We start from the raw sequence: 57208 nt of genomic DNA on the forward strand, positions 1-57208 counted from the left end.
GTTGGTGCCCCTTTTGGGGTCTGTTGAATTATTGTTTTATCCACGTTGCGACGGGTGCCAGAAGGTCACCGCCTTTTCGATCATTGCAACAAGACCATAAAATGCGGTTCCGGCCAAAGCGGCCACCACAATCTCGGCCCAGACCATATCCAGCGATAATTGCCCCACGCTGGTGGATATCCGAAAGCCCATGCCTAGCGTGGGCGAGCCAAAGAACTCTGCCACGATAGCGCCGATCAACGCCAGGGTGGTAGAAATCTTTAAGCCGTTGAAGATAAAGGGCATCGCGGCGGGCAATCGCAGCTTCAAGAAGCTCTGCCAATAGGTGGCCGCATAGGTCTCCATCAGGTCGCGCTGCATGGCCGTGGCCTCACGCAGACCAGCCACGGTGTTGACCAGCATTGGGAAAAACACCATCACCACGACAACGGCAGCTTTGGAGTGCCAGTCGAACCCGAACCACATCACCAGGATGGGGGCGGTCCCGACGATTGGCAGCGCTGCGACAAAGTTCCCAACGGGCAGCAACCCAAGTCGGAGGAAATCCCAGCGATCCACCGCAATTGCCATCAGGAATGCGGCGAAGCACCCAATGATGTACCCGCTGAACGCGCCTTTGATGATGGTCTGAACGAAGTCCTCCCACAGGATCGGCAGGCTATTGGCAAAGCGCACCGCAATTACGGATGGCGCCGGCAGTATGACCAAAGACACGTCTAGCCCTCTGACCAGCAGCTCCCAAATGACAATGATCGTTACGCCAAATATGAACGGAGCCAGAAATCGCACCATGCGCGTGTCCGCATAAGGCCCGCTGGCCAGACGACTATTCAGCCACCAACCCAGGACCCAAACGACGATTGCAAACAGCACTAGTATCATTGCGCCATCCCCATTCTTTTCAGGACCTTCCGTTCTACAAGCCCCAGCAACCCGACCAGGCAAGCCGCCAGAATGGCCGCTGCAAACAAGGCCGACCAGATCTGCACGGTTTGTCCATAGTAGCTGCCTGCCAGTAGACGCGCGCCCAAACCGGCCACCGCCCCTGTTGGCAATTCACCAACGATGGCACCGACCAGCGAAGCCGCAATGCCGATCTTCAGCGACGTAAACAGATACGGCATCGATGCGGGCAAGCGCAGCTTCCAGAACCCCTGCGACCGGCTGGCGCTGTAAGTGCGCAGCAGGTCCAGTTGCATTGCATCCGGGCTGCGAAGCCCTTTGACCATACCGACAACCACAGGGAAGAAACTCAAATAGGCCGAGATTACCGCCTTGGGGATGATCCCCTGAATGCCCACCGAGTACAGCACCACGATAATCATTGGCGCCAAAGCGATGATGGGAATCGTCTGGCTGACAATGGCCCATGGCATCACCGACAAGTCCATGACGCGGCTGTGCACGATCCCGACAGCCAGCAGAATGCCCAATCCAGTACCGATCACAAAGCCCAGCATCGTTGCGCTTAGCGTGACCCAGCCATGATAGATAAGTGACCGTTTCGAGGTGATTTTTTTCTGTACAGTGGTCTCCCACATCTCGACAGCGACCTGGTGCGGCGCCGGCAGGCGGGGCCGGTCCTGCTCCCACGTGGCGGGGATGGCAAAGCTGTTATTCAACACCAGTCCGAATTCGGACATATCCCGACGATCTTTAGCCGAAGGTGGCTGAACTTCGGCCCCTGCACGCTCCTGTTCCGTCAAAACACCTTTGATGTTCATTGGAATGCAGGCCGCATACCAAAAGACGACGATCACCGCGAGAACGGTCAGAACTGCCCAAAAAGCTTTGAACCCATCATTCATCGTCCGCATGCCCCGCCCGCAGACCCTCGCGCACACGATGAGCCACTTCGATGAACTCAGGCGTGTCGCGGATGTCCAATGGACGTTCCTTCGGCAACGGGCTGTCGATCACATCCGTTATCCGCCCCGGTCGCGGGCTCATCACCACGATCTTGGTGCTCAGATACACCGCCTCGGGGATCGAGTGCGTGACGAATCCGATAGTTTTTTCTGTGCGCGCCCAAAGCGCCAAAAGCTGTTCGTTCAAGTGATCGCGCACGATCTCATCCAACGCCCCAAAGGGTTCGTCCATCAATAGTATATCAGCGTCAAACGCCAGCGCCCGCGCAATACTGGCGCGCTGCTGCATGCCCCCGGACAGTTGCCACGGAAATTTGCCGCCAAACCCTTCAAGATCAACAAGTTCCAGAACGCTTCTCACACGTTCATCCTGCTCGGCAGGCGAATATCCCATGATCTCCAGCGGCAGCTTGATGTTCTTGGCAATGGTGCGCCAGGGATAAAGCCCCGCCGCCTGAAACACATAGCCATAGGCCCGGTTCCGCCGCGCCTCATCCGGGGTCATGCCATTGACCGTCAGGGTTCCCCCGGTTGGTGTTTCGAGCGCAGCAATACATCGCAAAAAGGTGGTTTTCCCGCAGCCTGAGGGACCGATGAAACTGACAAATTCACCCTTGTCGATCGTCAGGTTCACGTCTTTCAACGCGTGGATTGGTCCGTCATTGGTTTGGAAGGTCAGATCCAGCTGCCTTGCCTCGATAACGGGCTGGGTAGTGCTTTCAGTATTCATTCCATAGCCTTGAAAAGATTTGATTTTGGGCCGCATGAATTGCGGCCCGCACGCATCATACACCCGTCGCCGGGATACCCGTCCGTTCAACCGGCCGAGGCGCGGTCAGCTCTTTCCAGGTGCTTAGCGCTTTGTTCACAGTGGTATTGGCCTCACGTGCAACAAAATCGCCGTGGCCTTCCTGTGTGCGGATTTCCCCATCATGCACAGCCACGTGCCCACGAGTAAGGGTAAAGCGCGGCAGCCCTTTAACCTCTTTGCCCTCGAATACATTGTAGTCGATCGAGGATTGCTGCGCATCGGCACTGATCGTCTTGGATTTTTCAGGATCCCAAACCACCAGATCCGCATCAGCGCCAACCAGAACGGCTCCTTTTTTCGGATAACAATTCAATATCTTGGCGATATTCGTTGAAGTCACCGCGACGAACTCGTTCGGCGTCAAACGCCCGGTGTTTACCCCATGAGTCCACAGCATCGGCATCCGATCTTCAAGCCCGCCGGTGCCATTGGGGATCTTGGTAAAGTCGCCCACACCATAGCGCTTTTGTTCGGTGGTAAAGGCACAATGGTCTGTTGCCACAACGCTCAACGATCCCGATTGCAGACCGTTCCACAAGCTGTCCTGATGCTGCTTGTTCCGGAACGGAGGGCTCATAACCCGACGTGCCGCATGATCCCAATCTTGGTTGAAATACTCGCTCTCATCCAACGTCAGGTGTTGGATAAGGGGTTCGCCCCAGACCCGCTTGCCCTGCAATTTGGCCCGCCGGATCGCCTCATGCGCATCCTCGCAGGACGTATGCACCACATAAAGCGGCACACCCGCCATGTCAGCTATCATGATGGCGCGGTTTGTCGCCTCGCCCTCAACCTGCGGCGGGCGGGAATAGGCGTGCGCCTCGGGGCCATTGTTCCCCTCGGCCAGCAGCTTAGCACTGAGTTCAGCCACCACATCGCCATTCTCGGCATGCACCATCGCAATACCGCCCAGTTCGGACAGGCGCTTGAACGAGGCGAACAGTTCGTCATCATTCACCATCAGAGCGCCCTTGTAGGCCATGAAATGCTTGAACGTGTTGATCCCCCGCGTTTCAATCACCGTTTTGATGTCATCGAACACCTGCTCGCCCCACCAGGTCACGGCCATGTGGAACGAGTAATCGCAATTCGCACGGGTGGATTTGTTGTCCCAGCGTTTCAACGCATCCAAAAGGCTTTCCCCGGGGTTTGGCAGCGCAAAATCAACCACCATGGTGGTGCCGCCTGCCAGCGCAGCCCGCGTACCGCTTTCGAAATCATCGCTGGAATAAGTGCCCATAAACGGCATCTCCAGATGGGTATGCGGATCAATCCCACCCGGCATGACATAACATCCCGTGGCGTCCAATTCCTTGTCACCCTTCAGATCCATCCCGATCTCTGTGATGACGCCATCTTCGACCATGACATCCGCCTTGTAAGACAAGTCGGCGGTCACAACGGTTCCGTTCTTGATAACAGTGCTCATTCTAATCTCCCTGACGCGGTCTGCGCCGCTTGCTTGATCTGGCCAAATATATCCCGTGGGAGTCGCCCATCAGGCGACGGGGGCAGCGCCCCTTATTCCACAATCTCGGCCGTTTCGACGACCGCATGAAACAGAACATCCGCCCCGGCTGCGGCCCAATCCTTGCTGATCTCTTCCGCCTCGTTGTGGCTCAACCCGTCAACGCAAGGGCACATGACCATGGCCGTCGGGGCCACCCGGTTGATCCAACAGGCATCGTGCCCCGCGCCCGATATGATGTCGGTATGCGAATATCCCAGCCGCTCTGCCGCGTCCCGTACAGCCGCGACACAGCTGTCATCGAACTTCACCGGATCAAACCCACCGACCTTTTCGAATTCGATCTGCAGGCCCATCTCTTCCACGATATCTTCGGCCGCAACGCGCAAACGGTTTTCCATATCTGTGATGACCGCCAAATCCGGCGAGCGGAAATCGACCGTGAACACCGCCTTGCCGGGAATCACGTTGCGAGAATTCGGGAACACGTCAATATGCCCTACAGCACCAACGGCATGGGGCGCATGAGACCACGCGATCTCATCCACTTTCTCAAGGATACGCCCCATCGCCAGACCCGCGTTTTTGCGCATCGGCATCGGAGTAGATCCAGTATGTGCGTCTTTGCCTGTCACGGTGATCTGCGTCCAGCTCAGCCCCTGCCCGTGCGTCACAACGCCGATATCCTTGCCCTCGGCCTCAAGGATCGGCCCCTGTTCGATGTGCAGTTCAAAGAAGGCATGCATTTTGCGGGCACCGACTTCTTCGTCTCCCCGCCAGCCAATGCGCTTTAGCTCATCGCCGAACGTCTTGCCCTCGGCATCCTCGCGGTCATAGGCCCAGTCTTGCGTGTGCATCCCGGCGAACACCCCTGAGGAAAGCATCGCTGGTGCATAACGTGTGCCCTCTTCGTTGGTCCAGTTGGTCGCAACGATCGGGTGTTTGGTCTTGATGCCCAAATCGTTGAGCGTGCGGATAATCTCCAGCCCACCCAATACGCCCAACACGCCGTCATACTTGCCGCCGGTTGGTTGGGTGTCCAGATGCGAGCCGACATAGACCGGCAACGCTTCCGGATCAGTCCCTTCGCGACGGGCAAACATATTGCCCATCTGATCCAAACCCATGGTGCAACCGGCGTCTTCGCACCACTTTTGAAACAAAGCGCGCCCTTCTGCGTCTTCATCCGTCAGGGTTTGGCGGTTGTTGCCGCCCGCAACACCGGGGCCGATCTTGGCCATCTCCATCAGGCTGTCCCAAAGTCTGTCGCCATTGATCCTGAGGTTTTGCGCCGGAGCTGCCATCTTGTTCTTCCCTGTTGCTTGCGATTTGGCTCGCTTTTGGTGTCTTGATTTGACCATCTGGTCAAACTCACGCTATCACGGGTTCGACATCAGTCAAGAAATTGCATGGTGCCGCCGGAAAATTCGGCATATTTGGTGCCCGCTTGGCGGAAAAAGAGACAGTCAGGAAACATGCCCAAAGACCGCGCCCCGACCCGAATTCAGAAAAAGAACCGCGCCGCGATTCTCGAAGCCGCACTGAACGTGTTTTCGGCGCATGGTTTCCGTGGGGCGACCGTAGATCAAATCGCCACCGAGGCCGGGCTGAGCAAACCAAACCTGTTGTATTATTTCCCGTCGAAAGAGGCGATCCACACAGCCCTGCTGTCAGGCCTGCTAAAGGTCTGGCTTGCCCCACTGCATGATCTGGACGCGGATGGCGACCCGATGGAAGAAATCCTCGCCTATATCCGCCGCAAGCTGGAAATGAGCCGGGACCTGCCGCGCGAAAGTCGCCTATTTGCAAACGAGCTGGTTCAGGGCGCTCCGCGTATCCACGAATCTCTGTCGCACGACCTTAAATCTCTGGTGGATGAGAAAACGGCAATACTCACACAGTGGATGGATCAGGGCAAAATCGCGCGCCTGCACCCCTATCACCTGATTTTCTCAATCTGGGCACTGACACAACATTACGCGGATTTCGACGTTCAGGTTCGCGCAATTCTGGGCGACGAAGACCCGTTTGAGGGAGCCGAGCCTTTTATCGATACGCTCTACCGAAAACTTCTGACGCCGTAGAAGAACCGCTTTTGTCGTCGGTCCCGACTCTCAGGTAATATTGGCGGAATGCCATACGTTTTTCACGACCATGTAATTGTCGAGGCCCTCGGTGCCGCCTTCACGACCGTAACCGCTGGATTTCACCCCGCCAAAGGGGGTTTCGGGCATAGACGCCTCCAGCGTGTTGATCGACAGGTTACCAACCTCGACCTCGTCAATCAGTCGATCGATGTAGTCCGCACGATTTGTAAACGCGTATCCGGCCAGCCCAAAAGGAACCGAGTTTGCCTTATCGATGGCGTCATCCAGTGAGGATACCGGATTGATCACGGCCAACGGACCAAACGGCTCCTCCTGCATGATCCGGGCGTTGTCGGGCACGTTCATCAGAACGGTGGGCTGGAAGAAATAGCCCTTTTCACCATGTCTGGCCCCACCCGTGGCAACGGTCGCACCCTTCGCACGGGCATCTTCCACCAATTCTGTCAACGCGGGCACCCGGCGGTGATTGGCCAAAGGGCCCATTTCTACATATGGCTCCATGCCATCGCCGACTACTGTAGCCACAGCGCGCTCAACAAAGGTTTGGGCGTAATCTTCAAAGATGCTTTCATGCGCAAAGAACCGGGTGGGCGATGTACAGACCTGCCCGGCATTGCGCATTTTTCGAACGGCGCTGGAAACGCCAGCGGTCTGCACGTCGGTATCTTCGCAGACAATAACAGGCGCGTGACCGCCCAGCTCCATGAGAACCGATGTCATGTGTTGCGATGCCAAAGTGGTCAGGTGCCGCCCCACTGCCGTTGAGCCGGTGAAAGCCACGAGCCTGACCGGATCCTGCGGGATCAGATGGCCGGAAATCTCCGCCGGCTCTCCGAACACCAGGTTCAGGACGCCTGCAGGAAGACCGGCATCTTCAAAGGCTTTTGCAATATGTATTGCCCCCGCTGGCGTTTCCTCGGCCGCTTTCAGGATGATCGAGCAGCCCGAGGCCAGCGCGCCAGCGATTTTGCGTGCTGGTTGGCTCATCGGGAAGTTCCAGGGTGAAAAGGCCGCGACGACACCGATAGGCTGGTGATGAACGGAGAACTTGTGACCCGGAGCCGCAGGGATGACCCGCCCATAGGTCCGCATCGCCTCACCCGCGTCCCATTCAAAGAACTCTGCCCCTCGGATAACCTCAAGCCTGGCCTGCTTCAGCGGCTTGCCGTGTTCCATGGTGATAGCATTGGCAATCTCTTCCTGACGTTCCCGCATCAGCGCAGCAGCGCGCAGGATTGTGTCGGAACGTTCGCGCGGTGAGGTGCGGCTCCATACGCGAAACCCTCGGACTGCGGCCTCCAGAGCGTCATCCAGATCCTGCTTCGACGCGCAGGGAAGACGCCCGATTTCGCCCTCGGTCGCGGGATTCACGACCGGTATGTCCCGGTTGGCTGTGCGCCACTTGCCCGCGATGAACAGCTTAAGCTCAGGATACATGAAACCGGTGCCTCCGACTTTGACTATTTCAAATCACGCAATGGCTGGCATTACTTCAAGTGAATTGGGTGAATACTGATATCAATTTGACGAATACCTGACCTCATTTCTGTTTCACCGCCTGATGCAGCGCCGATTTAAAGGCCCGGCCAGCGGGGGAAAGATCATCATCCGCCCGGAATGAGACACCAATCGGCCCCTGCCCAAATGGGACATCCCAATCCAATGGCGACAGGTAGCCGTGGGCGATGTCCTGCGACACGACCTCGGCCGGCATAAGCCCGATCAGATCGCGTGACTGCAGTAGAGCGCGATTGGTCAGGTAGGACACGGATTCGATCGTCACGGGCGGAACGTATTGCTGCTGGCCAACAAAGAAATGATCCAGCTGACGCCGCAATGTGGTTTCCAGCGGTGGGACGATCCAGCCAAAGGGTTTGGTCTGAGCGAAGGAAACATCCGGGCGACCCGCAAGAGGATGCTGATTGCCGACAATCGCCAGAATGCGGTCTTCAAACAGCTTTTCCTGCCTGATCTTGTCACGGTGCCTATGGGAAGGAAGCCGCCCGACTACCATGTCGATTTCGCCCGAAAGCAACCTCGGCATCAGCACTTCATTCGTACCTTCATTGATCTTGATCGCCACATTCGGACGGTCGACCAGAAGGATTTCAATGGCCGCCGGCAGCAGGCTGGTCGAGGCCGCCAACAAAGTGCCCACCACCACGCGGCCTGCATTGCCTTCGTTCAGGTCATCCAGTTCCTGCGCAGCGTTCGAGACCTGGGCAAAGATTAGCTTGCCGTGACGTATCAAAGTTTCTCCGAACACGGTCGGAATCACACCCCGATTGGTCCGGCTAAACAGCTTGACCTCAAAATCCAGCTCAAGATCCTGAATCATCTTGGTTGCTGCGGGTTGCGAGATGCCCAGTTCGCGTGCGGCGTTCTGGATGTTACCGTGCGCTCCCACCGCTACCAGCAAACGCAGTTGGCGTAGCTTCAGCCGGGTCAGGGCGCGGTCGACGATACGTGAATGACGTCCTACCATGGTCACAGTACAATTGGCTTTGAAAGCTGCTCGAGCTTGGCCACCACACTCATCGCGGCCAAGGCCGAGCTGCGTGGATTGTCCGGCAGGGAATTGCCGCTTATCCGGAAATGGAACTGCCCGAATTCCCCTTCGGCCTCGACCTCATGAATGTTTTGCGCAATCGACGGATCAGCGATGAGTTTTACCTGCGTCTCATCAAATCCAATCCCAGCCAAGGCTACGGCTGCCGCAACGTTTGCGTTTTTGGGATAGGCCAACGCCGCCTCTCGGGCGGTCCCAGTGAAGTGCGTTTCAACCTGTGTCAGCCCCTCAAGATCCAGCCTGTCCTCTGCGGCAGAGCCTTTCCAACCTAGCGGCGGCTTGCGCCCGACATAGATAACCTTGTCTAATTTGCCGGTCGCCGCAGCGCTCAGGCAATCAAGGGCTCCGATTGCGCCGCTGGCCAGGTGCAGCTTCGCCTGCCCATCGCTGGCCGCGCTTTCCATCGCGTTTGCAATCGTTTGATCCGCCAATGCACCGACGGACACCGTGATCATGTCCGTACCCTGCCCCAGAACCTGAGGGCCATAGGCCGCCAGTGCCTGATGGCCGGCGCATTCGATCACTAGGTCCGCCTCTGCGATGAGCTCTGGCACCGAACCCACAAACAGGTTCGGGTTTTGTGAAATGCTGCCTGGTCGCACCAGAACCGCATGTACCATATGGCCTCGCGCCTGAACCGCGCCCATGACATGTTGCGCAATCGCGCCTTTACCGATCAATCCTATTTTCATGTGGCAAACCTAAACCAGCGCCAAAGAATTCTAAATTGGTATTCTTTGGGTATTCTAATTTCAGATACCCAGTTCCCGGCTTTCGCATTGGATCAAGTGGGGTGATCAGGCTTTGATGGCGACGCCAGAATTGCGCGTTAATCGGAAGGCCCGTTAAAATGAACTACTCCAAGCGCGACGCCAAAGCCTATGCGCGCGAGAACATGACCGGCATCTGGGCCGCAGCCCTGAACCCCTTCAACGATGATTTGTCACTGGATGAGGCCGGGCTGCGGTCAAACATTCGCCACTGGATTGACGATCTGGATATCCAGGGACTGTTCGTGGCAGGCAAGCAGGGCGAGTTCTTTTCGATGAGCCTTGATGAGCGCAAGCGCAACTTTGAGATTGCGGTTGACGAATGCGCGGGCAAAGCCGGTGTGATTGTCTCGGTCTCGGATCAGAACATGGACACGGCGCTGGAACTGGCCCGCCATGCGCAGAATTGTGGGGCCGATTACATCGTCTTGCATGCCCCTGTTCTAAGCTTTGTTCAGGATCGTGGAGAGGTTTTGTACCAGTACTACAAACGGTTCTGCGATGAGCTGGATATCGGGATCGCGATGTGGAGCCACCCGGACAGCGGATACCTGATGCAGCCTGAAGAATGCGCACGGATTGCTGATTTGCCTAACATCGTGGCCATCAAATACTCCGTCCCGCGTGAGATGTATGTGAAACTGACGCATATGGTGGGCGACAAAATTCATGTCTCGACATCGGCTGAACATGAATGGCTGGACAATATTCTGGAACTGGATTGGAAACTGTATCTGTGTTCGTCGCCGCCTTACCAATTACAGACCAAGAATGATCAGCGCATGAACGAATACACGCGGCTGGCGTTTGCCGGCAAAGCAGATGAGGCGCGCAAGGTGTTTGACAGCCTGAACCCGGTGCGGGACGCGATGAAGCGAACCAAACCTGCAGGCAAACCCACCGCTTTTGGAAAATACTGGCAAGAGCTGCTGGGACAGGTCGGAGGGCGTGTGCGACCCCCAATGCTGGAACTGACCGAGGCGGAAAAAGAGATCATCCGCAAAGGGTTCGCGGAATGCGGCCTGAAGCCATAGCCACATCGATATAAGCAAATCGGATATCTAGATGCGGATAATTTCTTTGCGGTTATGAAAAAACCGGCCAAACTTCTACTAACAGGGAGTGGGACATGTCGAAGTTAAGTGCATTCAACTTTCAGAAATGGATCGACGAACACCGTCACCTGCTTAAACCACCTGTCGGCAATCAACAGGTGTGGGAGGATGCCGACCTGATGGTCACCGTCGTCGGCGGGCCGAACAAGCGAACCGACTATCACGACGATCCAGTTGAAGAGTTCTTCTATCAGCTAGAAGGCGACATGGTGCTGAAGCTGTATGACGGAGAGGAATTCTATGACGTTCCGATCCGCGAAGGTGAGATCTTCTTGCTGCCGCCGCATGTGCGCCATTCACCACAAAGACCGCAGGAAGGCTCAATCGGATTGGTGATCGAACCCAAACGGCAAACAGGCGAGCTGGACGCGATCGAATGGTATTGCTTTGAATGCGGCACCCGCGTTCATCGGGCCGAGATGCAATTGCAGTCTATCGTCAAGGACTTGCCGCCGGTCTACGAAAAATTCTATTCATCAGAAGAAGACCGAACATGCCCGAACTGCCAGACCGTGCATCCGGGAAAAGAGCCGCCAGAGGGCTGGGTCACACTCTGAGATGAACAAACAACAGGGAAGAACATGAAACATTTTGCTAAGATCGCCGCTTCGGCTGCAGCGCTTGCTGTGACATCGCTAGCTGCCCATGCAGATGAATTCCGTCTGGGCCTGATCACGCCACCTCCGCATATCTGGACCAAGGCGGCCGAGTCCTTTGGGGCCGAGCTGAACGAAGCCAGCGGAGGTGCCCATACCGTATCTGTATTCCCTGCCCGTCAGTTGGGCAACGAGGCAGAGATGCTGCAACAATTACAGACTGGCGCGCTGGACATGGCGTTCATGACAGTGGCCGAAGTATCAAACCGCGCGCCAGAGTTGGGGGCGTTTTATGCGCCGTATCTCGCGGATGATATCGGCCACGCGGGGCGCATCCTGCGTTCGGATACCGCAAAATCGATGCTGGAACCCCTGCCTGGTCAGGTTGGCGTTGTAGGCTTAGGTTACGGTATGGCCGGGCTGCGCCAGATCGTCAGCCGGGGCGATGTGTCTTCGGCAGAGGACCTGTCTGGTCTGAAACTGCGGATCACGCCGTTCACGCCGATTTTGGATTTCTACAACGCGGTCGGAGCTGCACCAACACCAATGCCGCTGCCTGCTGTCTATGACGCGCTGGCCAATGGGCAGGTCGATGCCATTGATATGGATGCAGAACTGATCTGGGTGCTGAAATACTATGATCACGCCGACACGATCGTTCAATCCGATCACATGATGTTCCCGATGGTCGGGCTGGTCTCGGCCAAAGTCTGGGCGGGACTGTCCGAGGAAGACCGTGCCATGATCGGTGAACTGATGGCCAAGCATGTCGACAGCACCATCGACGCCTATGTTGCTAACGAAGCGAAGTGGCTGGAACAGATCGAGGGAACCGGCAAGGCCTACAAGAAAGTCGATGCCTCATTCTTTGGCGATGCGATTGAGGAATGGAACGGCATCTGGTCTGAAAAAACCTCGTCCCTTGACGCGCTGCGCGAGACTGCGGCAGAAACCAAGTAAAGTTGAACGTTTCAAGGAAAGGGCGCAGGTCAATCCTGCGCCCTTTTTCATAGGGGATCGGCGATGTTATACCGGCTGTCTGCAGCGTGGGCGTGGGTTGAGTTATGGTGTGCCGCAGCACTGGCCGTTTGCGTCACCCTATTGATCTTGTTGAATGTCGTGACTCGCACGGCGGGTAACGCCCTGTTCTGGGTGGATGAATTGGCGATCTACGCCATGGTTTGGATGACATTCTTTGGCGCGTCAGCCGCGTTGCACCACCGCAATTCGGTCTCGATCACGATCCTTGCCGATCTGGTTCCACCTCATGTCCGGGCAATAATCCAAAAAGCAGTCGACATCGTTGTCTTCGCGTTTGCAATCGCGATGCTGTGGTTCTGCTGGCGGTGGTTTTTGCCACTGGATATCGCTCGTGCAGGGTTCGACGCCGTGGCGTTTCAAGGCAATACGTTCAACTTCATCTATGCCGAACCGACCTCAACCCTCGGGCTTCCGAAGTTTCTGTTTTGGCTTGTGATGTGGCTGTTTGCCTTGGGGGCAACTCTACATTCAACGATGCATCTTCTGACGCGTCCCGGACAAGGGTCACCGGCATGAGCCCGATTGTCTTTCTAGCAACCCTGCTGTTGTCGGTGCCCGTTGCCATCGTGTTGGCGATCACCGCAATCTGGTACATCTGGGAAAGCGGGAACACGGTTCTGTACGACAGTTTCGCGCAGAAAATGTTTGGCGGGTTGGAAAATTACGGCCTGCTGGCAATCCCGCTGTTCATGCTGACCGGAGAGCTGATGAATGAAGGCGGCATGACACGCCGCCTGGTCGCTTTGGCGCGCGTTTTCGTGGGCGGGTTTCGGGGTGGGCTGGCCTATATCAACCTGCTGGCGAACATGTTCATGGCCGCCATCATCGGCTCGGCCACCGCGCAGATCGCCGTGATGTCGCGTGCCATGGTCCCCGCGATGGAGGAAGAGGGTTATAGCAAGGGCTTCGCCGCTGCCACGACAGCAGCCGGGGGCCTGTTGGCACCGGTCATCCCGCCTTCAATGATGTTCGTTATCTTTGGCGTTTTGGCGCAGATTCCCATCGGCGACATGTTCATCGCCGGGATCATACCGGGGCTTCTTCTGGCCGGAGCCTTCGCGCTGGTAATCACGTTAATTGGTTGGGTTCAGCAATTCCCCAAGGGAGTCTGGATGTCCCGCAAAGATGCCGTACAAGCCCTGATCGCCGCCCTGCCCGCCATGCTGATCCCGGTTTCGATCATTGGCGGCATTCTGTTCGGCATTGCAACGCCAACGGAATCCGCCGCCATCGCCTCACTAATCGCATTTCTGGTCGGGTGGCTGATTTACGGAGATCTGAAGCCGCAACATCTGGGCGAGATGTTCAAGCGGACGGCCGCAAATGCGTCGATGATCCTGTTCATGATCGCGGCGGCCAGCGTTTTTGGGTGGGTGATCATTTACGAGGAAATACCACAGCAGCTGGCGGGGCTGATCACGTCGATCACATCTAATCCGTTCATGTTTTTACTGATCGTAAATGCCGCGCTTCTTTTGGTGGGGATGGTGATCGACGGGATCGCCGCCATCATCCTGATCACCCCTATTTTGTTGCCGATTGCCACTGGATCCTACGACATCAGCCCCTACCAGTTCGGAGTTGTCGTATGCCTGAACCTTGTTCTTGGCCTGCTTACGCCACCCGTCGGAATTGGCCTCTATATCGCCTCATCCATGAGCGGCACGACCCCCGGAGCAATTCTGAAATCGCTTTGGCCGTTCCTGATTGCGGTGGCCGCCGTCTTGATCCTGCTAAGCTATGTCCCAAGCCTGTCGACCTACTTGATCTAGCATAACAGTTGCCGTCACGCGGCTTTGAATGCCCCGTATGGGCCAGTCTGCATCTGGTAAGAGGCCCGCGCTTTCGGGCCCCTTCATGTTTTCAGTAACCGATTTACTCGGCAGCTTTGGCCATTGGATTGTTTGGATGCGTCGTCCAGTTGGCATAATCGCGCTGAACTTCCAGACCGGTCCGCGGATCGACCTCTCCGGCCGTCATTGGCACCATTGAGATGCAGCCGTCGACCGGGCAAACATCCACGCACAGATTACAGGCGACGCATTCGTCATCCATGACCTCGAACACCCGGTCATCGGACATGGAAATCGCCTGGTGGCTGGTGTCTTCGCACGCGGCATAGCAGCGACCGCATTTGATGCACTCGTCCTGATCGATCTTGGCCTTGGCCACGTAGTTCAGGTTCAGGTATTGCCAATCGGTCACGTTTGGAACCGCACGACCGACAATCTCGGACACGTTTGTGTACCCTTTTTCGTCCATCCACTTGGACAGACCTGCGGTCAGTTCGTCGATGATCTTAAAGCCGTAGGTCATAGCAGCCGTGCACACCTGAACGTTACCACAACCCAGCGAAATGAACTCTGCCGCATCGCGCCATGTGGTCACGCCCCCGATGCCGGAAATCGGCAGGCCATGGGTGGCTTCGGCGCGCGCGATCTCGGATACCATCGACAGGGCAATTGGCTTCACCGCCGGGCCACAGTACCCACCGTGGCTGCCCTTGCCATCAATCGACGGTTCCGGGCTGAACGTGTCCAAATCGACGCTGGTGATTGAATTGATCGTGTTGATCAGTGACACTGCATCTGCGCCACCGTTTTTCGCCGCCTCAGCAGGCTTCCGAACATCGGTGATGTTTGGCGTCAGCTTCACGATCACGGGCCGGTCATAGTATTTCTTACACCAGCGGGTGACCATCTCGATATATTCCGGCACCTGCCCTACTGCTGCGCCCATTCCGCGTTCGCTCATCCCGTGCGGGCAGCCAAAGTTCAGTTCGATCCCATCGGCGCCGGTTTCTTCGACACGCGGCAGGATGGCTTTCCAAGCCTCTTCTTCGCATGGCACCATGATCGAGGCGATCAGCGCACGATCCGGGTAGTCGGCTTTGACCCGCGCCATTTCCTCGAGGTTCACCTCAAGCGGTCGGTCCGTGATCAGTTCGATGTTGTTCAGACCCAACAAGCGACGGTCCGCGCCATAGATCGCGCCGTAGCGCGGCCCATTTACGTTTACGACCGGCGGTCCCTCGGACCCGAGCGTTTTCCAGACGACTCCGCCCCATCCGGCCTCGAAAGCGCGGCGCACATTGTATTCCTTGTCCGTCGGCGGCGCTGAGGCCAGCCAGTAAGGATTGGGGCTGGAAATGCCCAGAAAGTTTGTTGTCAGATCGGCCATGGCTTCTCCCTTCCCGGCTCAGCCGGTTTTCTTGAATATCATTTCGGTCGGACGAATGCGCCCGGCCTTGAGGTTTTTGACGTAGTTTTGGAATTTTTCAGGCGCCGTCTCGCCCATCATCAAGTGGATGCCCAAGGGGGCTGGTCCGCTTTCAGCGATACGCGCGAAGACTTCCTCGAAAAACTTCAGTGCGAACTCTGTGCGGTCGGTCTCGGCGGCCAGTTCCAGACCGGCGGCACCCGCGGCGTCCTTGTAGACCTGCGGCGCATGTACAAACGAGGTTTCGGACACCGTTGACCATGGCAGCGGGAAGGACAGCGGTTCGTCCACATCCCCGCCCATTACATCGAACAGAGCAAATGTCCCGCCCGTGGCCAACGCGCGCGAAACTTCTACGAACAGCCCGGCCTTATCTTCGATGTTCATGCCCACATGCAACATGACGGCAAGATCAAACCCTGCATCCGGCACCGGCATGTCCAAAGCACTTCCGACGTGAAAACTGGCCTTGTCGGAATGCCCGACCAGATCGCTGAGGGCGGTAGCTGTTTCAACGAATTCTGGCGTCAGGTCGACCCCGGTCACGGTCGAGTCATAGCGATCCACGATGTACCGCGACGTCCCACCGATGCCGCAGCCAACATCCAGCACACGGGTCGCGTGGGTCGGTGACAATTGCGCAAACAGGTTGTCTGTCGCCAGAACGCCGCCGGTGTGGAACTCATCCCCCGCCTTCAGATCGGCCACAGTGGCCGCGTCCGGGTCAATCCCACTGGCCTCAAGCGCCGCGCGAACGCGGTCGGTCAAGGCTCCGGTGGTATAGTGTTGGGCAACGGCTTGTTCGATCTGGGACATGGGAATACCTCAGCAGCGAAAGGAATGGGGTGAATACCCCACCCTATCACGAAACCAGAGTTGCGTGGATGTCCATCGCGGCATCACGGCCCTCGGCCACTGCGGTCACGGTCAGGTCTTCGCCTCCCGCCGCACAGTCGCCCCCGGCCCAGACACCCGCCATCGAGGTCCGTCCAGCCCCGTTCACAGCGATCTTATTGCCGTCCAGTTCCAGACCTTCCGGCGCGCCGTCCAGCTTTTGGCCAATGGCCTTGAGGACCTGATCTGCAGGCAAGCGGATCATTTCCCCGGTGCCGGTCAGTTGCCCATCGTGGCTGGTGGTGTATTCCAACTCGATCTCGACCGCGGCCCCGTTCCCATGGATGGCCACAGGTTGCACATTGGTCATGATCTTGACGCCGTGCGAAGCTGCGAGGTCCTGTTCGTATCGGCTGGCCCCCATCGCGTCGCGTCCACGGCGATAGGCAATGGTGACATGTTCGGCACCCAGCAGTTTCGACTTCACCGCAGCGTCCACTGCAGTCATGCCGCCGCCGATGACGACCACGTTGCGACCCACGGGCAAATCAACCAGATCAGAGGCCTGACGCACGTCCGAAATGAAATCCACAGCGAAGCGAACACCATCTTTTTCCGCCCCGTCGGCACGCAAGGCATTCACCCCGGCAAGACCTATAGACAGAAACACTGCATCATAGTTCTCGGCTAGCCCTTTCAGCGAGATCCCCTCGCCCAGAACTGAACCGGTCTCAATCGAGATTCCGCCGATTTTCAGCAGCCAGTCGACTTCGGCCTGAGCAAAATCGTTTGTCGATTTGTACGCGGCGATCCCGTATTCGTTCAGCCCGCCCGGCTTGGGGCGGCTTTCGTGGATCACCACGTCATGCCCAAACATGGCCAGCCGGTGCGCACAGGCCAAACCCGCAGGCCCTGCCCCGATTACGGCAACCGTTTTGCCGGTGGGTGCGGCCCGTTGGAACGGATGACTTCCGCCAACCATCACACTGTCGGTCGCATAGCGCTGAAGACGACCGATTTCGACCGGCGAACCTTCGGCGGTTTCGCGCACGCAGACTTCTTCGCACAGCGTTTCAGTCGGGCAAACGCGGGCGCACATGCCGCCCAGAATGTTCTGCGCCAAAATGGTCTCACCCGCCGCTTCGGGCTGACCAGCCTGAATCTGGCGCATGAACAGCGGAATGTCGATGTCTGTCGGACAGGCTGTGACGCATGGTGCGTCGTAACAAAAATAGCACCGATCCGCTGCCACGGCGGCCTCATGAGGGGCCAGTGGCGGATGCAAATCCGTGAAATTCGAGGTCAGCTCATCGCTGGACAGCCGCCCGGAGACAATGCCGGGGGCAATCTGGCCCTGTGCCATCACTCTACTCCCTGTAGATATGTTTGTTGTGGCCTCAGCTTGCCACAAAGTAATTTTTTATCAAATGGTAAAATTTGCCAATTGGTCAAAAAATGAAAAAACCGGACCAATCGACCCGGTTTTCCTTTGTTTCTGCCTGTTTTTCTTGCAGCGAACGTATCAGACCATCTGAGCCAAATGCCCTGTTTTCGTCCAAACACGCGCTCCCGAAGCACCCGCCACGGCGGTAGATCGCGCGCCCGGAGGCAACCTCAGCCAGTCCCAGGTCGTGAAATCCTCGTCAGATTCCCTCAGCGAGCCTTCGATCACAAACAGCTCCATTCCGTGCGAAGCGTCCAGATCCAACGCCTCGCTCGCCGCAAGATTGAACACGCGGACATCTTCATGCGCGTCTTTGAACAGTTGAGTATTCCCCTGACCATTGATCGAGCGGCGTACCTCTGTCCGATCATCCGGGTCAAACTGATGCAGCTTCACTAAGATCGTCGCCCCCTCTTTAGCCGAAGGTGTGTGCGACGAGGTCGGAGGGTTTCTCACATAACTGCCAACCGGAAAATCACCGGTTTCGTCCTGAAAAACGCCGTCCAGAACCAGATACTCTTCGCCCCCGTCATGGGTGTGGGCCGAAAACGCGCTGCCCGGAGCAAAACGTACGATTGTCGTTGCGCGGGCAACCTCCTCGCCGATGCGATCCAGCATCTTGCGTTCGACACCGGCGGCGGGGGACGCGATCCATTCATTCTGGTCGAAATGAACTGCAACACGTTTGGTGAAATCTGCGTTGATCCTCATGGGGGCACTCCTGAACGGGGACGTGTCCCTAACATGGGATTGCGCCGACATTTTTCAAATTGCACGCATCGCATCTGGTTTTGACGGGCGCGCCTGCATACTGTACGTCCGACAAGAAACCCGAGCAGCGCCGGACCACGGCACCCACAAGTACTGAAAGTCACCGGATGCAGGCCAGCGCCCCGAAATTCAACATCGTTATCATCGGGCAAAACAACCGTCTGCAATACGAAGCCCTTTTGTTTGCCGCCTCGCTGCGGCACAGCAGCCCTGATTTTTCCGGTCGACTGTTCGTGGCTGTTCCACAACCCGGTCCACGCTGGCCGCAGGACCCTACCATCCAGAACGAGGATTTGCTGAAAGCACTCCGTCAGCTGGATGCCGAGATCTTGCCGTTCGAAAACAAAATATTCGGCGCCAGCTACCCTTATGGCAACAAGATCGAAGCTTTGCTGGCCATGCCCGAGGGTGAGCCCTTTGTGTTTTTCGACAGTGACACACTGATCACCGGCGATCTGACCAGCGTCCCCTTCGACTTTGACCGCCCCGGCGCATCGCTAAGGGTCGAAGGAACCTGGCCCAAACCAACCTTGTATGGTCCTGGACTGGATGGGATCTGGAAGGCGCTTTATCAAAGGTTCGGACTGGATTTCGACAGCTCGCTGGATACCAGCCAACCTGTGGATTACTGGCGGCGCTATCTGTACTTCAATGCCGGGTTTTTCTTTCATTCCTGCCCTCACACCTTCGGAAAGCGCTTTCTGGACTATGCCCGCACGATCCGCGACGGCGAAATCTCCGAGATGGCTGGACAGAATTTTGACCCATGGCTGGATCAGGCTGCACTGCCGCTGGTTATCCATTCGTTCGGCGGCGGTCGCGATGCCCTGCCTGCGGGCCTTCTGGACGGATCGGTCAGCTGCCATTACCGCCTGTTCCCCCTACTCTACGCCCGTGAAAGCGATCACGCTGTCGAGGTGCTGGAAACCGTGGTTGCGCCAAACCGGGTCAAGAAAGTCCTCAAGGGGTACGACCCGATCAAGAAGCTGGTGCTGCAACGGAAGGGTCACAAAATCAGGGACATGTTCGACCGCGAGAACCTTCCCAAACGCGAGCAGGTTATTCGCAACACGATACGCAAGAATGGTCTTTGGATGCGCTGACAGGAATGTTGTCTGCGCGCGCCCAATCGCCTAGAGATTCAGCAACGCACTTTCCAACAGGAGATTTCCAAGATGTCTGACGGCCCCACCTACGGTTTTGATACGCTTCAAATTCACGCGGGCGCGCGGCCCGATCCCGCAACTGGCGCGCGTCAGACACCGATCTATCAGACGACAGCCTATGTGTTCCGCGACGCGGATCACGCGGCTGCCCTGTTCAACCTGCAAGAGGTGGGTTTCATCTATTCCCGCCTGACCAACCCCACCGTGGCCGTTCTGCAGGAACGTGTCGCCACGCTGGAAGGCGGCGTCGGCGCGGTTTGCTGCTCGTCAGGTCACGCAGCACAGATAATGGCGCTGTTCCCGCTGATGGGTCCGGGCTGCAATGTGGTCGCCTCGACGCGCCTCTATGGCGGCACGGTCACGCAGTTCAGCCAGACCATCAAACGCTTTGGCTGGTCTGCCAAGTTTGTCGACACCGACGATCTGGACGCCGTGAAAGACGCAATCGACGAAAACACACGGGCAGTGTTCTGCGAATCCATTGCCAACCCCGGCGGCTATGTCACCGACATCCGCGCTCTGGCGGATGTGTCTGACGCTGCGGGTATTCCGCTGATCGTCGACAACACCTCGGCCACGCCATACCTGTGCCGCCCGATCGAACACGGCGCGACGCTGGTCGTGCACTCGACTACCAAATACCTGACCGGCAACGGCACTGTCACCGGCGGCTGCATCGTGGATTCGGGCAAATTTGACTGGTCGGCAAATGATAAGTTCCCCTCTCTCAGTGAGCCGGAGCAGGCGTATCACGGCCTTAAATTCCATGAGACGTTTGGCCCGTTGGCCTTCACCTTCCACGGCATCGCCATTGGCCTGCGTGATCTGGGCATGACCATGAACCCGCAGGCGGCGCATTACACGCTGATGGGAATCGAGACCCTGTCCCTGCGGATGGAGCGTCACGTCGAAAACGCTCAAAAGATCGCCGCATGGCTCGAGGCAGATGACCGCGTGGAATACGTCACTTATGCCGGGCTGCCGTCTTCGCCCTACAGTGACAGGGTCAAAGCGCACTACAAGAAGGGCGCGGGTGCCCTGTTCACCTTCGCGGTCAAAGGTGGCTATGACGCCTGTATCAAACTGGTCAACGCGCTAGAGATTTTCAGCCACGTGGCCAACCTGGGTGATGCACGGTCGCTAATCATTCACTCGGCTTCGACCACGCACCGGCAGCTGACCCCAGAACAGCAAGAGGCCGCAGGCGCTGGCCCCGGCGTTGTGCGGGTGTCCATTGGTATCGAAGACGCAGATGACCTGATCGCCGATCTTGATCAGGCGCTGGCCAAAGCGTCGGCCTAATCCATGAGCGGGCACAACACCAATGATCTGGGCCAACCCATCGGATTGCCGGTAACGGGCGATTTCCCTCGCCCGACACCACCTTACACGCCGATGGAGGGCCGATATTGTTCCGTTGTCCCGCTTGATGTGAATAGGCATGCGCCCGGGTTATTCCGGGCGTTTGCCAACGACACGGATGGCCACAACTGGACGTACCTTCCCTATGGGCCGTTCGACGGCGAGCGCGAGTTTGAGGATTGGACCCGTGAGACCTGCATGGATTCCGATCCGATGTTCCACACGGTACTGGACAGCAACGATACGCCCGTGGGTATGGCTTCATTCCTGCGGATTGACCCGGCGGCGGGTGCGATCGAGGTGGGACACATCCACTTCTCACCCTTGTTGCAGCGTAGCCCGCAATCGACCGAGACTATGTTCCTGATGATGCGGCGCGTGTTCGATGAGTTGGGCTATCGCCGTTACGAATGGAAGTGCGACGCGCTAAACGCGCCGTCCTGTCGCGCGGCCGAGCGTTTGGGCTTTACCTTTGAAGGTATTTTCCGACAGGCCACCCATTACAAAGGTCGCAACCGGGATACGGCGTGGTATTCCATCCTCGACAGCGAATGGCCCCGCATCCGCAGCGCCTTTGAGGATTGGCTATCGCCGGACAACTTTGACCAGACGGGCCAACAAAGGCAACCTTTGAAGGCCCGCGCAAGCGTCTGAGGTTACTCAGAGATTTCGAATTCCATTGTGACGGTGACCGAAACGGACACCTCGCCACCTGCGACCGGTACACCACCTGCATCCGCAGCGCTGAATTCCCGCATCATGGCCACGGGGCGCGCGCCACCGACCTGTTCGCTGATCTCTTGAACTGGTCCGAGTGTCACGTTAGCTGCCTGTGCCAACTGCTCGGCCTTGGCGGTCGCTTCGGCTACGGCGTTTGCGCGCGCCTGCGCTTGCAGCGGTTTCGGATCCTGTACGCCAAAGCTTAGCCCGCCAAAGTCATTGGCCCCGTCCTGGATGACTGCGTCCATGATTGTACCAAGCTGTGTCAGGTCACGCACGCGCACCACCACTCGGTTCGAGGCGACAAATCCCGAAATTTCGGGCCGGTCGCCGCTTGCGCTGTTACGATTGTTCCAGACCGGCGACAAAGACACGTCGCGGGTCTGCACATCACGCGTTTCGATGCCAAGCTCCTGCAACCGGCTCAGGACCTGAGACACCGATTCCGAAGTGGCCTTCATCGCGTTCGAGGCCTGCGCGTCTTCATTGGTCACGCCCAGAGTAATAGTCGCCATATCAGGCGCGGCCTGCACGGTTCCCGCCGCGTCAACGGTGATGCGACGTTCTTCCGCATGGGTCATGCCCGCAATTGACATCGTCAGAACTGCAGCTAGAAAAGCGATTTTATTCAAGGTCTTCCCTCCAATTTTCTTTCTCCCAACATGGGGTGGCGAGGGTCTGCCGAACAAGGGGAAAGACCGGCTTTTTCTTTCCCTCGGCGGGATCCTGCTTTAATGTCACTCTGCGGACGAATGATCGTTTGCACAGATGCTGACAACTATGGTTTTTCCGGATTATGAAACCCGCCTTTGCGCTGTCTTTTTCTTCGACCGGAATATCCTTGCACCACCATTCGGATGGTGACTGGTTCTGCGTTGGCGAGGTTGCTCTGGATGCGCCCAACCTGAATACGCAGATCATCGCATTGCGGGATCAGGGCTTTGCCCTTGAAAACGACCTGAACTGCAAGCTGGTGATACCAGCGGATCAGGTGCGGTTTTTGTCCGTATCAACAGAGGGCCTAAGCCCCGAGGAAAGCGCTGAAAAAGTGCGAACGGAACTGACCGAGGCAACTCCCTATGCGCTGGATGAGCTCGCCTTTGATACCGCAATCGTCGGTCCGACAACCCATATTGCTGCTGTCGCCAGGCAAACCCTGGATGAGGCCCGGACATTTGCCGCCGAGCACGGGTTTGTTCCAGTCCAGTACTCAACCCCGATCGAGGGTCAGGAATACCCGGCTGAACCTCGGTTCGAAATCGATACCCCAGACACGGTCATTGCTGCCGAACCGTTCGAGGTTGAGGATTCTGCCAAAACTGATGAAGGACCTATCGCAGATACGATTGCAGATTCCGAGACCCCGACAGAGTTTCCTTCAGCCCCCGACACGACCGGCGCATTAGAAACGGTTGAGGTAGAAGAATCCGCAAAAGAAAATGAAGCTGCTGCCGATCGGACGATCGCTGAAACCGAGGACCAAACGGAGTTTCCTTCCGCGCCCGATGCGACCGCAGCAGAGGAACCTGCTGAGGGTGAAGAACCTGCCAACGAAGATGATGGCCCTACCATTCACGCGATCGCTGATACTGAGACCCCGACGGAATTTCGTTCGGCGCCCAACGCGAATATTGCTGGCAAAACGAAAGCCACACCCCCGATCAACCGCTACGCCGTTCCAGCCGCGGCGGCCGCTCTCGTTGCCGGTATTGCTCTGACCGTGTGGTCGTTGACTGGATCTGACGACACCGAATCCTCAGTGGCTGAGGCGGTTTCGATTGAAGAAACTGTGCCAAACCTCGCATCTGACGAGCAGTTCGCCGAGACACAGGAGGTTGACGGCGATCCGGAGCTTGAATTCGAACCCGAGGCGGTCACAACCGCGCCAGAGGAAGAGCCGCAAACCGAACCTGTTGAAGAAACCGCCGCTGATCTCAGCGCGACCGATGCTGCAATCCTCGAAGCGCTGAACGTGGCACCGACCCCGGTCGAACCGGTGGGACAAGAGCCTGCACCAGCGGAAATCTCGTCACAAGCAGGCATCGAGATCTTCGCCCCCGAACCTTTGCCTGAACCGGTCCTGGAGTCGCCAGAGGAACTGTATCTGGCATCCCTGGACAGCACTGATTTGTCGCAGGACGCAGTGGCGCTGCCTCCCGTCAGTAGCTTTGAAACTGACCTGCCGTTTGAACAAAACGCCCTGCCCGCTCAGGCCGGAGTCCAGTTTGATCTGGACGAACGCGGCCTCGTCACGCCTTCAGCCGAAGGAACCCTGAATCCCGACGGGGTGATCGTTTACCTTGGCCGGCCCGCCAAGGTTCCCCCGGCAGTTCCGGTTCGGTTTGAACAAGAGCCAATTGAGGAAGATCCTACAGCCCGCTTGGCGCAGAAACGCCCGAATCCTCGCCCGGCTAATTTGCTGGAAAGCTTTGAACGGCAACAACTTGGTGGACGCACACGCGAAGAACTGGCGATTCTGCGTCCTAAACTGCGGCCTAAGTCCCTGCAAAGTAGCCCCCGGATTGACGAAACGCCAACGGCATTGGCAGTCGTTCGCGTTCCGCGCCCCAAAACGCGACCAGCCGGACTTGCCCGCCCGGCCAGCACAAACACAAGCACCGCCAATCTCGGGTCAACTGCTGCGGTCGATCAAAGCTCGGACGAAGCTGGTTCCTTCCAACCTAAGGCCGTGGCACCGAAAATCCCGTCGACCGCCTCGGTGGCACGGCAGGCGACCATCGACAATGCGCTCAACTTGCGCAAGCTGAACCTGATTGGGGTTTATGGGTCCCCGGCCAACCGGCGCGCGCTGGTTCGGCTGCCCAGCGGTCGGTACAAAAAACTGAAAGTCGGAGACAGGCTGGACGGCGGCAATGTTATCGCCATTGGCGACAGCGAATTGCGATACCAAAAGCGCGGAAGAAACCTGACGTTGAAAATGCCGCGAAGCTGACGGCTCAAAAAACAAAGGCGGTCGAGAGATATCCCCGACCGCCCTTTGGTGACTCAACTTAAGCCGTTAAGCAGCTGAAATTTCACCACTTTCGATCTGTTCGCGTTCGATGGATTCGAACAGGGCCTTAAAGTTCCCTTCGCCAAACCCATCGTCGCCTTTGCGTTGAATGAACTCGAAAAAGATCGGACCGATCACGGTTTTCGAGAAGATTTGCAGCAAGATCCGGGTCTCGCCACCGTCCAGCACACCCTCGCCGTCAATCAGGATGCCGTGCTTGATCATCCGGTCCAGAGGTTCATCATGATCCACGACACGTTCCTTGGACATGTCGTAATAGGCCTGGTTCGGACCCGGCATGAACTTCAGGCCCTTTTCCGCAATCGCATCGGTCGAGGCGTAAATATCTTCACTACCCACCGCGATATGCTGAATACCCTCACCTTTATACTTCTTGAGATATGATACGATCTGCCCGGTTTCGCCCCGGTCTTCGTTGATCGGAATACGGATACGACCACAGGGCGATGTCAGCGCACGGCTAAACAGGCCAGTGAATTTACCCTGAATGTCAAAAAAGCGGATTTCGCGGAAGTTAAACAGGCTCTCGTAGAATTTGAACCACTTGTCCATGTTGCCCTTGTAGACGTTGTGCGTCAGGTGATCGAGGTAATAGAACCCATCGCCGCGCGGTTTGGACTGTTTGTCCCAGGTGAATTCCTGATTGTAAGGCGATGTTTCATAATACTGATCGATGAAATAGATCAGCGAACCGCCAATACCCTTGATCGCTGGGGCATCCATGGTCTTGTCCGCCGCGTCATAGGGCTCGGCCCCTTTTGACACCGCGTGTTCATAGGCTTTCTGCGCGTCCACGACACGCCATCCCATGGCAGGGGCGCAGGGGCCGTGTTCGGCCACGAACTTAGCGGCAAAGCTCTCCGGGTCGGCATTCAGGATGTAGGTCACGTCCCCCTGCTGCCACAGCTCAACCATAGGCTTGTCCGTGTGGTGTCCGACCAACTCGAACCCCATTTTGGCGAAAAGGTCGCGCAGTTCCTGCGGCTCGGGGTGGGCGAATTCGACAAATTCAAACCCATCGGTTCCGGCTGGATTTTCAGGGCTGATGACAGATTTCGGGGCGTTGTGCGGGAAAGGACCCATGGCGCGTCTCCGTAAAAACAGGAATTTCTTTGCTGATTCCAAAATACGCCTTACCAAGCGCTGTTTCTGCGCATAGTTTTCGTGTAAACTATAAACATATGCGTAAATCACGCGTGAACACGGGTAAATTTGGAGAAACTCCGCATATGCTGGATTCCGCTGATACGCGACTGTTGTCCGCCCTGCAAAAGGACGCGCATCTGACCGCGCATCAATTGGGTGAAATGCTGAACCTGTCACCAAGCCAGGCCGGGCGCCGCCGTCAGCGGCTTGAGGCCGAAGGCTATATCACCGGATATGCGGCACGACTGGATCCCCTAAAACTTGGCCTGCAGGTCCAAGGGTTCATTCAGGTGCATTTGGGCACACATGGCCCGGAACAATCCGCGAGTTTTGCCCGCATGGTCGACACCCGCCCCGAAATCACCAGCGCCTGGACGATGACCGGAGAGGCAGATTACCTGCTGCACGTCTATTGCGACGATCTTTCCGCGCTCAACCGCTTGCTTCACCAGGTGATACTGCCGCATCCTGCAGTGGCACGGGTGCACAGCCAGATCGTGATGGACCAACTTAAACGCGACGCGCCATTGCCCACCTGACCGGACCGAGAGGACAAACATGGACGATTTCCTTTACCAGGCTTCAATCTATCTGGCTGCCGCCGTGATAGCAGTGCCCTTGTCGGCACGTCTGGGGTTGGGTTCAGTTCTTGGTTATCTGGCCGCTGGCATTGTCATTGGCCCTGTCTTCGGGCTTGTGGGGGCCGAGACCGAAAGCCTGCAGCACGTGGCCGAATTCGGTGTGGTCATGATGCTGTTTCTGATCGGGCTCGAGCTTGAGCCACGCGCCTTGTGGGACATGCGCGACAGGCTTCTGGGACTAGGCGGCCTGCAAGTCCTGTTGTCGACCGCAGTCATCGCTGCAGTTGCCATGTATGCAAATCACCCCTGGTCGGTCGCACTAGCCGTCGGGTTAACCTTATCTCTGTCATCCACAGCGATTGTGCTGCAAACGTTGTCGGAAAAGGGGTTGATGCAGACAAATGGAGGTCGGGCGACGTTTTCGGTCCTTCTGACGCAGGACATCGCGGTCATTCCCATTTTGGCGATGCTGCCTCTTTTGGCGTTGCCTGCAATGCCTCATATCGAAAGCGACGGCTCAATCGACCGCGGCGCGGATGCGCTCCATGAGGCCGGACATCATAGCTTGTCACTTGTCGAGGGCCTGCCCGGCTGGGCTGTTACGCTGGTCACCATCGGCGCGGTTGCCTTCGTCATTCTGGCTGGCATCTACCTAACGCGTCCACTGTTCAGGTTCATCCACGCCACCAGGCTGCGCGAAATGTACACGGCGCTGGCGCTGATGATCGTCGTGGGCATTTCCTTCCTGATGACACTAGTAGGACTCTCCCCTGCTCTGGGCGCGTTTCTGGCGGGTGTAGTTCTGGCAAGCTCAGAATTCCGGCACGAAATGGAAAGCGACCTTGAACCGTTCAAGGGGCTTTTCCTGGGGCTGTTCTTTATCACGGTCGGCGCCGGGATTGACGTTGGCTATTTCTTCAACGACCCACTGGACCTGATCGGTCTGGCACTACTGGTCATACTGGCTAAAGGGATCATCCTGTATCTGGTCGGTCGCGCGTTCCGGCTGCGCGGTCGGGATCACTGGTTGTTCACATTGGGTTTGGCGCAGGCAGGCGAATTCGGCTTTGTGCTGTTGGCCTTTTCAACGCAGCAAAACGTCATCCCACCCGATTTATCACAAAAACTGTTGATGATTATTGCCCTTACAATGCTGATCACTCCGCTGCTGTTCATCATCTTCGATCTGCTGTCGCGCCGTATGGGTGATGGGGCCCCCGAGGCCGAGCCCGATGAGATCGACGAAAAAGGCCCGGTCATCATCGCCGGAATTGGGCGTTTTGGTCAGATCGTGAACCGGTTGGTCCGCGCGAGCGGGTTCAAGACCGTCGTACTGGACCATGATATCGAGACAATCCAGTTGATGCGACGGTTCGGCGTCAAGGGGTTTTTGGGTGACCCCACGCGGCCAGAACTGCTGCGTGCCGCCGGGCTTGAAAAAGCTTCTGTTCTGGTCGCCGCGATGGATGACCCCAGGCAAGTCACACGTTTGGTCGGCTTTGCCCGGCGTCAACGCCCGGATTTGCACATTGTGGCCCGCGCACGTGATCGTACCCATGTCTACCAATTGTATCAGGCCGGAGCGAATGACATTGTCCGCGAGATGTTCGACGGATCACTACGGGCAGGTCGCTATGTCCTGGAAAACGTAGGTCTGAGCGAATACGAGGCGGCTCAGGCCGAGCAGACGTTCTACCACCACGACCGCGCCTCTGTGCGTGATCTGGCAGAGCTGTGGATTCCCGGAATGCCAACCGCTGATAACAAAAAGTACATCGAGCGGGCGCGGCAGCTTGAAAAAGACCTGGAAACCGAGCTGCTGGAACTGGCCGAGAAACACGCAAAGAAATCAGCCTGACCCGGCCCTGCCGGATCAGGCGGTTTGATCAGCCGTCCGAAACACCCGCTTCGGCAAATGTCGCCATGCCGGAATGGCACGCGACCGCGCTTTTAAGTATGTTGATCGCCAGCGCCCCGCCCGAGCCTTCGCCCAAACGCAATCCAAGGCTCAACAATGGCTCTTTGCCCAGCTTGGCCAACACCGCGGCGTGCGCGCCTTCGGCACTTTGGTGTCCTGCAACCGTGTGATCCAATGCGCCCTCGGACATGTTTGCCAGACAGGCCGCAGCCGCCGAGCAGATAAAGCCGTCAAGAATAACCGGGATACGCAAGGCACGCGCAGCGGCGATGGCCCCGGCCATGGCCGCGATTTCACGCCCGCCCAGACGGCGCAGGATTTCCAACCCGTCACCCGACCCGCCATGCAAGGCGATGCCTTCGGCCACGACGCGCGTTTTGTTGGCCAAACCGGCATCGTCTACCCCAGTGCCACGCCCAGTCCAGTCTGCGGCGTCGCCACCGAACAAAGCGCATGCGATGGCAGCCGCCGGGGTCGTGTTGCCGATACCCATCTCTCCAACCACAAGCAAATCGGCATTGTGGTCCACGGCGGTCCAGCCCACGCGCAGGGCCTCAAGCAATTCTTCTTCGGACATCGCGGGACCAGCGGTGAAATCCGCGGTCGGTCGATCCAGATCCAGCGCGTGCACATTCATCGTCGCGCCCGCCGCTTTGGCCAGCTGATTGATCGCCGCGCCGCCATGTTCAAAGTTCATGACCATCTGAACGGTCACCTCGGGCGGAAAGGCCGACACGCCTTGCGCTGTGACGCCATGATTGCCCGCAAATACGATGACCTGAGGGGCAGAGATCTGCGGCCGGGCATCCCCACGCCAGCTCGCATACCAAATTGCCAAGTCCTCAAGCCGGCCCAATGCGCCGGGAGGTTTAGTCAGTTGTCCGTTACGCTCAGCAGCACCTTGCAGCGCATTGCCATCCGGTCCCGGAGCGTTACTCAGGGCCTCGCGAAGGGTATTCAGGTCTTTTAATTCCGGCAGCATCCAAAGCCTCGTTGCATCAGAGTGGTCCTGTGTGTTTAACCGAAGCGTCCGATCCAACAAGACCCCGAAAGGCGCGGGAGTGAACAAAAACGACACCAAACTGTTTTCCGCGTGGGATTTTCCGCTGTCGCTGGTCCTGTTGACGCGTCTGCCGATGCCGCGCCTGCCGGAATACCTGTTTGCGCGGCAGGCCAATGCGGCCTGGGCTTTTCCCTTGGTGGGGCTGGTCGTCGGGGCGTTGGCCTGTGCCGTCGGTTGGACGTCCGGTGCATTCGGCCTACCTGCATTCGCCAGCGCCGTAATACTTGTGGCTGTGCTGGTGATCGCCACTGGCGCGATGCATGAAGACGGGCTTGCGGACACGGTTGACGGATTTTGGGGCGGGTTCACCACCGAACGCCGCCTGGAAATCATGAAGGACAGCCATATTGGTGCTTACGGCGTTCTAACTCTAATCTTTACCCAACTGCTGCGCGTCGCGCTGATCGCGGCGCTTCTGTCGGCCAACGCATTTGCGGGTATTCTGGCGGCCTGCATCGTCTCACGCGCAGTCATGACCATCCTCATGGCAGCTTTACCCAACGCCAGAAACAGCGGGTTGAGCCATTCGGTCGGCGGTCCAAAGGCCGAGACTGCGGCGACAGGCTTTGGCCTTGCAGTCATCTTATCGCTGCTGCTGATTGGACCAAGCACACTGATGGCAACGGTTTTTTCAGCGCTGATTGTTGGAATCCTGGCACTCGTCGCCAAGGCCAAAATCAATGGACAAACGGGGGACGTCCTTGGTGCCTCGCAACAACTGGCAGAGCTTGCGTTCCTATTGGCATTGGTTGCAGCGATCTAAGTCGTCCCGCCTGTTTCGATCCTCAGGGTTTCGCCGCAATGCTTGCAGTGAACTGCGTCTGGATCGTGACGATACAGGCCACAGTTTGAGCATTTGTGACGCACTTTCTGCGGCATGAAAATCGCCTGCGCCAACCGGACAAACAACGCCACCCCGACGATCATGATGAAGACCGAAAACAGTTTCCCCCCCGGGGTCGCCAACGTGATGTCTCCGAATCCGGTGGTCGTCAGGGTTGCCATAGTGAAGTAAAGCGCATCGATATAGGCGTGCGGGCTGTTTTCTGGGATGAAGAACACCAGAACAGCGGTGGACGTGGCGAACACGAACACCAACAGGTTGATCGCCGCGATCACTGCGTCCTCATGCGTCCGGAAAAAATCGCTGTCCCGCCGCAGATCCCTTAGCAGGTGATAGGAATGGATCAGGCGTAGCGCTCGTAAGATACGCAGGAACGCCAGATTCCAAGGTAGAAACAGATCAAGAAACAGCGAGACGATCACAACAATGTCGGCCATCGTGTAGACTTGACGCAGCAGCTTCCAACGATCCTTCGAAATCCACATCCGCGCCGAGAAATCCAGCACAATGAAGAACCCAATGATCAGGCTGGCAACGGTGAATCCCGTGCCGTGTTCGCCATTTGCCGTGGCGACAAAGAAAACGATGGTGATCGCATCAAACAGGATTAAGCCATAGCGAAACCAGACGGAAATGGGGTCGTGGCCGATATATAGATATTTAACTGTCTGTTTTAGGTTCACTGTCTACGCGCCTCTTCTTGCTGGAAAATTAGCCATAAACTGAGCTTTCACCAAGCCATCAACGCGAAAAAGCCGCCCCCTTTCGGGAGCGGCCAGAAAATTGACTGGAGAAGCGATCAGGCAGCCGCGGCCGCGCGCGAGGTCAGAACCTCATCAATCTGCTTGGCCGCCGATACTTCACCTGCGCCGGACACAGCCGCGACTTCGCGGGTCAGGCGTTCCAGCGCGGCTTCGTACAGCTGACGTTCAGAATAGCTCTGCTCGCGCTGGTCATCAGTGCGGTGCAGATCGCGCACAACCTCGGCGATCGAGATCAGATCACCGGAATTGATCTTTTGTTCATATTCCTGCGCCCGGCGCGACCACATCGCACGTTTCACCTTGGCCTTACCCTTCAGGGTTCTCATCGCCTGGCTGATAACGTCAGGTGAGCTGAGGGACCGCAAGCCGGATTCGGTAACCTTGTTGGTCGGCACCCGCAGGGTCATCTTGTCTTTTTCAAAAGAAATGACGAACAGCTCGAGCGAGTATCCCGCGACTTCCTGCTCTTCGATCGAGATGATCTGGCCCACACCATGGGCGGGGTAGACAACATAATCGTTCGGGCGGAACTCAAGCTTTTTCGACTTAGACATACAGGTTCATCCTTGGTTACGAGAGAGAGGCAGAGACAACAAAAGACCCCAAACCGTGCCAACATCTGGCCCAGTCAGGCGGTAAGTTTGTCAAAAAATCAGAACTCCAAAGCGTACATACTTACGGAGTCATCCCCATCTCATTCATCATTCAGTTTCTGAGTATATCACAAAATTGCGACGCCCGAAAGTCCGGCTCCCACAATGGTGAAGAAACCCCAGACTTTTCAAAGCGATACAGCAGAAGACCGCTATTCAAACCACCCGGTTCAGTTACCGAATCGCTTAACCGCCTTCGCCGGGTGCTTCGGAGAAATACTTCTCCATTTTGCCCTCTTCGCCGTCACGCTCTTCCGCTTCAGGCAAGGGGTCTTTCTTGGTCACGATAACCGGCCACTGTTCCGAGAATTTTCGGTTGAACTCGACCCACTGTTCCATTCCAGGCTCAGTGTCGGGACGAATAGCGTCCGCAGGGCATTCAGGTTCACACACACCGCAGTCGATGCATTCGTCGGGGTGAATGACTAATGTGTTCTCACCTTCGTAAAAACAATCCACCGGACACACTTCGACGCAGTCGGTGTATTTGCAGCCAATGCAGTTTTCGGTGACGACATAGGTCATTGTGGGATTCCCATTCTCGGTTTGGGCGTCTAGCTAATTCAGTCTGGTCTTCTCTTCAAGGTAGGATCAACCATCCCGGGGGCGAGAAAGATCAAGCGCGCGCCTATCTTTCTTTGTTGGACGACCCTTTCCCTCAAATCCCGGATTCTTAGGAGGCACGTCCTTCTTTTCCGTCATATCGAAGTATAACGTTTGTGCCTCGGACGCCGGGCCACGCCTTTCCCCCAGTGCTTCGACGCGTACTACGCGCACGATACGGCCTTGGGGGAAGGTCAGAACGTCACCGGGTCCGACGGCCTGTGCCGGCTTCAGAACCCGGTTTCCGTTCAATCGGACATGACCGCCGCTGACCTGTTTGGCGGCCAGGCTGCGGGTCTTGAAGAACCGCGCCTGCCACAACCACTTGTCGATCCGCAGCTTGGCCTCGGCCATCGCAGATCAGTTGCCGTCCTTCAAACCCATAAGCGCTGCTGCAAACGGGTTATCGGGATCGATCGCCTTTTCCTTCCGGGGCGGACGGGATGAGAACGTCTTGCCACCTTGCGGTTTGCCACCCTTCTTGCCTTGCGGCTTGCCGCGACCATCCTGCGGTTTGCCGCGCGGCTTGCCTTTGCCCGCCCCCTGCCCTTGCCGCTGTTCACGACGCGGAGCGCGGTTGGCTGGACGCTGACGACCCCAGGTGAAAGTGTAGAACACCTCAACTTCGGTCTCGTCTGAGGCGGGTTCGGTTGCCGGAGCCTCGGCTAGCGCCTCGGTGCTTTCGGTGGCCTCGGATGGCGCCTCGGCGGTCGCGACGACCTCTTCGGCTTCTGCCTCGGGTGTCGGGGTTTCTTCGGCGGCAGGCTGTTCCGTCACATCTGTCGCAGGCTTTTCGGCCTCGACCGGAGCGGCTTTGACCTTTTCACGCTCACCGCGCTCGGCCTTATAGCCCAGCCCTTGCATCAGATCCGCGAACTGCTCAAGCGTCATGCCGGTGATCGACAGCATATCGGGCTTGGCCTCGAAACCACCCCGGCTGTCTTCGGCACGCAGCATGTCTGCCAGACGTTCCAGCATGTCGATGCGGATCGAGCGCTCACCGGCATCGCGGTAACCGCACATGGTATCGTAGCCCTCGGGCGCACCTTTGGCGACCGGAACAGTGACCAGACCCGGAGGCGGCGCGTCAGGGAATTCCTGCAATCCACCGGCCAGCGCCCAAAGAACCAGACGCAGACGCGTAGGCGCGGGTTTCAGCAGAAGCGGCATGAAGATTGTGAACTGACCAAACCGGATACCGTGCTTGCGCAGGGCTCCACGGGCGTCCTGATCCAGATCTTTGACCTCTTGCGCAACACCTGCGCGGGGCAGAACGCCCAGCCCTTCAACCATGCGGAAGGCGAACCCTTTGGCCAGACCTGACAACTCTTCGTCGCGCGACAGGTTCAGCAACGGCTCGAACAACGCCGCAACCTTGCGGTCTATGAAGTGCTGCAAACGGCGCTGCACTTTCTGTTCGACATCCGGGCCTGCGGCCTCATCCACAAAAACCTCGACCATCGGCCTGAGGGGTTCTGCCCCGGCAACAAGCTTGCCCACAGCATACTCACCCCACATCAGGCCACCCTGATCGGTAAAATCAATTTCGGTATCGGGCGCGTTGTAGAAGCGGTCTGCACGCAGATGGAATTGCGGTGCGAGTGCTTGCAGAGAGGCCGATTTCAAAGCTTTCGCCTCGGTTCCCTGTGCGCTTTTGTCCGGGGTAAACCGGAACCCTTCCAGACGACCGACGAATTCTCCTTCGACGGTCACTTCACCCTTGTCATTTACTTCGGCCAAAAGGGCCTCCTTCTGTTTGAGCCGGCGCAACAACACTGACGTGCGCCGGTCCACAAATCTCTGAGTCAAACGATCATGCAGAGCGTCCGACAGCCTGTCTTCTACAATGCGCGTTTCCGCGCGCCAATGTGATTCGTCACGCACCCATCCGTTTCGTTGCGCAACATATGTCCAGGTGCGAATATATGCCAACCTTTTGGACAGTGCATCAATATCCCCGTCCGTTTTGTCGATGCGGCGGATTTGCCGCGCCATGAACTCGTCAGGGATAGCGCCGCGTTCATGCAGATGACCATAGATCACCTCAAGCAGGCTGGCGTGTTCTGCGTGGCTGATACCGCGAAAATCGGGGATTCGACACACATCCCACAGCAATCGGACGGACGGCCCATCGCTGGCGCGGGCGATGACCTCGGCCTCCTGAGACAGCGATTTCAGAGCGTTCAGGTCGTCTGCGGGTCGGGCCTTGATCAGATGTTCGCTGTCTGGACTGACTTCCAACGAGTCGATGAGGGCCTCAACCGAGCCAAACCGCAAAGCGGCATTCCGCCAATTCAGCTTTTTCATCGGCGTGAACCGGCTGTCCATGATCGCCTGCGCGACCCCGTCGTCCAGCGGAGGGGCCTCACCCGTCACGCCAAATGTACCATCGGACATCCCGCGCCCTGCCCGGCCTGCGATCTGGGCCAGTTCATTGGGGGCCAGGTGGCGCATCCTACGACCGTCGAATTTGGTCAGCGACGAAAACGCCACGTGGTTCACATCAAGATTCAAACCCATCCCAATGGCGTCAGTTGCAACGAGGTAGTCCACCTCACCGTTCTGATACAGCTCGACCTGCGCATTCCGGGTGCGCGGGCTGAGCGCGCCCATAACGACGGCCGCCCCGCCCTTTTGGCGGCGCAGCAGCTCGGCAATGGCGTAGACGTTATCGATCGAAAACCCGACAATGGCACTACGTGCGGGCATGCGGCTTATCTTTTTCGAGCCGGAATAAACCAGCTGAGACATTCGTTCACGGCGAATGAACTGCACTTCGGGCACCAGTGCCGCGATCGGACCGCGCAAAGTGTCAGAGCCCAGAAACAGCGTCTCGTTCGTTCCGCGCGAACGCAGCAGACGGTCGGTGAAAACATGACCACGCTCGGGATCTGCACACAGCTGGATTTCGTCGATGGCTACGAAATCTGCGCCCATACCTTCGGGCATCGCCTCAACAGTGCAGACCCAGTATTTAGCACGCGGCGGAACGATCCGCTCTTCACCCGTTACAAGGGCAACGACCGACGGCCCGCGGATCGCGACGATCTTGTCATAGACCTCGCGCGCCAGCAGACGCAGCGGCAAGCCGATCACACCTGTCCGGTGCCCCAGCATCCGCTCAATCGCGTAATGAGTTTTGCCTGTGTTGGTCGGGCCCAGTACGGCCACGATTCGGGATGACCCGCTCACCTTTGCCCCCTGCCCCAGCTTGTTAGAGGGCCGAGCCCTCGACCCGGGGCTTCAGTCGATTCACGGCATTGGTTACTTCTTCGTGATGGGGATGTATAGCTAAAGCACGCTCATAAGCGTCCAGCGCTTTGTCGGGTCGATCGACGATCTCAAAAATCAGTCCCAATCCGTAGATGGCCTCATAGTTGTTCGGGTTCAGCGTCAGGGCGTATTCCAGATCAGCCGCAGCCATACCGAAACGTTCGATCCCGAAAAAGGCCGATGCCCGCACGTGCCAGGCTTCGGCGAATTGCGGCGCGTGATCAGTCAGCGCAGTCAGATGCTGGATCGCGGCCAGCGAGTCGCCGTCCTCCAGCGCCTCGCGCCCGCGCTCAAGCAACAGATCCGCCGAGGCCGAGCCAGACTGTGCCCACAGCGCCTTGAGCTGACGATCTATGTTCATCGCCTGTTCGGGCGTTGCCTCCGACAGTTGCAGCAATAGTTGTTCCTCATCCTTGGAATCCGCCGTTTGGGCGAAAGAAGGAATGGAAAACGTGACTAGAAGCGCTGTTGCCGCGACGATACCTTTGAGATTGGTGCTTGCAATGCTCATAACAACGTTCAGTGTAGCGCTGCGCCCGCGGATGTCCATTCCCGGCGCACAAACATAGTGAGGAGAATCATGAGCGACACTCTGGAAAAAGCGGCAGCCGCGTTGAACGAAAAACTGTCTGGCGGCGATTTTACCGCGTCGGCAAAATTTGCCATCGCAGATCTGGGCTCAATCGTTCTGGACGCAAGCGGCGCGCGCGTCAGTGACGAGGAAACAGACGTCACCATGAACGCCGATGCGGATACGTTCGAACAAATACTCAGCGGTGAATTGAACCCCACCGGCGCGTTCATGTCAGGCAAGCTGACCGTGGACGGTGACATGGGCGTTGCCATGCAACTGGCATCGGCACTGGCCTGATGGACCTGTCGCCGGCCCCTTTCTTTGCAGACATGGCCGGCGTCCCCGCCGGTGGTCAGGCTCATTGGCTGAACACAGCGGACAACACACGCATTCGGGTGGGCCACTGGCTGCCCGAAGGCGATTCCTGCGGCACGGTGATGATGTTTCCCGGCCGCACCGAATATATCGAAAAGTACGGCAATTGCGCGGCCGAGTTCACGGATCGCGGCTTTGCGTTTTTGGCTGTCGACTGGCGCGGTCAGGGCCTGGCCGACCGGTTACTGGATGACCCGCGCGTCGGGCATGTCGAGCAGTTCACGGACTATCAACAGGACGTTCAGGCCACGCTGGACCTGGCAACCGAACTGAACCTGCCGAAGCCTTGGTTCGTGATCGGACATTCCATGGGCGGGGCTATTGGTATGCGCGCGGCTTTGGAAAAGAACTGCTTTGCCGCCTGTGCCTTTACCGGGCCGATGTGGGGCATTTTCTTTACCCCGATCATGAAACCGCTCAGCCGTCTGACAGCCTATTGGGGGCCTAGGATCGGGTTGGGGGAAAAAACACCACCGACCACATCCTTGGAAAGCTATGTGGCCTCCCAACCGTTCGAGGGTAATGTACTGACCCGCGATCCGGACATGTTCCAGATGATGAAAGATCAACTGGCTGCACAGCCCGAGCTGGCGCTTGGCGCGCCTTCGACAATCTGGCTGCGCGAAGCGTTGGATGAATGCGTATGGTTGATGGACCAGACCGCACCGGATACGCCGTGTCTTACCTTTCTGGGCAGCCATGAACAGATTGTCGATCGCAAGGCTATCCGCGCCCGCATGGCGAACTGGCCCAGTGGCACTTTGGTCGAAATCCCGGATGGCGAGCACGAAGTTCTGATGGAAGCGCCCGACGTGCGCGGGCCGGTCTTTGACCAGTTGGCCGCTCATTTCAAAGCCGCGCAAACTGACGCGGTGCCGGAACCGGTTCTGTCTTCCGAAGTCTGATCACGCACCGCTTGTGATCCCCGTCTCGCGCGCCTAGATGTTGGCAAAAGCTATTATCGAGGTGATCCATGCGCGACCTTCCCTTTCCCGTCCGAGACGCAAATGCTGCCGGAGGTGCCGGCAATCTGGGCAACCTGCCGGAATGGGATCTGACCGATCTCTACACCTCAGAGGACGCGCCCGAACTGTCCCGCGATCTGGACTGGTTGGAAAAGGAATGCGCCTCGTTTGCCGAAGACTACGAGGGTAAGCTGGCTGATCTGGATGCTGCGGGTCTGCTGACCTGCGTCGAGCGCAATGAGAAGATCAATTCAATCGCCGGGCGCATCATGTCGTTTGCCGGCCTGCGCTACTATCAGCTGACCACAGATGCCGAGCGTGCCAAGTTCCTGTCCGACATGCAGGAAAAGATCACCATCTTCACCACCCCGCTGGTGTTCTTCACGCTTGAGATCAACCGCATCGACGATGATGTCCTGAAGGCGCATTTCGATGTGAATGCCGATCTGGCGCGGTACGAGCCGGTCTTCCGCCGAATCCGCGCGATGAAACCCTACCAACTATCTGACGAGCTTGAGAAATTCCTGCACGACCTCGGCGTTGTTGGCGACGCGTGGGAGCGTCTTTTTGACGAAACCATTGCCGGGTTGACCTTCACTGTTGATGGCGAAGAACTGAACATTGAAGGCACCCTGAACTTTCTGACAGAGCAGGACCGTGCCAAACGCGAAGCAGCCGCGCGCGAGTTGGCCGCTGTGTTTCAGGACAACGTCAAAACCTTTGCCCGCGTCCACAACACACAGGCCAAGGAAAAGGAAATCGTAGATCGCTGGCGCAACATGCCAACGGCGCAAACCGGTCGCCACCTGTCCAATGACGTGGAACCCGAAGTCGTCGAAGCTCTGCGCGAGGCGGTCGTAGCCGCCTACCCCAAGCTCAGCCATCGCTACTACGAGCTGAAACGCAAATGGCTGGGCCTGGACGTAATGCAGGTTTGGGACCGCAACGCACCGCTTCCGATGGAAGACACGCGCATTGTTGACTGGGATGAAGCCGAAAAGACAGTGATGGACGCCTATACTGCCTTCGATCCCCGAATGGGTGAAATCGCGGCTCCGTTTTTCTCAAAGGGTTGGATCGACGCTGCGGTTAAACCCGGGAAGGCTCCGGGCGCGTTTGCGCATCCGACCGTCACCGAGGTTCATCCATACGTGATGCTCAACTATCTGGGCAAACCGCGCGACGTGATGACACTGGCGCATGAGTTGGGGCACGGCGTCCACCAGGTACTGGCGGCCGATCAGGGCGAGATGCTGTCTTCTACCCCACTGACGCTGGCTGAAACGGCGTCGGTCTTTGGTGAAATGCTGACTTTCCGCAAGATGTTGGACAAGGCCGAAACTCCGGAACAGCGCAAGGTGCTGCTGGCCGGCAAGGTCGAGGACATGATCAACACAGTTGTCCGACAAATCGCCTTCTACGACTTCGAATGCAAACTGCACGCCGCCCGTCGCGAAGGCGAGCTGACCCCGGATGACATCAACGCTTTGTGGATGAGCGTTCAGGCCGAAAGCCTTGGCCCGGCGTTCGAATACATGGAAGGGTATGAGACCTTCTGGGCCTATATCCCGCACTTCGTCCACTCACCGTTCTACGTCTACGCCTATGCGTTCGGTGACGGTTTGGTGAATGCGCTATACTCGGTCTACGAAAGCGGTGCGGATGGGTTCGAAAACAAGTATTTCGAAATGTTGCGCGCTGGTGGGTCCAAACACCACAAGGAACTGTTGGCCCCGTTCGGATTGGATGCAAGCGATCCCAAATTCTGGGACAAGGGTCTGTCGATGATTTCTGGCTTTATCGACGAGCTGGAAGCGATGGAAAACTAGTCACTTCTGGCTTTTGGTCGTCAGGAAAATGGCGACCACAATCAACACAGCCCCTAGGGCCGCGACCGGCGTGATTGCGGCCCCCAGAAACAGGGCTGAGTTGATGAACGTAAACACCACGGATGCGGCGAACATCAAGGTCGCAGTCAACGTCGAAACCCGCGCGGCGGCCTCGTACCAGAGGTAGTAGGCCAAAGCGGTTGGTAGCACCCCCAACAAAATCAGGAACACGACATCGTTGGCCGTTGGTATTTGCAGTGAAAATGCGGCCAGCGGGACCAAAAGCACACCCGAGCACAAGAATATCCCAAATAGGAAGTTCAGACGTTCTCCGGTCGTTTCAGAATTTCGCATCGCCCGGCTGCTCGAGATTAGGAAAACCGCCCAGCTTAGCCCTGCGCCGATTTCAAGCAGGTCCCCGAACAGGGGCTCTCCACCGCCTTGGAAATCCTGATAAACCGTTAGGAAGACGCCGAAAATCGCCAACCCCGTAGCAAGTATGTCTGTGCGCGTAACGGGCGTGTCGGCAAAGAAATACAAGAAGATCAGCACAAAGAATGGCGCCGTGTTCTCAAGAACCATGGCATTGGCTGCACCGGTATGTTCAAGCCCGATGTGGAACAGGATGTAGTTGACCACAGTGGACAGAACGGCCAGCCGAAAGTTCCAGTCATTCAACCGGATTGAAACAGCGACCCGCATCACGCGCAGCATGCAATAGATGGCGATGGCTGCGATGAACAGGCGCGTTACCGCAATTTGCAGCCCTCCCAGATCGCTGGTCAGGTAGCGGACTATGACGCTGTGCGTGCCCCACAGGAAAGCCGCAAGAAACCCAAGAACCAGCCCGTTTTGCAAGAGTGGCTGCTTCTCTTTGGTGTCGGGCATCCTTGTGCCCCGCTTACTTCAACTGACTGTCTTTAGAACCGCGCCGATTGATGCCGGAACGGCCCTTGAAGGCCCCGTCCCGATCCTGCTGGCAATCCAGGCAGAGTTTAACACCGGGAATGGCAGCTCGCCGCTTTTCTGGAATCGGCTCTTCACATTCGGCGCAATGGGTCCGGCTTTCCCCGACAGGCCGCTTTTGCGCCTGCATCCGGGCCAGTTCGTCCGTAATGGACGCTTCAATCTGTTCGCTCACCGCGCCATCACGCGCCCAACCGCCTGCCATGGTCTCCCTCCTGATCAGGTGACAGCCAGATTAGTCCAGCCGAGCGCTGCGTGGCAAGTCAGAGGGCGACCGCGCCCTCAAACACCCTGTCAATCATTGCCTGCGTTCCGCGCGAGAATTCCAACGGGCATGGGTAATCAGACCCGTCGCGGACTGATTGGCAAAACGCCTCGACCTGAAGCTTGTAGTGATCGTCGCCCGGGAACCGCGTGACCTGAACCTCAAGACCCGGACGATGCAGTTCCACCCGTGCCTCACCAAAAACACGCGCATTGAAAGGCGCGGTCAGGCGGATCACGCCACCCTCGCCATGGAACACCATTTCCTGATGCGGGTGCATCCGGATCGAGACGTAGCTTGAATAGGTAAAATCGGTGAATTGCGCGCGTATCTCGGTGAAGGCATCAATGCCATCTTCCCAGCGGATCGCGGATTGCACCGAAACTGGTTCTTGCCCAGTGGCGAACCGGGCGCTTCCAATCACGTAGACGCCGATATCGCGCAGCCCACCGCCACCGGTTTCGGCCCGGTTTCGGATGTTGCCGGTGTCCGCGCGGTTGTCAAAACTGAACGCGCCGGTCACATGCACAAGCTTTCCGATCGCCCCATCCGCGATCAGTTGCCGTACGAATTGCCACTGCGGGTGGTGCACGATCATGTACGCTTCGGCCGCCAGCAAACCGGTCTGATCCCTCTTTTCGATCAGCGCATCAAACTCGGGCGCGGACATGGCCATGGGCTTTTCACACAGAACATGCTTACCGGCATCCAGTGCCTTGAGGCTCCATTCGACATGCAGGTGGTTGGGCAGCGGGATATAGACCGCGTCGATTTTGGGATCCGCCAAAAGGGCGTCATAGCTGCCATAAACCGTCAGATCAGGGCAGTACTGCTGGAACGGCTCAGCCTTGGCTGCGTCCGACGTGGCAAGACCTGCCAACCGGGCCCGGTCCGCCGCGTGAATTGCCGGCGCCATGAACTGTCGTGCGAATTTTGCGGCGCCCAGAACGCCCCATTGAACAGGTTGCTGCATACCGCCGCCTCATCCTTAGTTAGCTTGTGCCGTCTCTATCAGGGAATCGCTTTAAAGTCAGGGGTTTCGTGGTGTTTTCCGCCCATTAACGCACGCAAACCTGAGAATTTCTTGATCCGTTTCATTGTCTGCGCCGTAGCAACTATGTCACCGGGTAGTCGGCATTGTCCGCTCAAAGCACCCGGGATTGATGTTGTGACCAACTGGGTGGGAGATTGCCAGACATGCCAACACCGACAGAGACAATTACCGGAACCGTGTTGATGAGCGGAGCCGTCGGCTCGTTCGATGACAACAACGGAGATTTTGACATCCTGCGCGAGGCCGTTGTAGCCGCCGGCCTTGCTGGAGCACTGGATGACCCCGAGGCCAGCCTTACGGTATTCGCCCCGACCGACGCCGCCTTTATCGGACTTGCCCAGGCATTGGGCTATGCGGGTTCGGACGAAGCAGGCGCGTTGGGGCACATCGTCAAGGCACTGACCCTGTTGGGCGGAGGGGATCCCATCCCCCTGCTGACAGAGGTTCTGAAATACCACGTGGTGAACGGGGAATTCGACCTGGCTGCCGTTGCCGGCCTGGGCGACGGCGCGCAGATCGAAACGTTGCAAGGCTCGTCAGTTGAGTTGAACCTTCAAAGCGACCCACCAAGTCTGGGCGATGCGGATGACGGCATCGCCGATCCGGGTATCATCCAAACCGATATTGAAGCCACAAACGGGATCATTCACGCCCTAAACGGAGTCCTTCTGCCCGTATCGGTTACGGACATTCTGGGGCAGAAGAACACTGATTTCATCCTCGGCGACGACTCGGACGAGTTCTACTTTACTGGGCGTGGTCAGGACTTTGTTCATGGTGGTGGCGGAAACGATGTCATCAATACCGGCAGAGGAAACGACGTCGCGTTGGGCGGCGCTGGACACGACGTGATCTTTGGCGGTCGTGGCAAAGACATTCTGCGCGGTGATGAAGGCGAAGATACGATATTCGGCGGCAGAGGGGCCGATGTGATCGACGGTGGAGCCGACGATGACATCATGTTCGGCGGACGTGGCAAAGACATGTTTGTCATTGAAAACGGGGATGGCGATGATTGGATCGTCGACTTCCGGGTCGGAAAGGACAAGATTGACTTGTCCGGCTACGAAGGCATCGCCGGGTTTGAAGATATCGAGGATGATATATCGGGTGGCTTCTTCCAGACCACCATCGAACTAGGGGACGGGGACAGTATTGTCCTTACGGGTGTTGGAGCCGGACATCTGACCGAAGACAGCTTTATTTTCGCCTAAAGAAAATCAGCCCGCCGTTGTGGCGGGCTGAACCAATTGGGTCAAACAGTACCCAGCATGCCCTTTTCACGAGCCAGTTCGCGCATCTTTTTCTGCAGCTTCTCGAAAGCACGAACCTCGATCTGACGAATACGCTCGCGGCTGACATTGTACTGGGTGCTGAGCTCTTCCAGTGTGACAGGCTGATCCATCAGACGGCGCTGAGTCAGGATGTCCTTTTCCCGGTCATTCAGGACATCCAGCGCAGCCGCCAGAAGCTCGCGGCGGGCGTCAAGTTCGTCGCGGGCTTCATAGTCGCCGGCCTGATCGGCATCTTCGTCCTCAAGCCAGTCCTGCCATTGCATGGTGCCTTCGCCCTCGGACCCGACGGTCGCGTTCAGCGAGGCATCACCACCAGACATCCGGCGGTTCATGCTGATGACTTCAGCTTCGGTCACGCCCAGATCAGTAGCGATCCGCTTGACGTTTTCAGGACGCAGGTCGCCTTCTTCCAGCGCACCAATACGGGCCTTGGCTTTGCGAAGGTTAAAGAACAGCTTTTTCTGTGCCGATGTCGTGCCCAGCTTGACCATCGACCACGACCGCAGAACGTATTCCTGGATCGAGGCACGAATCCACCACATCGCATAGGTCGCCAGACGGAAACCTTTTTCCGGATCAAACTTTTTGACCGCTTGCATCAGGCCCACATTGGCCTCGGAAATCACCTCGGCCTGTGGCAGGCCATAGCCGCGATAGCCCATAGCGATCTTGGCCGCCAATCGCAGGTGCGACGTGACCATTTTATGTGCAGCTTCAGTGTCTTGCTCTTCGACCCAACGCTTGGCGAGCATGTACTCTTCTTCCGGCTCAAGCAGCGGAAATTTGCGAATTTCCTGCATATAGCGGTTCAGGCCGCCCTCGGGCGTCGGCGCGGGGAGATTTGCGTAATTTGCCATGATTCATGTCCCTCCGACAAATGTTTATTTCGTTAACATGGGATATGGGAATAAGTCCCGATCCGTTCAAGAGGTACCGTTAACAGTTTGAAATTAACGATTGATAAAGGAAAGCTAAGAACGCGTTACTCACGTATGTTTGCATATTATGTCAGCGGCGCGCGCAGTTGTTCAATCAGAAATTCCATATCTTTTGGCAAATCGGCCTCAAACCGAAGGTTTTCGCCTGTCACAGGGTGCTCAAAGCCTAAAACTGCTGCATGCAGCGCCTGTCGCGGAAAACCGCGCACGGCCTCGGCAGCGGCCGGGTTGAAGGCTTTCGCCGCAAGCTTGCGTTTACCCCCATACACCGGATCGCCAACCAGCCCATGCCCGGCATGGGCCATATGGACACGGATCTGGTGCGTTCGGCCGGTTTCCAGCCAACATTCAATCAGCGCGATGCCTGCCGGGTTGCCAAATGTCTCGACCAACCGCGCCCGCGTCACTGCATGCCGACCACCGTGGAAAAGAACCGCTTGTTTCTGCCGGTCGTTTTTGTGCCGCGCCAATTGCGTGGTCAGGCGCATGATATTGCCCGGTTCAAAGCTGACACCCTTGATGCCGCGCAAACGTGGGTCATTCGCATCCGGTACGCCGTAGCAAATCGCGCGGTAATAGCGTTCGACGCTATGCGCCTCGAACTGCGCCGCCAGACCGTGATGGGCCGCGTCAGACTTGGCGACCACCAGCAAGCCACTGGTTTCTTTGTCGATGCGGTGCACGATGCCAGGGCGTTTGACGCCCCCCACACCTGACAGGTCCTCGCCACAATGATGCAGCAACGCATTGACCAGCGTTCCGTTGGGCGAGCCCGGCGCAGGGTGAACGACCATGCCTGCCGGTTTGTTGATGACGATCAGGTCCGCGTCCTCATAGACGACGTTCAGCGGGATATCTTCTGGACCGATGTGGCTTTCTTCGGCTTCGGCGACGGAGATTGACACGGAGGCACCTTCGGCCACCTTGGCCTTTGGGTCCCGAACTTCGACACCGTCAATGGTCACCTCGCCGTTTTCGATCAGACGGGTCAGGCGGGTGCGCGACAGGTTTTCATCCGCTGGTACATCCCGTGAAAGCGCCTTATCAAGGCGTGGCGGCGGATCGGCCGCGATCTGAAATTCAATCTGGCGGGTGCCCATGACTGTCCCTTCCGAACCCCAAGAACCGCAGGAAACACCGCAGCTTCGCTTGCTGCGGCGCATGGTCATGCTGCTGACCGCGGTGATGATTGGCGGGGTTCTAGTGACATTCGCACTGATTGTCATCCGACTATCGGACAGAACCCCTACCCTGCCCGATCAAATCGAGCTTCCGGACGGGGCCAAAGCACAGGCTGTAACGATCGGCAGCAACTGGTACGCGGTCGTGACCGATGACAACCGCATCCTAATTTTTGACAAGACGACCGGAAAACAGCGTCAGGAAATCGCCGTTCAGGAATAACGATCAGTTGTCCAAAGCCAACCGAAACACAATCTCAGAGGCTTTTCGCAAAGCCTCATATTCTTCAGCCGTGTCCCGACGGAACATTTTGTCCTCATCGCTTAGCTTTTTCGGGGCGAACAATTCAGGCCGTTCGGGAAAAAACTCATGCTGAAAGGCTGTATCCTGTTGGGCCAGGAATTCGTCCAGCCAAGTGCGCTCATCGGGTTCCAGTACATCATTTCGACGCACCATGACGGGATCATCGACAAAAGTTCGACGCAACTGGCGGCTTTTCTTGCGTCCTAGAGCGCGAGATACGACGCCAAAAGCTTCGCTGGCCGCGCGGGAATGCGAAGGGTTGGACACGCCCCCGCCGGCAAGTTCCTCGGCCAATGGCGTACCGATCCGCGACAGGAAATCATCAACGACGTTGCCCCGCACCATGCCCGAGCGTTCATACAAAAGCGGAGCAACGGTGACGCCGGGAAAGGCAGTGCGTATTTCGGCCAGTTTGGCAGAAAAACTTAACCGTTCCGGGTGGTTGCGGATAAGATCAAGTTGCTGGCGGATGTATTCAGTACCGCCGCTGGACAGCCTCCCGGCCTTGGCCCGCTGTTTGTAATCGGCCTCGAAGAAATCGGAATACCGCCGGCAATAGTAGGTGATCGTCAATGCACGCGAGGGGATATCAGCAAAAACTTCGGCCAGCCGGTTCAGATTGCAGGAATAGAACATCTCAGACGAGACGACACAGGTCTGATCTGCATGCGCGTCGTATTCTGTGGTCATGGCGGACCGAAACGGATCCATCGGATCAGCGCTTTGGTTTATGTGAAAGGCGATAATGTTATGGCTTAACGCAAGACGCGTACCGCCATCCAACCGGCGTCGGCCGGTTTCCATATAATGCAGGCCGATCTCGTTCATGACCGAATGCTTCCGGCGCAGAAATCCCTGCAAGGCGGTCGTGCCGGTTTTGGGCATCCCCATGTGCAGCCAAAGCATTACCTAGCTCCTGTCCACGAACTGTGCTGCGTCATGCCTGCTGGCTGGCCGTGAAACCTGCGGTCATCTGCTGCATGAGGTCCTGCATCTCGGGCAGGTCGCGCAATTGCCCGATCTGTTGGCGGTGCAGATCGCAGGACGCATGGTGCAAGCGCGCAACGTCGGGGTCAGAGAGCATTTCGTAATAGAAACCACGCTTGCGATCCAAAACCACATCGATCGAGGTATTCGTCTCGGCATTCTGGTTCATCATGTTCCAGTATTCCAGGCCAAGGCTTTCACCCAGATGGTGGGCGCGACCGCGCATCTTTTTGACCAGATAACTTTCGCAGGATTTCAGCGCATAGTGATTAACCTGCACGAACTCATAGCCGACCGAGTCACGGGCGGATCGCCAGCTTCTGTCATAATATCGTTCGGGCATCAGCTGACCCGACCCGTTGTACCAATGGCACTCTTCAATGGTTTCGACTGTCGGCTTTTTGGGACGATGAACGCCCAAGCCATCCCAGATCTCACGCTTGAAAATTGTTTTGAAACCCCATGCCTGCGGTGGCCGATATATCTTTTCCGGAGCGGCCTGCCGGAACTGATCCGACAAAAACCGGTCTTCATATCGCACGACGCCTGCGTTTCCGAACAACCGCCAGGTCATTGAGATCGTTTTGGCATCCGGGATGGCATCGGACAAAGCCTGCAGCGTATGATCCCCGGTCTTGACGTTGATATGTTCGTCTGCGTCGATCACCACGACCCAATCCTGCGGGCGCGCAATATCCATCTTCAAGAAGGTATTGTAAGCACGCTTTTGCGGGCTGGTCTTGCGACGCGAGTTGTTGTCGACGTGGATCAGAATGCCCTTTTCATCCAACCGTTGCAGTAGGGCATCGGTGCCATCGGTGCAGTCATTGGTCATCACGACCATCTGGTCGATACCAATCGCACGGTTATGGGCCACCCACTCTAGCACGAACGGGCCTTCATTCTTCATCGGAGTGACACTGATATATCGAGGGTCCTGATTGACCATGATTGACTGCCCTGTTCGTTGTTTTTGCCCGGAACTAATCGGGATCATTCTGAATTTGCCGGTAAATTACGTTGAATTAATGGAACTACCAAGGGGAAATCCGGTCAATTACCCACCTGCCCGTTTAAGTTGGTTCGAGAACCGCTTGAGTTTGGGGCAAAGGTCACGCGCCCGGGACAGGTATTTTCGGGCTTTGGCCTTTTCTCCCTGTCGAAGCAATAATTGCCCTGCAGCACCCTGAATTGCAGCGGTATTGTCATCCAAATCTGCTGCTTGAACGATCTGGTTTTGGCCTTGTTCAATGGCCCCAGTATTCTCGAGGAATTGACCCATCGCAAAAACCAGAAACGGATTGTCCGGGTCGCATGCCAGAGCCTCCGCCATCGCCAAACGGCCGTGGACATAATCTCCTTCTAACTCATAAAGCATTGCAAGCCGCTTTAAATAGAAACTGCTATCCGGAAAGTAAGAAGTGGTTTCTCGTGCCTGATCAATAGCGTGGTGCAAAGTCTTTTCGCCCAATCGATATTCAAGGAGTGAAAGGAGGCTCTGATAACCGGGCTCTTCTGGCGATAGTTGCGCTTCAGGAGGAAGGTGGGTCGAGTTTGAAAGCCCCTCCAACAATAAGGAAAGACGCTGGTGGTTTGCTACTAGTCGGCGCGCACGTTGATCAATCGCCAGATCGGGCCAATCCAGCAATATGAGATCCAAATTACATGGCAATCGCCCTAACACTTTCCGTTGTGCAACATGCGAATTGTAGTTGAACCAAGGGCGCCTGTTGGCCTTCAATACTCTCCAATCCAGCGGCGGAAGTGCTCGATGAGCAATTTGATCCCGGTAGATCAATCTCGATCCGAATATAATTACGTCCGGCCTCATGGGCTTAGCCCAGAACGCACGGCTAAAAGTAAGAGCTGCAGCCCAGCTTTTTTTTTGCCCTCCTAATATGCCCGCGCGTAGTGCCGTTCCAACAGCATGATCTTCCGGCCAGATTCCGGGATTTTCCAACGCCTGTTCAGTTAACTCAAGAGCTTCGGGCCTCTGCTTTAAGTAGAAGCAGTTAAGCGCCTGTAGCAAAGGTAGAAAAGCGTTGTCCGCACCAGCTTCCAGGACAGGTTTTACTAGTTCCTTCGCCTCTGCGGCGCGATCTCCAGCACCGAGTGCGTGCATGGCAAAAGACGCCTTGGAATAGACATGCGCTGCTTCGGAGGGGTTCAAGAACCCTTCGGGTCCGGAGCGAAGTCGTTCTATCATGCCTTCGTTGGCTCTGTTGACCTCCTCCTCGGTCAGGACCTCACGGAAAACTTTGCGTTGTTGTCCTGATATCCGTGCGGCGGCCATCGAAAACGCTGATATAAACGGCGCGATCACCTGCTCCGCGCGCGACATCGTGTAGAGTTCCAGAAAATCCCGTTTTGCACGTGTCATTCCTGACACATCTGCAACGTCAGACATTTGCATCAACTTTGGAAACTTTGACTGAAACCGGGCAACCAGTTCAGGCTGGTCCGAGAACATAATGGCCGCTTTATCGGCGTTCTTCGCCAGATGTGCCTCATACAGTTCTTCGGGTTCGATCTTTGCGGGCCAGGTCGTGTGCTTCCACGGCAGCCCATTCAGAATATCACCGCGGCGGATGTGATAGGCAGATACACCCTGCCCTGACAGCCTGGCATCCGCGCAATCCATGATTTCGCGTATTTCTTCGGTGAACCCAACCCGGTGAATGAAGTCGCGATACCTTGGCCGGATGGCCTCGACGTCCTCCCACGGGAAGACCAGCACCTCGAAACCTTCCTCGACCAACACCGACCGTCCGGCGTTGAGATGCGCAATCAGGCGGTCGGGCGAGGTGTCGCTTTGGAACGACCAGATCGGCAAAGCATTCTGTGCCAGGGCTCCGAACTCCTTAGGAGTAAGGAAATGTTCGTCCATCCAGCCCTGCGCGAACAACTCTTGTGGGTGGTCCAGCTCGGGCGCGTCCGCGCCCTGCGGGAACCAATTCACCCGGTAGGTCGTGCCGAAATCGTCGGCCAGCCGGATGCAGGTCAGCATCATCAGCAACCGCGCGCCCATGCGGTCCTTGCGCTGACCGACAAACACACCTTTGGCGGCGCTCACGAGGCGTCCCTTTCCTTCTCGGCCATGGCCTGCCGGCGCAGTCGGCGGAACCGCTGCCGGGCTTTTGCCGCCAAGTCAGGGTGCCGCTCGGCGCCTATTGCCTCAATCCCCCGAATATACATAGGCAGGCGACGTCGGGCGCGCATCATCTTGTAATACCCAACCGTATCCAGTGAGCCGTCCATCGCCCCCAGCATCACGGGCTTGAGGATATCCAGCTTGCGCAGCATGGGCGCCGCGAAATGGTTTGAAAACCAGGTCTTGAGCAACATCACGTTGTCGCCCTGCAGACGCTGAACCTGCTGCCGGTCCAAATCAAAGAATGGGTCGTAAAAGACGTAGGCCTTACCAGCTGTCTGAACAGTTTGAGCCGCATCGCTCATCGGCAAATCCCAATCCTGTACGCGGCCGAACCTATAGCGGGTTTCCCAAGGCACCAGCCGTTCATCCAGTGTTGTCTGAGGGTTGAACGCGATCACGTGCGCACCGGGTACATGCGCCGAAAAGGTCAATGCCCCAAATCCGCCCATCGATGCGCCTGCAAAAACCACCTGATCGAACCGGTCAAAGAACCCCTCGGCGACCTTGTTTTCAAAATAGGAAATGATCTCGGGGTCGCGATACCATGCCTTGGTGCGCGCGAAGACGCCCATGTGGGACCACCCTTCGTCCCGAAAGAATTTCCAGCCCCACGGCTCGCGTGCGAAGGACAGGTCATTGGCGTTGGCGATATTGTCGAAGCTGACTACCAGACGCTTCGGGTAGCGCTGATGGAACAGGATCGAGTGGCGTTCCAGCTTTTGAAAGTATCCAGTGCCGTCGCCGCCGGGGTACAGCTCGACAAACCAAGGCGGAGCGGGATCCGTCAGGATACGCTCATACCCTGTCTTGCGATCAGGGTGTTCCGGTTTTAGCTGCTCTTTCGATAGGTCTTCGGCCATGATGATCAGATCAGGTTATCGGCGAGCCAGACGCGAAACTCTACCCATTCCGGGCGCATCTTGATTTCGGATACTTTGGCTCGGTGCCAGTCGCAGGCCTGCGCGTGCAATTCGTTCAACTCTTCATCCGCCTTCAGTTCGGCCAGCAGAGGTGCGGCGCGGCGTGCGGCAGGCAAGATGGATTGGTCGGCCTCTTTGTTGGCATTCATGTCCTGCCAGTAGGCTTGTCCCTGATCCACCTTGATGTGGTTTGTGCGTCCCCGGTCGCGCTTGACCAGAAACCCGTCCATGGACCGGACTGAATAGTGGTGGATGCGTCCCAAGGAATGCTCGAACCCGCGCCACGCCCGCCAACCGACTTTATCGGCTGGAAACAGCTTTCCGCCAGCATCTGACCAAGCGATGTCAGGCGCTACCTCCTCGTCAAAGCCCTTCGGGCGATGCGGACCAAACCGGGTGAACTTGCCATTATTTCGGAACAGCGTTTTCAGCCCAAAAGCGCGGCTTGAATGATAGGGAAATTCCTGATCCCCCATCGAGAAAACCTCGGTCACCGGTCTGTCTTCGAAACTGATGTTTCCCGAACTTCCAAACAACTTCCACGCAAAAGATATCGCATCGACCGGCTGCCCTGCTTTTTGCTCGACCTCGGCAATAAGGTCATGAAATCCGTTGTCGCCGCAGCGGATATTCCAAAACTCATCTACATCGAGACACAGCAGCCAGTCGGCCTCTTTGACCTTGGGTTGGCGGCGCGCGCGGCGCAGCATCTGGTGCTGGGGGTTGCCTCCTTCTTTCACTTCATTGCTGACATGCGTGGCCAAGCCAAGCTCTTGCAACCTTGCAGCAATCTTGTCCGTTCCGTCATCACAGTCGTTGGTGAAAATCACAAAATGGTCGACGCCCAGTGTTTTGTGGAACGCAACCCATTCCAACATATAAGGACCTTCGTTCTTCATCGTTGTGAACACGGTGATGGACTGAGACATATTACCCTTCCCAAATAGTCTTGCCCCACTCATACACATCCCAATCCGCGTGGGCGAGACAGGAAATAGTGAAGTGGTCATTCCAACGTAAACTGGTGCAACTCTACACGACAAAGGCGCTGAAATTCGTGTTTTTCGGGAGTATAATGGTGCGGTCGAGAAGCATCCTGTCAATTCGAATTAGTGTCTCTGACCCTTTATTTTCATAGGCGGAACGCCCCGCGGCAATCATCAAGTGTCTCTGAATGTGTGCTGTTTAGACGATTAATGTGTGTTGCCAGTTTCTGTCAATACAGCGGCAAAAGAATACATATGGCCCCTGCTCAAACCACAAGTACGTGGTTCCGTTTGATTTTAGGAAACATAAGACTTTAAAAGGCGTCGCATAAACTTACTCAAGCACGTTCTTGCCGGCCTGTCCCAATTCATGCGCATCGAGCACAGTATTTATTCCTGTACCAAGTGGACCAGCCGCTTCTCTGATCGTGGACCAAGCACCCTCCACCGCGTCCTCATCTCGTCCAGCGAGTTTGTTGATGCCTACGCCTATTCCCGAGTATGTCATTGCAGCAACCACACCACAGTTATGACCGCAAACCATTGTAGCACCAGCTGAAACAGCAAAACCCGCTCCTTTGACCACTACTGTTGCGGCGAATATCTGAACGTCTAATCTATTGTTTCTGCGTCGGGTCTCCTCAATATCCTCTTGTAATTGAGCATATTCTGGAGAATCTATGAAGCGGGGCGATCTTTGCACGACCTCAGTGATCTCTGAGCCGTCGGCTCCAATACGCTCACCATTTTTTAGTAGTAAGTCTAATCTTTCTCTGCCAACGGTAATTGGGGCGAGTGCATTAGATTGGCGTGGACCATCCCCTGTTCCTCCCTCAGTCCATGGTAGTCTGACTTGAGCTAATGATGGGTATTCACCTTCAAATGGGTTATTTTCCTGCGCGACTTGTGACGCAAGCACGGATGAAGCGGCTGTAAGATGATCAAGACGTTTCTCTTGCTTACATTTGTTCAAGGCTACTCGGTTCAATCCTGCCGATTGCGCAGCTGACGTTGAAATTTGCACCAAGCGCCAAGCATAAGACTTTTCGTTTTTCTCTCTCAGAAAGTGCACGCGATTGCTGGTTTCACGAACGAAGTTAGCAATCGCTTCCGGGGCCTTTGCACGGTCGCAAAACAAATTTGTCACGATTTCAAGGTCTGCATCTGATGCAGCGTAAAACAAAAAAGTGTGGTCTCCTTTTGAGCTACCTGCAGTTGCGCGGGAAACAGACTCAGAAAAAGTACGCATGCACTGACCGCAAGTTGGAGAAACGAAAGTTAGCTTGTTTTTATCTGACGCCAAATTGATGGCGGGAATGCTCTCATAAACAACGATTGGATTGTTCGCATCCTTGGGCAGTAGCAACCCCTCACTACCATCTGCTTCGTTGAAGCTGGTCGTTCTGGCTCGCGCGAATTTGACAACTTCCGGAAAGATTTCATCCCAAGCCTCCGGCTTGAATTGGTGGCTCTCGCCGGGTACGAGTTCCATGTGAACTTCGGTACCCGCGTTTTTTAAAGCATCCGCCATTTTTATGCTCTGAGTGACAGGTACTCTCGAATCCCTAGTGCCATGAACGAGCATTACAGGTGATGAGATAGAAGCGGCCAAATTCAAAGGCGAGCGGGAAGGTAAATCGGGGGAGCAAACCTCTCGGACGTACCGTGGGATACCTTTATGCGTCGTTTTTTCAGCCCAAGCGCCAAGTTCCGTTGGTGGAAAAAACGAAATAACGTACTTAAAAACACTGCTATTTGCCGCCGCCAGTAGAGCCACCTGCCCACCTTGAGAATAGCCTAGAATTCCTATGTCATAGGCACTGATTTCTGGACGATTCTTCAACCAATCGGCTACCTCAAGCGTGTCGTGAGCTTGCAACTTCCCGCAATCGTCTGTGCCTCCTGAGTTTCCCCAGCCACGCATCGATACAGTTAAAGCCGCAAAGCCGCGCGCAGTGAATCTACGTGCAGTATAGTTTGTGTTTGTCGCCTTTCCGCCATGTCCATGCAGGATAATCACTGCAGGTAGATTGCGACCATTACCAAGTGGGCGGTGCAGGTACGCTTCGAGTGAAATACCGTTACCCACATCAATCCAATGGTTCGTAACTTGACTAAGTGAGATGCTGGTACAAGCTCCAATCGAGTTAGATTTGCTCAAACGAGGATAGTTCAGACCCAATGTGGACTGACTAAAATCTGAAAATGCGTCACGGGTCTTTTGACCTAGCAGACCATCAACCGGTCCCGGCTCAAAACCTAGAGAACTTAGCCCGGTTTGCACACACTCAACGTATTCGTCAGCTAACGCCTGTGCGCTGTTAAAAACAGTTGCAGACAGCGCGCAAACAAGGAGCAATAACCTTAAGAAAATCATGAGATGCCCCCAAACAAGTGAATTCTACTTGATCGTCGCTTCGTATCTTTCACCTTGGTCGTTGATCGAAAAAACACGTCCGTCGTTTAAGACGATCAAATCACAACGAGCACCATATTCAGCGGAAACTATGCAGAGTTCGCCTTCTTCGGTAACTGAGTATGTGTATGAATATACTTTACCGCCAACATGAAACTCGTAGGAGTCGTCGCTACCAAGAACAGATTTCGCCCCACCTTCATATTCCAAGGTTTTACCCGCGATAAGCTCCGTTATTTCTTGCTTGCTAAGTCTTTGGTCGCCTTCTTGGGTACTCCAGTTAGCCGCCGATACAATAGAAGGCATTAATAAATGAGCCGAACCAACAATCAGTGAAAAGGCGGGAACGGTTACTATTGTTCTTATCACTTTCAAAACCCCAAAAAATATTTACAACTGTGTCACGATAAACGCGGCCACCATAATTTGCAAATTTGTCCTATCCTCATTGACCTTTTAGCGACTGGTTCCGTTGTCTGATTGGCACTACTTTGGTGCCTATTTTTTCAATAAAATTTGTTTCCATTAGATTACTAAAGACGTTCTCATAATCCCCCCCTCGGGGCGCTCCTTTGAAAGCATATGACATGATCAGCGCATCCATCGTTAAACAGAGGTTGTCAATTTCTAACGCCAACAAGAATGACCTGATCTGTAAAAAGGGATTGCAAAGAAACGTGACAATAAGCTGATTTCCTGTGGGAAATTTTAGAACCGAAGAGCGTGATCTTAGGCAACTGAACGAATTTGTCCTATTTGACCGGAGTGTAACAAGACAAGTGTCTACTTCTCAATAACCGTCTCATTTAAGTAGGGTTGACATTTAAAGTACACTTTCTTACTTAGCTCTTTGAGGCAAATGCTACACTTTCGGAGATACATAAATGCTCATCGGATACGCGCGAACGTCGACAGCAGACCAGATTGCAGGCTTTGAAGCCCAGCAGCATGAGCTTGCCGAAAATGGGTGTGAGAAAGTGTTCGCGGAACAGGTCAGCAGTGTGAAGCAGCGAGACCAGCTTGAGGCGGCCATAGACTTTGCGCGAGAAGGGGACACTCTGGTCGTTACTAAGTTGGACCGTTTGGCGCGTTCGGTCCCTGACCTTATCGACATCCGCAAGCGACTTTCAGACAAGGGCGTTGGTCTGAATATCATGAATATGCCGATGATGAACGATAGCGCCACGGCGCAGATGCTTGAAACCATCCTTGGGGCAGTTGCTCAGTTTGAACGGGAGGTGATGCTTGAACGGCAGCGCGAAGGCATTGCTAAAGCTAAGGCAGAGGGGAAGTTCAAAGGGCGCCCTGCCATGGATGAGGCCAAGGCCAAAGCCATCCGTGAGGCGTTCGAGAACGGTGTGAATCCAACCCAGATTGCGAGGGACTTCGGGGTCAGCAGAGCGACAGTTTATAGGTTGGCCAAAGAGGTGGCCTAGGCTCTGTACCCATAAATCGCCTAAAAGCAGCCGTTCGATGCGAAGTGCTTCAACGACCGAGTTGCGGACTTTTCTGCCGTTAGATGTCAAGCATCTGAACGCTCCAGGGCTGAACATTTCCAGCCTCGAAACTGTTGTAGCAAACTAAATCTTGCAGTTGATTGCTTGGAAGCACAAGCTTCGGAACATAGTAGGTTTCTGGATCAAAAGCCGGTAAGTCAACTTCGAACAACTGCTGGAACAATAGTTGTGTCCCGCCCGTTTCGTTGAACAAGCTCCACGGGCCATATCGCGCGCAGAACATGACCGCATTTGCGGTCACCGCATCAATGCAGTTTTCAACACTGGCTGTATCAAAATGAGCTGCACGATCATGTTTCGTCTTGTTGTAGGCATGGTACCACGTGAGGCTCTGCGTCGGAGCGTCCATGTGCCAATGCTGAAACGGTTTACGTGGTGCAAGCGCAGCGTAAGCTCTAGCAGTCAATCGGTAGTCTTTGAGCGATAGGGCAGAACACAGTTTAACGTAGTCTCTTGTTCCAAAATCACGACCAATGGGTGTGGCTTTGGTTTCGGTAAAGTACCGTTTCCACTGGTTTTCCACTTCGGTACATGCAGCGATCAGCAATTCTCTTGTCTTGTGACCGTAGCTCCTAAGCCCTGCCCCAACTGGTTCGACAAATTCAAAAACCTTCTCCAATGAGCTTAGCAGTAGTCGGAGGGCCACCAGATCGTTGTGTTTTTGTGCGGGGCTACTTCCTAGCCCTTGATCAAGGTCTGACTGCATTGTTAGACCCGGACGCCAAACACCATGAACACTCTTTCCAACATCGTTGCGAATAGACTGAATGTTGGTAGCCCCAAAAGTTGCGATTACCCATTCTTCAAGTGAGCCGTTCTTTTTTTCTGTGACGGTGAGGCCGGGCGATAGCGTATACCATCCGCTACTCTGGCAGTAGAAGTGCACGAAGTGGGCGTCTGATTCATAGGCGACACCGCGCCCTTGGGCTTCGTGCAGATTATCTTTCCATCCGGGAAGCGTCGTCTTGGTGTTTTCATAAGTTATGGCGCGCATGGATGCACCGTAACTCAATCGCATTGAAGATGAAAAGTCGCATCAATTCTAGGTAGGGCTCGGAGCAGCCGTTCGCTGCAATCTACCTGAACGCCCGCTTTGCCGCCAGTGAGCAGATATTGCATTTATAGGTCCAAAGCCTAAGGCACTGATTTAACAACCCGCAGGTCATTTTTGTCGGTAAAGGCGGACCTTTGGCTGTGACGTGAGTGACGTTAGACACCCTCGCCCCCAAGCTGAAGCAGTAAGCAAGCGTTCGTCGGCCTTTAGATATCCGTAAAGGGTCACTTAGAAAGATATTTGATAACATATACTTATAAAAATCCCTCCCACGTGAGGTAAGTAAACGCTCGTCTGGCAGGCTGATGGCCAGACTGGGTCAATTCACCCACATACATGCCGTACACAGAATTTCCGAATTGCGTCGTTTCATGGAACTGCGAGGTGATGTCAGCATCGCGTTATCACCAACCGACAGGAAGACTGATAGCAGACCATCTGTGGTGAAGCGTCCTGTGTGCTGAACATCTCACCCTAGCATTCCCCGTGGGTTTCCCTGAATCGAAACCCATCGGGCACTTCACGTGTGTATCCGATCTTTGTTGTCTTGAGATTGCGGGGCCTAGGTCCCGTCAAATCATTTCGACATGCCTGTGCATCAGGGCGTGATCGATTGAAAACACACTTTGCATGCAGGCTTACAGACTAACGAGACCATGTGGTCCAAGAAGAACTCAGGAGTTCAAG

The 57208-nt window shown here is 56.3% G+C and carries 53 protein-coding genes; 19 read left to right on the forward strand and 34 right to left on the reverse strand.

What is annotated here, in order from left to right; all coding sequences use genetic code 11:
* Window positions 1-36 precede the first annotated feature (36 nt).
* The 5 genes from AC2FLJ_RS02460 to AC2FLJ_RS02480 all read right to left on the reverse strand — a co-directional run bounded on the left by AC2FLJ_RS02460 (window position 37) and on the right by AC2FLJ_RS02480 (window position 5451).
* Window positions 37-882 (reverse strand): ABC transporter permease, encoded by an 846-nt coding sequence (locus AC2FLJ_RS02460; protein WP_058277688.1) that lies wholly within the window; start codon window positions 880-882, stop codon window positions 37-39.
* A complete protein-coding gene (locus tag AC2FLJ_RS02465) occupies window positions 879-1808 on the reverse strand; it encodes an ABC transporter permease (protein ID WP_058277687.1) in 930 nt (309 codons plus the stop codon). Before AC2FLJ_RS02465 ends, AC2FLJ_RS02460 begins: the two co-directional genes overlap by 4 nt.
* The gene (locus tag AC2FLJ_RS02470; RefSeq protein ID WP_496695133.1) at window positions 1801-2598 is read right to left on the reverse strand and encodes an ABC transporter ATP-binding protein; all 798 of its coding nucleotides are present in this window, start codon (window positions 2596-2598) and stop codon (window positions 1801-1803) included. The genes AC2FLJ_RS02465 and AC2FLJ_RS02470 overlap by 8 nt, the downstream gene beginning before the upstream one ends.
* Window positions 2599-2653: 55 nt before the next feature.
* Entirely contained in the window at window positions 2654-4108 is a 1455-nt protein-coding gene (gene hydA, locus AC2FLJ_RS02475; RefSeq protein ID WP_282168502.1) for a dihydropyrimidinase, read from the reverse strand.
* 92 nt (window positions 4109-4200) lie between these two features.
* Window positions 4201-5451 (reverse strand): Zn-dependent hydrolase, encoded by a 1251-nt coding sequence (locus tag AC2FLJ_RS02480; protein WP_496695131.1) that lies wholly within the window; start codon window positions 5449-5451, stop codon window positions 4201-4203.
* Between the two features lie 171 nt (window positions 5452-5622).
* Between AC2FLJ_RS02480 and AC2FLJ_RS02485 the strand changes: the two genes are divergently transcribed.
* Window positions 5623-6231, forward strand: a complete 609-nt coding sequence (locus tag AC2FLJ_RS02485; RefSeq protein WP_496695129.1) for a TetR family transcriptional regulator C-terminal domain-containing protein — start codon at window positions 5623-5625, stop codon at window positions 6229-6231.
* A gap of 30 nt (window positions 6232-6261) precedes the next feature.
* Here the strand turns inward: AC2FLJ_RS02485 and AC2FLJ_RS02490 are convergent, their stop codons facing one another.
* From AC2FLJ_RS02490 to AC2FLJ_RS02500, 3 genes are all read right to left on the reverse strand, one after another.
* On the reverse strand, window positions 6262-7692 hold the full coding sequence (locus AC2FLJ_RS02490; RefSeq protein ID WP_496704359.1) for an NAD-dependent succinate-semialdehyde dehydrogenase: 1431 nt from the start codon (window positions 7690-7692) through the stop codon (window positions 6262-6264).
* 103 nt (window positions 7693-7795) lie between these two features.
* Complete coding sequence (locus tag AC2FLJ_RS02495) at window positions 7796-8740, reverse strand: LysR substrate-binding domain-containing protein (RefSeq protein WP_282118668.1); 945 nt, start codon at window positions 8738-8740, stop codon at window positions 7796-7798.
* A 2-nt stretch (window positions 8741-8742) separates the two neighbouring features.
* On the reverse strand, window positions 8743-9516 hold the full coding sequence (locus tag AC2FLJ_RS02500; protein ID WP_496695126.1) for an aspartate dehydrogenase: 774 nt from the start codon (window positions 9514-9516) through the stop codon (window positions 8743-8745).
* Between the two features lie 158 nt (window positions 9517-9674).
* Between AC2FLJ_RS02500 and AC2FLJ_RS02505 the strand changes: the two genes are divergently transcribed.
* The 5 genes from AC2FLJ_RS02505 to AC2FLJ_RS02525 all read left to right on the forward strand — a co-directional run bounded on the left by AC2FLJ_RS02505 (window position 9675) and on the right by AC2FLJ_RS02525 (window position 14118).
* Window positions 9675-10628 carry a dihydrodipicolinate synthase family protein gene (locus tag AC2FLJ_RS02505; RefSeq protein ID WP_109312084.1) on the forward strand — a complete coding sequence of 318 codons (954 nt, stop codon included), beginning with the start codon at window positions 9675-9677 and terminating at the stop codon, window positions 10626-10628.
* Between the two features lie 95 nt (window positions 10629-10723).
* Window positions 10724-11266 (forward strand): 3-hydroxyanthranilate 3,4-dioxygenase, encoded by a 543-nt coding sequence (locus AC2FLJ_RS02510; RefSeq protein ID WP_058273852.1) that lies wholly within the window; start codon window positions 10724-10726, stop codon window positions 11264-11266.
* 24 nt (window positions 11267-11290) lie between these two features.
* Entirely contained in the window at window positions 11291-12265 is a 975-nt protein-coding gene (locus AC2FLJ_RS02515; RefSeq protein WP_058273853.1) for a TRAP transporter substrate-binding protein, read from the forward strand.
* A 63-nt stretch (window positions 12266-12328) separates the two neighbouring features.
* A complete protein-coding gene (locus AC2FLJ_RS02520; RefSeq protein WP_282168508.1) occupies window positions 12329-12862 on the forward strand; it encodes a TRAP transporter small permease in 534 nt (177 codons plus the stop codon).
* A complete protein-coding gene (locus tag AC2FLJ_RS02525; protein WP_496695123.1) occupies window positions 12859-14118 on the forward strand; it encodes a TRAP transporter large permease in 1260 nt (419 codons plus the stop codon). Before AC2FLJ_RS02520 ends, AC2FLJ_RS02525 begins: the two co-directional genes overlap by 4 nt.
* Before the next feature lie 103 nt (window positions 14119-14221).
* Here AC2FLJ_RS02525 and preA read toward each other — a convergent pair whose 3' ends face one another.
* From preA to AC2FLJ_RS02545, 4 genes are all read right to left on the reverse strand, one after another.
* The gene (gene preA, locus AC2FLJ_RS02530) at window positions 14222-15526 is read right to left on the reverse strand and encodes an NAD-dependent dihydropyrimidine dehydrogenase subunit PreA (protein ID WP_058277679.1); all 1305 of its coding nucleotides are present in this window, start codon (window positions 15524-15526) and stop codon (window positions 14222-14224) included.
* A gap of 18 nt (window positions 15527-15544) precedes the next feature.
* Window positions 15545-16381: a methyltransferase domain-containing protein gene (locus AC2FLJ_RS02535; protein ID WP_496704360.1), complete on the reverse strand. Its 837-nt coding sequence runs from the start codon at window positions 16379-16381 to the stop codon at window positions 15545-15547.
* A 46-nt stretch (window positions 16382-16427) separates the two neighbouring features.
* Window positions 16428-17762, reverse strand: coding sequence for an NAD(P)-dependent oxidoreductase (locus AC2FLJ_RS02540; RefSeq protein WP_496704361.1), 1335 nt, complete (start codon window positions 17760-17762; stop codon window positions 16428-16430).
* Window positions 17763-17921: 159 nt separating this feature from the next.
* Entirely contained in the window at window positions 17922-18554 is a 633-nt protein-coding gene (locus AC2FLJ_RS02545) for a cupin domain-containing protein (protein ID WP_496704362.1), read from the reverse strand.
* Window positions 18555-18721: 167 nt separating this feature from the next.
* Here AC2FLJ_RS02545 and AC2FLJ_RS02550 point away from each other — a divergent pair, with 167 nt between their 5' ends.
* From AC2FLJ_RS02550 to AC2FLJ_RS02560, 3 genes are all read left to right on the forward strand, one after another.
* Window positions 18722-19717, forward strand: a complete 996-nt coding sequence (locus tag AC2FLJ_RS02550) for a GT-B fold glycosyltransferase domain-containing protein (RefSeq protein WP_496704489.1) — start codon at window positions 18722-18724, stop codon at window positions 19715-19717.
* A 72-nt stretch (window positions 19718-19789) separates the two neighbouring features.
* Complete coding sequence (locus AC2FLJ_RS02555) at window positions 19790-21082, forward strand: O-acetylhomoserine aminocarboxypropyltransferase/cysteine synthase family protein (protein WP_282150981.1); 1293 nt, start codon at window positions 19790-19792, stop codon at window positions 21080-21082.
* Between the two features lie 3 nt (window positions 21083-21085).
* Window positions 21086-21796 (forward strand): GNAT family N-acetyltransferase, encoded by a 711-nt coding sequence (locus tag AC2FLJ_RS02560; protein ID WP_496704363.1) that lies wholly within the window; start codon window positions 21086-21088, stop codon window positions 21794-21796.
* Window positions 21797-21798: 2 nt separating this feature from the next.
* Here AC2FLJ_RS02560 and AC2FLJ_RS02565 read toward each other — a convergent pair whose 3' ends face one another.
* The gene (locus tag AC2FLJ_RS02565; protein ID WP_496704364.1) at window positions 21799-22494 is read right to left on the reverse strand and encodes an SIMPL domain-containing protein; all 696 of its coding nucleotides are present in this window, start codon (window positions 22492-22494) and stop codon (window positions 21799-21801) included.
* A 164-nt stretch (window positions 22495-22658) separates the two neighbouring features.
* On the opposite strand from AC2FLJ_RS02565, the gene AC2FLJ_RS02570 reads away from it, so the two are divergent.
* Window positions 22659-24815 carry a hypothetical protein gene (locus AC2FLJ_RS02570; protein ID WP_496695111.1) on the forward strand — a complete coding sequence of 719 codons (2157 nt, stop codon included), beginning with the start codon at window positions 22659-22661 and terminating at the stop codon, window positions 24813-24815.
* Between the two features lie 66 nt (window positions 24816-24881).
* Here the strand turns inward: AC2FLJ_RS02570 and hppD are convergent, their stop codons facing one another.
* Complete coding sequence (gene hppD, locus AC2FLJ_RS02575; protein WP_496695109.1) at window positions 24882-25979, reverse strand: 4-hydroxyphenylpyruvate dioxygenase; 1098 nt, start codon at window positions 25977-25979, stop codon at window positions 24882-24884.
* Window positions 25980-26125: 146 nt separating this feature from the next.
* On the opposite strand from hppD, the gene AC2FLJ_RS02580 reads away from it, so the two are divergent.
* Entirely contained in the window at window positions 26126-26581 is a 456-nt protein-coding gene (locus AC2FLJ_RS02580; protein WP_472723556.1) for an Lrp/AsnC family transcriptional regulator, read from the forward strand.
* A 19-nt stretch (window positions 26582-26600) separates the two neighbouring features.
* On the forward strand, window positions 26601-28481 hold the full coding sequence (locus tag AC2FLJ_RS02585) for a monovalent cation:proton antiporter-2 (CPA2) family protein (protein ID WP_496704365.1): 1881 nt from the start codon (window positions 26601-26603) through the stop codon (window positions 28479-28481).
* Window positions 28482-28509: 28 nt separating this feature from the next.
* Here the strand turns inward: AC2FLJ_RS02585 and cobT are convergent, their stop codons facing one another.
* The gene (gene cobT / locus AC2FLJ_RS02590; RefSeq protein ID WP_496704366.1) at window positions 28510-29523 is read right to left on the reverse strand and encodes a nicotinate-nucleotide--dimethylbenzimidazole phosphoribosyltransferase; all 1014 of its coding nucleotides are present in this window, start codon (window positions 29521-29523) and stop codon (window positions 28510-28512) included.
* 79 nt (window positions 29524-29602) lie between these two features.
* Here cobT and cobS point away from each other — a divergent pair, with 79 nt between their 5' ends.
* Complete coding sequence (gene cobS / locus AC2FLJ_RS02595) at window positions 29603-30367, forward strand: adenosylcobinamide-GDP ribazoletransferase (protein ID WP_496704367.1); 765 nt, start codon at window positions 29603-29605, stop codon at window positions 30365-30367.
* Here the strand turns inward: cobS and AC2FLJ_RS02600 are convergent.
* The 6 genes from AC2FLJ_RS02600 to AC2FLJ_RS02625 form a co-directional block, all read right to left on the reverse strand.
* Window positions 30364-31131, reverse strand: a complete 768-nt coding sequence (locus AC2FLJ_RS02600; RefSeq protein WP_058277667.1) for a potassium channel family protein — start codon at window positions 31129-31131, stop codon at window positions 30364-30366. The two genes, cobS and AC2FLJ_RS02600, sit on opposite strands and share 4 nt — an antisense overlap.
* Before the next feature lie 116 nt (window positions 31132-31247).
* Complete coding sequence (locus AC2FLJ_RS02605; RefSeq protein WP_058277666.1) at window positions 31248-31766, reverse strand: CarD family transcriptional regulator; 519 nt, start codon at window positions 31764-31766, stop codon at window positions 31248-31250.
* A 285-nt stretch (window positions 31767-32051) separates the two neighbouring features.
* The gene (fdxA, locus tag AC2FLJ_RS02610; RefSeq protein ID WP_058273871.1) at window positions 32052-32390 is read right to left on the reverse strand and encodes a ferredoxin FdxA; all 339 of its coding nucleotides are present in this window, start codon (window positions 32388-32390) and stop codon (window positions 32052-32054) included.
* Window positions 32391-32456: 66 nt separating this feature from the next.
* Window positions 32457-32822 (reverse strand): RNA-binding S4 domain-containing protein, encoded by a 366-nt coding sequence (locus AC2FLJ_RS02615; protein WP_496695102.1) that lies wholly within the window; start codon window positions 32820-32822, stop codon window positions 32457-32459.
* 6 nt (window positions 32823-32828) lie between these two features.
* Entirely contained in the window at window positions 32829-35660 is a 2832-nt protein-coding gene (locus tag AC2FLJ_RS02620) for a helicase-related protein (RefSeq protein WP_496704368.1), read from the reverse strand.
* A gap of 22 nt (window positions 35661-35682) precedes the next feature.
* A complete protein-coding gene (locus tag AC2FLJ_RS02625; RefSeq protein WP_233494683.1) occupies window positions 35683-36252 on the reverse strand; it encodes a tetratricopeptide repeat protein in 570 nt (189 codons plus the stop codon).
* 69 nt (window positions 36253-36321) lie between these two features.
* On the opposite strand from AC2FLJ_RS02625, the gene AC2FLJ_RS02630 reads away from it, so the two are divergent.
* The 3 genes from AC2FLJ_RS02630 (at window position 36322) to AC2FLJ_RS02640 (ending at window position 39484) form a co-directional block, all read left to right on the forward strand.
* Entirely contained in the window at window positions 36322-36612 is a 291-nt protein-coding gene (locus AC2FLJ_RS02630) for an SCP2 sterol-binding domain-containing protein (RefSeq protein ID WP_058273875.1), read from the forward strand.
* On the forward strand, window positions 36612-37595 hold the full coding sequence (locus AC2FLJ_RS02635) for an alpha/beta fold hydrolase (RefSeq protein WP_496704369.1): 984 nt from the start codon (window positions 36612-36614) through the stop codon (window positions 37593-37595). The genes AC2FLJ_RS02630 and AC2FLJ_RS02635 overlap by 1 nt, the downstream gene beginning before the upstream one ends.
* Before the next feature lie 68 nt (window positions 37596-37663).
* On the forward strand, window positions 37664-39484 hold the full coding sequence (locus AC2FLJ_RS02640) for a M3 family oligoendopeptidase (RefSeq protein ID WP_496695096.1): 1821 nt from the start codon (window positions 37664-37666) through the stop codon (window positions 39482-39484).
* On the opposite strand, the gene AC2FLJ_RS02645 is transcribed toward AC2FLJ_RS02640, so the two are convergent.
* From AC2FLJ_RS02645 to AC2FLJ_RS02655, 3 genes are read right to left on the reverse strand one after another with little or no spacing between them, the layout of a single operon-like run.
* Window positions 39485-40372 carry a DMT family transporter gene (locus tag AC2FLJ_RS02645; protein ID WP_109312054.1) on the reverse strand — a complete coding sequence of 296 codons (888 nt, stop codon included), beginning with the start codon at window positions 40370-40372 and terminating at the stop codon, window positions 39485-39487. It abuts the gene before it with no gap.
* A gap of 13 nt (window positions 40373-40385) precedes the next feature.
* Window positions 40386-40655: a DksA/TraR family C4-type zinc finger protein gene (locus AC2FLJ_RS02650; protein ID WP_108858884.1), complete on the reverse strand. Its 270-nt coding sequence runs from the start codon at window positions 40653-40655 to the stop codon at window positions 40386-40388.
* 58 nt (window positions 40656-40713) lie between these two features.
* Window positions 40714-41688 (reverse strand): Gfo/Idh/MocA family protein, encoded by a 975-nt coding sequence (locus AC2FLJ_RS02655; protein WP_496704370.1) that lies wholly within the window; start codon window positions 41686-41688, stop codon window positions 40714-40716.
* A gap of 224 nt (window positions 41689-41912) precedes the next feature.
* Here AC2FLJ_RS02655 and AC2FLJ_RS02660 point away from each other — a divergent pair, with 224 nt between their 5' ends.
* The gene (locus AC2FLJ_RS02660) at window positions 41913-42983 is read left to right on the forward strand and encodes a fasciclin domain-containing protein (protein WP_496704371.1); all 1071 of its coding nucleotides are present in this window, start codon (window positions 41913-41915) and stop codon (window positions 42981-42983) included.
* A 41-nt stretch (window positions 42984-43024) separates the two neighbouring features.
* Here AC2FLJ_RS02660 and rpoH read toward each other — a convergent pair whose 3' ends face one another.
* Entirely contained in the window at window positions 43025-43921 is an 897-nt protein-coding gene (rpoH, locus tag AC2FLJ_RS02665) for an RNA polymerase sigma factor RpoH (protein WP_058273882.1), read from the reverse strand.
* Between the two features lie 146 nt (window positions 43922-44067).
* A complete protein-coding gene (locus tag AC2FLJ_RS02670; RefSeq protein ID WP_496704372.1) occupies window positions 44068-45102 on the reverse strand; it encodes an RluA family pseudouridine synthase in 1035 nt (344 codons plus the stop codon).
* Here AC2FLJ_RS02670 and AC2FLJ_RS02675 point away from each other — a divergent pair.
* Window positions 45101-45406, forward strand: a complete 306-nt coding sequence (locus AC2FLJ_RS02675; protein WP_058277654.1) for a DUF6476 family protein — start codon at window positions 45101-45103, stop codon at window positions 45404-45406. The two genes, AC2FLJ_RS02670 and AC2FLJ_RS02675, sit on opposite strands and share 2 nt — an antisense overlap.
* Before the next feature lie 3 nt (window positions 45407-45409).
* Here the strand turns inward: AC2FLJ_RS02675 and AC2FLJ_RS02680 are convergent, their stop codons facing one another.
* From AC2FLJ_RS02680 to AC2FLJ_RS02710, 7 genes are all read right to left on the reverse strand, one after another.
* Window positions 45410-46393, reverse strand: coding sequence for a hypothetical protein (locus tag AC2FLJ_RS02680; protein WP_496695093.1), 984 nt, complete (start codon window positions 46391-46393; stop codon window positions 45410-45412).
* 31 nt (window positions 46394-46424) lie between these two features.
* Entirely contained in the window at window positions 46425-47423 is a 999-nt protein-coding gene (locus tag AC2FLJ_RS02685) for a glycosyltransferase family 2 protein (RefSeq protein WP_496695091.1), read from the reverse strand.
* Between the two features lie 108 nt (window positions 47424-47531).
* Window positions 47532-49547, reverse strand: a complete 2016-nt coding sequence (locus AC2FLJ_RS02690; protein WP_496704373.1) for a hypothetical protein — start codon at window positions 49545-49547, stop codon at window positions 47532-47534.
* Window positions 49544-50488, reverse strand: coding sequence for a hypothetical protein (locus AC2FLJ_RS02695; protein WP_496695087.1), 945 nt, complete (start codon window positions 50486-50488; stop codon window positions 49544-49546). The genes AC2FLJ_RS02690 and AC2FLJ_RS02695 overlap by 4 nt, the downstream gene beginning before the upstream one ends.
* 5 nt (window positions 50489-50493) lie before the next feature.
* Entirely contained in the window at window positions 50494-51477 is a 984-nt protein-coding gene (locus AC2FLJ_RS02700) for a glycosyltransferase family 2 protein (protein ID WP_496704374.1), read from the reverse strand.
* A 391-nt stretch (window positions 51478-51868) separates the two neighbouring features.
* Complete coding sequence (locus AC2FLJ_RS02705) at window positions 51869-53911, reverse strand: prolyl oligopeptidase family serine peptidase (RefSeq protein ID WP_496704375.1); 2043 nt, start codon at window positions 53909-53911, stop codon at window positions 51869-51871.
* A gap of 24 nt (window positions 53912-53935) precedes the next feature.
* The gene (locus AC2FLJ_RS02710) at window positions 53936-54319 is read right to left on the reverse strand and encodes a hypothetical protein (RefSeq protein WP_496704376.1); all 384 of its coding nucleotides are present in this window, start codon (window positions 54317-54319) and stop codon (window positions 53936-53938) included.
* 515 nt (window positions 54320-54834) lie between these two features.
* Here AC2FLJ_RS02710 and AC2FLJ_RS02715 point away from each other — a divergent pair.
* Window positions 54835-55386: a recombinase family protein gene (locus AC2FLJ_RS02715; protein ID WP_496704377.1), complete on the forward strand. Its 552-nt coding sequence runs from the start codon at window positions 54835-54837 to the stop codon at window positions 55384-55386.
* Between the two features lie 79 nt (window positions 55387-55465).
* Here the strand turns inward: AC2FLJ_RS02715 and AC2FLJ_RS02720 are convergent, their stop codons facing one another.
* A complete protein-coding gene (locus tag AC2FLJ_RS02720) occupies window positions 55466-56461 on the reverse strand; it encodes a hypothetical protein (protein ID WP_496704378.1) in 996 nt (331 codons plus the stop codon).
* Window positions 56462-57208 lie beyond the last annotated feature (747 nt).

Source organism: Ruegeria sp. CDSA034, assembly GCF_059612275.1.

Coding starts and splice junctions, on each gene's coding strand:
- AC2FLJ_RS02460 (WP_058277688.1), bottom strand. CDS start 882: ATGATACTAGTGCTGTTTGCAATCGTCGTTTGGGTCCTGGGTTGGTGG.
- AC2FLJ_RS02465 (WP_058277687.1), bottom strand. CDS start 1,808: ATGAATGATGGGTTCAAAGCTTTTTGGGCAGTTCTGACCGTTCTCGCG.
- AC2FLJ_RS02470 (WP_496695133.1), bottom strand. CDS start 2,598: ATGAATACTGAAAGCACTACCCAGCCCGTTATCGAGGCAAGGCAGCTG.
- hydA (WP_282168502.1), bottom strand. CDS start 4,108: ATGAGCACTGTTATCAAGAACGGAACCGTTGTGACCGCCGACTTGTCT.
- AC2FLJ_RS02480 (WP_496695131.1), bottom strand. CDS start 5,451: ATGGCAGCTCCGGCGCAAAACCTCAGGATCAATGGCGACAGACTTTGG.
- AC2FLJ_RS02485 (WP_496695129.1), top strand. CDS start 5,623: ATGCCCAAAGACCGCGCCCCGACCCGAATTCAGAAAAAGAACCGCGCC.
- AC2FLJ_RS02490 (WP_496704359.1), bottom strand. CDS start 7,692: ATGTATCCTGAGCTTAAGCTGTTCATCGCGGGCAAGTGGCGCACAGCC.
- AC2FLJ_RS02495 (WP_282118668.1), bottom strand. CDS start 8,740: ATGGTAGGACGTCATTCACGTATCGTCGACCGCGCCCTGACCCGGCTG.
- AC2FLJ_RS02500 (WP_496695126.1), bottom strand. CDS start 9,516: ATGAAAATAGGATTGATCGGTAAAGGCGCGATTGCGCAACATGTCATG.
- AC2FLJ_RS02505 (WP_109312084.1), top strand. CDS start 9,675: ATGAACTACTCCAAGCGCGACGCCAAAGCCTATGCGCGCGAGAACATG.
- AC2FLJ_RS02510 (WP_058273852.1), top strand. CDS start 10,724: ATGTCGAAGTTAAGTGCATTCAACTTTCAGAAATGGATCGACGAACAC.
- AC2FLJ_RS02515 (WP_058273853.1), top strand. CDS start 11,291: ATGAAACATTTTGCTAAGATCGCCGCTTCGGCTGCAGCGCTTGCTGTG.
- AC2FLJ_RS02520 (WP_282168508.1), top strand. CDS start 12,329: ATGTTATACCGGCTGTCTGCAGCGTGGGCGTGGGTTGAGTTATGGTGT.
- AC2FLJ_RS02525 (WP_496695123.1), top strand. CDS start 12,859: ATGAGCCCGATTGTCTTTCTAGCAACCCTGCTGTTGTCGGTGCCCGTT.
- preA (WP_058277679.1), bottom strand. CDS start 15,526: ATGGCCGATCTGACAACAAACTTTCTGGGCATTTCCAGCCCCAATCCT.
- AC2FLJ_RS02535 (WP_496704360.1), bottom strand. CDS start 16,381: ATGTCCCAGATCGAACAAGCCGTTGCCCAACACTATACCACCGGAGCC.
- AC2FLJ_RS02540 (WP_496704361.1), bottom strand. CDS start 17,762: ATGGCACAGGGCCAGATTGCCCCCGGCATTGTCTCCGGGCGGCTGTCC.
- AC2FLJ_RS02545 (WP_496704362.1), bottom strand. CDS start 18,554: ATGAGGATCAACGCAGATTTCACCAAACGTGTTGCAGTTCATTTCGAC.
- AC2FLJ_RS02550 (WP_496704489.1), top strand. CDS start 18,722: ATGCAGGCCAGCGCCCCGAAATTCAACATCGTTATCATCGGGCAAAAC.
- AC2FLJ_RS02555 (WP_282150981.1), top strand. CDS start 19,790: ATGTCTGACGGCCCCACCTACGGTTTTGATACGCTTCAAATTCACGCG.
- AC2FLJ_RS02560 (WP_496704363.1), top strand. CDS start 21,086: ATGAGCGGGCACAACACCAATGATCTGGGCCAACCCATCGGATTGCCG.
- AC2FLJ_RS02570 (WP_496695111.1), top strand. CDS start 22,659: ATGAAACCCGCCTTTGCGCTGTCTTTTTCTTCGACCGGAATATCCTTG.
- hppD (WP_496695109.1), bottom strand. CDS start 25,979: ATGGGTCCTTTCCCGCACAACGCCCCGAAATCTGTCATCAGCCCTGAA.
- AC2FLJ_RS02580 (WP_472723556.1), top strand. CDS start 26,126: ATGCTGGATTCCGCTGATACGCGACTGTTGTCCGCCCTGCAAAAGGAC.
- AC2FLJ_RS02585 (WP_496704365.1), top strand. CDS start 26,601: ATGGACGATTTCCTTTACCAGGCTTCAATCTATCTGGCTGCCGCCGTG.
- cobT (WP_496704366.1), bottom strand. CDS start 29,523: ATGCTGCCGGAATTAAAAGACCTGAATACCCTTCGCGAGGCCCTGAGT.
- AC2FLJ_RS02605 (WP_058277666.1), bottom strand. CDS start 31,766: ATGTCTAAGTCGAAAAAGCTTGAGTTCCGCCCGAACGATTATGTTGTC.
- fdxA (WP_058273871.1), bottom strand. CDS start 32,390: ATGACCTATGTCGTCACCGAAAACTGCATTGGCTGCAAATACACCGAC.
- AC2FLJ_RS02615 (WP_496695102.1), bottom strand. CDS start 32,822: ATGGCCGAGGCCAAGCTGCGGATCGACAAGTGGTTGTGGCAGGCGCGG.
- AC2FLJ_RS02625 (WP_233494683.1), bottom strand. CDS start 36,252: ATGAGCATTGCAAGCACCAATCTCAAAGGTATCGTCGCGGCAACAGCG.
- AC2FLJ_RS02630 (WP_058273875.1), top strand. CDS start 36,322: ATGAGCGACACTCTGGAAAAAGCGGCAGCCGCGTTGAACGAAAAACTG.
- AC2FLJ_RS02635 (WP_496704369.1), top strand. CDS start 36,612: ATGGACCTGTCGCCGGCCCCTTTCTTTGCAGACATGGCCGGCGTCCCC.
- AC2FLJ_RS02640 (WP_496695096.1), top strand. CDS start 37,664: ATGCGCGACCTTCCCTTTCCCGTCCGAGACGCAAATGCTGCCGGAGGT.
- AC2FLJ_RS02645 (WP_109312054.1), bottom strand. CDS start 40,372: ATGCCCGACACCAAAGAGAAGCAGCCACTCTTGCAAAACGGGCTGGTT.
- AC2FLJ_RS02650 (WP_108858884.1), bottom strand. CDS start 40,655: ATGGCAGGCGGTTGGGCGCGTGATGGCGCGGTGAGCGAACAGATTGAA.
- AC2FLJ_RS02655 (WP_496704370.1), bottom strand. CDS start 41,688: ATGCAGCAACCTGTTCAATGGGGCGTTCTGGGCGCCGCAAAATTCGCA.
- AC2FLJ_RS02660 (WP_496704371.1), top strand. CDS start 41,913: ATGCCAACACCGACAGAGACAATTACCGGAACCGTGTTGATGAGCGGA.
- rpoH (WP_058273882.1), bottom strand. CDS start 43,921: ATGGCAAATTACGCAAATCTCCCCGCGCCGACGCCCGAGGGCGGCCTG.
- AC2FLJ_RS02675 (WP_058277654.1), top strand. CDS start 45,101: ATGACTGTCCCTTCCGAACCCCAAGAACCGCAGGAAACACCGCAGCTT.
- AC2FLJ_RS02670 (WP_496704372.1), bottom strand. CDS start 45,102: ATGGGCACCCGCCAGATTGAATTTCAGATCGCGGCCGATCCGCCGCCA.
- AC2FLJ_RS02680 (WP_496695093.1), bottom strand. CDS start 46,393: ATGCTTTGGCTGCACATGGGGATGCCCAAAACCGGCACGACCGCCTTG.
- AC2FLJ_RS02685 (WP_496695091.1), bottom strand. CDS start 47,423: ATGGTCAATCAGGACCCTCGATATATCAGTGTCACTCCGATGAAGAAT.
- AC2FLJ_RS02695 (WP_496695087.1), bottom strand. CDS start 50,488: ATGGCCGAAGACCTATCGAAAGAGCAGCTAAAACCGGAACACCCTGAT.
- AC2FLJ_RS02700 (WP_496704374.1), bottom strand. CDS start 51,477: ATGTCTCAGTCCATCACCGTGTTCACAACGATGAAGAACGAAGGTCCT.
- AC2FLJ_RS02705 (WP_496704375.1), bottom strand. CDS start 53,911: ATGATTTTCTTAAGGTTATTGCTCCTTGTTTGCGCGCTGTCTGCAACT.
- AC2FLJ_RS02715 (WP_496704377.1), top strand. CDS start 54,835: ATGCTCATCGGATACGCGCGAACGTCGACAGCAGACCAGATTGCAGGC.
- AC2FLJ_RS02720 (WP_496704378.1), bottom strand. CDS start 56,461: ATGCGCGCCATAACTTATGAAAACACCAAGACGACGCTTCCCGGATGG.